The 53,447-nt window shown below is 67.1% G+C and carries 60 protein-coding genes and 1 pseudogene (1 of these 61 running past the window's edge); 36 read left to right on the forward strand and 25 right to left on the reverse strand.

Annotated elements, in window-relative coordinates; translation table 11 throughout:
• Together HALKA_RS0105960 and HALKA_RS0105965 are read left to right on the forward strand one after the other, a co-directional pair.
• Positions 1-24, forward strand: partial view of a DUF7123 family protein gene (locus HALKA_RS0105960; protein WP_026190181.1) — the end only. 222 nt of this gene lie to the left of the window's left edge; 24 of the gene's 246 nt are visible here — the last part of the coding sequence; its start codon lies beyond the left edge, outside the window; the stop codon is at positions 22-24.
• A gap of 115 nt (positions 25-139) precedes the next feature.
• Positions 140-1,285: a site-2 protease family protein gene (locus tag HALKA_RS0105965; protein ID WP_018257121.1), complete on the forward strand. Its 1,146-nt coding sequence runs from the start codon at positions 140-142 to the stop codon at positions 1,283-1,285.
• 110 nt (positions 1,286-1,395) lie between these two features.
• Here HALKA_RS0105965 and thiL read toward each other — a convergent pair whose 3' ends face one another.
• Entirely contained in the window at positions 1,396-2,262 is an 867-nt protein-coding gene (gene thiL / locus HALKA_RS0105970) for a thiamine-phosphate kinase (RefSeq protein ID WP_018257122.1), read from the reverse strand.
• A 96-nt stretch (positions 2,263-2,358) separates the two neighbouring features.
• On the opposite strand from thiL, the gene HALKA_RS0105975 reads away from it, so the two are divergent.
• The 6 genes from HALKA_RS0105975 to HALKA_RS0106000 all read left to right on the forward strand — a co-directional run bounded on the left by HALKA_RS0105975 (position 2,359) and on the right by HALKA_RS0106000 (position 7,449).
• The gene (locus tag HALKA_RS0105975) at positions 2,359-3,387 is read left to right on the forward strand and encodes a lysylphosphatidylglycerol synthase transmembrane domain-containing protein (RefSeq protein ID WP_018257123.1); all 1,029 of its coding nucleotides are present in this window, start codon (positions 2,359-2,361) and stop codon (positions 3,385-3,387) included.
• Positions 3,388-3,526: 139 nt separating this feature from the next.
• Entirely contained in the window at positions 3,527-3,988 is a 462-nt protein-coding gene (locus HALKA_RS0105980) for a 30S ribosomal protein S19e (protein WP_015762266.1), read from the forward strand.
• 715 nt (positions 3,989-4,703) lie between these two features.
• Positions 4,704-5,054, forward strand: coding sequence for a DNA-binding protein (locus tag HALKA_RS0105985; RefSeq protein WP_018257124.1), 351 nt, complete (start codon positions 4,704-4,706; stop codon positions 5,052-5,054).
• Positions 5,055-5,645, forward strand: coding sequence for an alpha hydrolase (locus HALKA_RS0105990; protein WP_018257125.1), 591 nt, complete (start codon positions 5,055-5,057; stop codon positions 5,643-5,645).
• Positions 5,646-5,706: 61 nt separating this feature from the next.
• On the forward strand, positions 5,707-7,017 hold the full coding sequence (hisS, locus tag HALKA_RS0105995; RefSeq protein WP_018257126.1) for a histidine--tRNA ligase: 1,311 nt from the start codon (positions 5,707-5,709) through the stop codon (positions 7,015-7,017).
• A gap of 39 nt (positions 7,018-7,056) precedes the next feature.
• A complete protein-coding gene (locus HALKA_RS0106000) occupies positions 7,057-7,449 on the forward strand; it encodes an SHOCT domain-containing protein (protein WP_018257127.1) in 393 nt (130 codons plus the stop codon).
• A 25-nt stretch (positions 7,450-7,474) separates the two neighbouring features.
• Here the strand turns inward: HALKA_RS0106000 and HALKA_RS0106005 are convergent, their stop codons facing one another.
• Positions 7,475-7,984 (reverse strand): GNAT family N-acetyltransferase, encoded by a 510-nt coding sequence (locus HALKA_RS0106005; protein ID WP_018257128.1) that lies wholly within the window; start codon positions 7,982-7,984, stop codon positions 7,475-7,477.
• A 95-nt stretch (positions 7,985-8,079) separates the two neighbouring features.
• Between HALKA_RS0106005 and truA the strand changes: the two genes are divergently transcribed.
• The 3 genes from truA (at position 8,080) to pan2 (ending at position 12,041) form a co-directional block, all read left to right on the forward strand.
• Complete coding sequence (gene truA, locus HALKA_RS0106010; protein WP_018257129.1) at positions 8,080-8,871, forward strand: tRNA pseudouridine(38-40) synthase TruA; 792 nt, start codon at positions 8,080-8,082, stop codon at positions 8,869-8,871.
• A 77-nt stretch (positions 8,872-8,948) separates the two neighbouring features.
• Complete coding sequence (gene pepF, locus HALKA_RS0106015; RefSeq protein WP_018257130.1) at positions 8,949-10,739, forward strand: oligoendopeptidase F; 1,791 nt, start codon at positions 8,949-8,951, stop codon at positions 10,737-10,739.
• 81 nt (positions 10,740-10,820) lie between these two features.
• Positions 10,821-12,041: a proteasome-activating nucleotidase Pan2 gene (gene pan2, locus HALKA_RS0106020; protein WP_018257131.1), complete on the forward strand. Its 1,221-nt coding sequence runs from the start codon at positions 10,821-10,823 to the stop codon at positions 12,039-12,041.
• Positions 12,042-12,129: 88 nt separating this feature from the next.
• On the opposite strand, the gene HALKA_RS0106025 is transcribed toward pan2, so the two are convergent.
• Complete coding sequence (locus tag HALKA_RS0106025) at positions 12,130-12,567, reverse strand: universal stress protein (protein ID WP_018257132.1); 438 nt, start codon at positions 12,565-12,567, stop codon at positions 12,130-12,132.
• A gap of 143 nt (positions 12,568-12,710) precedes the next feature.
• On the opposite strand from HALKA_RS0106025, the gene HALKA_RS0106030 reads away from it, so the two are divergent.
• Positions 12,711-13,181: a pyruvoyl-dependent arginine decarboxylase gene (locus tag HALKA_RS0106030; protein ID WP_018257133.1), complete on the forward strand. Its 471-nt coding sequence runs from the start codon at positions 12,711-12,713 to the stop codon at positions 13,179-13,181.
• Between the two features lie 49 nt (positions 13,182-13,230).
• Positions 13,231-13,581, forward strand: a complete 351-nt coding sequence (locus tag HALKA_RS0106035; RefSeq protein ID WP_018257134.1) for a DUF5811 family protein — start codon at positions 13,231-13,233, stop codon at positions 13,579-13,581.
• Positions 13,582-13,590: 9 nt separating this feature from the next.
• Here HALKA_RS0106035 and HALKA_RS0106040 read toward each other — a convergent pair whose 3' ends face one another.
• The 3 genes from HALKA_RS0106040 to HALKA_RS0106050 all read right to left on the reverse strand — a co-directional run bounded on the left by HALKA_RS0106040 (position 13,591) and on the right by HALKA_RS0106050 (position 16,268).
• Positions 13,591-13,776 (reverse strand): DUF8015 family protein, encoded by a 186-nt coding sequence (locus HALKA_RS0106040; protein WP_018257135.1) that lies wholly within the window; start codon positions 13,774-13,776, stop codon positions 13,591-13,593.
• A 73-nt stretch (positions 13,777-13,849) separates the two neighbouring features.
• Entirely contained in the window at positions 13,850-15,664 is a 1,815-nt protein-coding gene (gene infB / locus HALKA_RS0106045; RefSeq protein ID WP_015762279.1) for a translation initiation factor IF-2, read from the reverse strand.
• Positions 15,665-15,755: 91 nt separating this feature from the next.
• Positions 15,756-16,268: a plastocyanin/azurin family copper-binding protein gene (locus tag HALKA_RS0106050; RefSeq protein ID WP_018257136.1), complete on the reverse strand. Its 513-nt coding sequence runs from the start codon at positions 16,266-16,268 to the stop codon at positions 15,756-15,758.
• A 91-nt stretch (positions 16,269-16,359) separates the two neighbouring features.
• Here HALKA_RS0106050 and HALKA_RS0106055 point away from each other — a divergent pair, with 91 nt between their 5' ends.
• Positions 16,360-16,599, forward strand: coding sequence for a PRC-barrel domain-containing protein (locus tag HALKA_RS0106055; RefSeq protein WP_015762281.1), 240 nt, complete (start codon positions 16,360-16,362; stop codon positions 16,597-16,599).
• Positions 16,600-17,058, forward strand: coding sequence for an NOB1 family endonuclease (locus HALKA_RS0106060; RefSeq protein ID WP_018257137.1), 459 nt, complete (start codon positions 16,600-16,602; stop codon positions 17,056-17,058).
• Here HALKA_RS0106060 and HALKA_RS0106065 read toward each other — a convergent pair.
• The 3 genes from HALKA_RS0106065 to HALKA_RS0106075 are packed head-to-tail and all read right to left on the reverse strand — an operon-like array spanning position 17,055 to position 19,364.
• Positions 17,055-17,201, reverse strand: a complete 147-nt coding sequence (locus HALKA_RS0106065) for a CopG family transcriptional regulator (protein ID WP_018257138.1) — start codon at positions 17,199-17,201, stop codon at positions 17,055-17,057. The genes HALKA_RS0106060 and HALKA_RS0106065 overlap by 4 nt on opposite strands.
• A gap of 59 nt (positions 17,202-17,260) precedes the next feature.
• Positions 17,261-18,016 carry a CPBP family intramembrane glutamic endopeptidase gene (locus tag HALKA_RS0106070; RefSeq protein ID WP_018257139.1) on the reverse strand — a complete coding sequence of 252 codons (756 nt, stop codon included), beginning with the start codon at positions 18,014-18,016 and terminating at the stop codon, positions 17,261-17,263.
• 34 nt (positions 18,017-18,050) lie between these two features.
• The gene (locus HALKA_RS0106075; RefSeq protein WP_018257140.1) at positions 18,051-19,364 is read right to left on the reverse strand and encodes a phosphoglucose isomerase-related protein; all 1,314 of its coding nucleotides are present in this window, start codon (positions 19,362-19,364) and stop codon (positions 18,051-18,053) included.
• Between the two features lie 125 nt (positions 19,365-19,489).
• Between HALKA_RS0106075 and HALKA_RS0106080 the strand changes: the two genes are divergently transcribed.
• The 4 genes from HALKA_RS0106080 (at position 19,490) to HALKA_RS0106095 (ending at position 23,290) form a co-directional block, all read left to right on the forward strand.
• Positions 19,490-20,104: a DUF8056 family protein gene (locus tag HALKA_RS0106080; protein ID WP_018257141.1), complete on the forward strand. Its 615-nt coding sequence runs from the start codon at positions 19,490-19,492 to the stop codon at positions 20,102-20,104.
• Between the two features lie 48 nt (positions 20,105-20,152).
• Positions 20,153-20,608, forward strand: a complete 456-nt coding sequence (locus tag HALKA_RS0106085) for a DUF5812 family protein (protein ID WP_018257142.1) — start codon at positions 20,153-20,155, stop codon at positions 20,606-20,608.
• A 136-nt stretch (positions 20,609-20,744) separates the two neighbouring features.
• On the forward strand, positions 20,745-21,653 hold the full coding sequence (gene secF / locus HALKA_RS0106090) for a protein translocase subunit SecF (RefSeq protein WP_018257143.1): 909 nt from the start codon (positions 20,745-20,747) through the stop codon (positions 21,651-21,653).
• Positions 21,650-23,290 (forward strand): preprotein translocase subunit SecD, encoded by a 1,641-nt coding sequence (locus HALKA_RS0106095; protein ID WP_018257144.1) that lies wholly within the window; start codon positions 21,650-21,652, stop codon positions 23,288-23,290. The genes secF and HALKA_RS0106095 overlap by 4 nt, the downstream gene beginning before the upstream one ends.
• A 62-nt stretch (positions 23,291-23,352) precedes the next feature.
• Here the strand turns inward: HALKA_RS0106095 and rnhB are convergent, their stop codons facing one another.
• Positions 23,353-23,985 carry a ribonuclease HII gene (gene rnhB, locus HALKA_RS0106100; RefSeq protein ID WP_015762290.1) on the reverse strand — a complete coding sequence of 211 codons (633 nt, stop codon included), beginning with the start codon at positions 23,983-23,985 and terminating at the stop codon, positions 23,353-23,355.
• Between the two features lie 43 nt (positions 23,986-24,028).
• Complete coding sequence (locus tag HALKA_RS0106105; protein WP_015762291.1) at positions 24,029-24,640, reverse strand: translation initiation factor IF-2 subunit beta; 612 nt, start codon at positions 24,638-24,640, stop codon at positions 24,029-24,031.
• A gap of 239 nt (positions 24,641-24,879) precedes the next feature.
• Between HALKA_RS0106105 and HALKA_RS19940 the strand changes: the two genes are divergently transcribed.
• Positions 24,880-25,803 carry a DUF4397 domain-containing protein gene (locus HALKA_RS19940; protein WP_018257145.1) on the forward strand — a complete coding sequence of 308 codons (924 nt, stop codon included), beginning with the start codon at positions 24,880-24,882 and terminating at the stop codon, positions 25,801-25,803.
• Positions 25,804-26,080: 277 nt separating this feature from the next.
• On the opposite strand, the gene HALKA_RS0106115 is transcribed toward HALKA_RS19940, so the two are convergent.
• The 3 genes from HALKA_RS0106115 to HALKA_RS0106125 form a co-directional block, all read right to left on the reverse strand.
• Positions 26,081-26,275: a cold-shock protein gene (locus HALKA_RS0106115; protein WP_018257146.1), complete on the reverse strand. Its 195-nt coding sequence runs from the start codon at positions 26,273-26,275 to the stop codon at positions 26,081-26,083.
• 204 nt (positions 26,276-26,479) lie between these two features.
• Positions 26,480-27,550 carry an SDR family oxidoreductase gene (locus HALKA_RS0106120; protein WP_018257147.1) on the reverse strand — a complete coding sequence of 357 codons (1,071 nt, stop codon included), beginning with the start codon at positions 27,548-27,550 and terminating at the stop codon, positions 26,480-26,482.
• Positions 27,550-29,130, reverse strand: coding sequence for a succinic semialdehyde dehydrogenase (locus HALKA_RS0106125; protein ID WP_018257148.1), 1,581 nt, complete (start codon positions 29,128-29,130; stop codon positions 27,550-27,552). Before HALKA_RS0106125 ends, HALKA_RS0106120 begins: the two co-directional genes overlap by 1 nt.
• Positions 29,131-29,294: 164 nt before the next feature.
• Between HALKA_RS0106125 and HALKA_RS0106130 the strand changes: the two genes are divergently transcribed.
• The gene (locus HALKA_RS0106130) at positions 29,295-30,302 is read left to right on the forward strand and encodes a deoxyhypusine synthase (protein WP_018257149.1); all 1,008 of its coding nucleotides are present in this window, start codon (positions 29,295-29,297) and stop codon (positions 30,300-30,302) included.
• 218 nt (positions 30,303-30,520) lie between these two features.
• Positions 30,521-31,159 (forward strand): uridine kinase, encoded by a 639-nt coding sequence (udk, locus tag HALKA_RS19180; protein ID WP_018257150.1) that lies wholly within the window; start codon positions 30,521-30,523, stop codon positions 31,157-31,159.
• A gap of 3 nt (positions 31,160-31,162) precedes the next feature.
• Here the strand turns inward: udk and HALKA_RS0106140 are convergent, their stop codons facing one another.
• A complete protein-coding gene (locus HALKA_RS0106140) occupies positions 31,163-32,701 on the reverse strand; it encodes a hypothetical protein (RefSeq protein WP_018257151.1) in 1,539 nt (512 codons plus the stop codon).
• 189 nt (positions 32,702-32,890) lie between these two features.
• Between HALKA_RS0106140 and HALKA_RS0106145 the strand changes: the two genes are divergently transcribed.
• From HALKA_RS0106145 to HALKA_RS0106155, 3 genes are all read left to right on the forward strand, one after another.
• Positions 32,891-33,388 (forward strand): GNAT family N-acetyltransferase, encoded by a 498-nt coding sequence (locus HALKA_RS0106145; protein WP_018257152.1) that lies wholly within the window; start codon positions 32,891-32,893, stop codon positions 33,386-33,388.
• A 105-nt stretch (positions 33,389-33,493) separates the two neighbouring features.
• On the forward strand, positions 33,494-33,628 hold the full coding sequence (locus HALKA_RS22105; protein ID WP_018257153.1) for a hypothetical protein: 135 nt from the start codon (positions 33,494-33,496) through the stop codon (positions 33,626-33,628).
• 131 nt (positions 33,629-33,759) lie between these two features.
• Positions 33,760-34,947: a redox-regulated ATPase YchF gene (locus HALKA_RS0106155; protein ID WP_018257154.1), complete on the forward strand. Its 1,188-nt coding sequence runs from the start codon at positions 33,760-33,762 to the stop codon at positions 34,945-34,947.
• Positions 34,948-34,975: 28 nt separating this feature from the next.
• Here HALKA_RS0106155 and HALKA_RS0106160 read toward each other — a convergent pair whose 3' ends face one another.
• From HALKA_RS0106160 to cysK, 3 genes are all read right to left on the reverse strand, one after another.
• Positions 34,976-35,233, reverse strand: coding sequence for a HalOD1 output domain-containing protein (locus HALKA_RS0106160; protein WP_018257155.1), 258 nt, complete (start codon positions 35,231-35,233; stop codon positions 34,976-34,978).
• A gap of 97 nt (positions 35,234-35,330) precedes the next feature.
• Positions 35,331-36,047, reverse strand: coding sequence for a bacterio-opsin activator domain-containing protein (locus HALKA_RS0106165; RefSeq protein ID WP_018257156.1), 717 nt, complete (start codon positions 36,045-36,047; stop codon positions 35,331-35,333).
• 83 nt (positions 36,048-36,130) lie between these two features.
• Positions 36,131-37,063: a cysteine synthase A gene (cysK, locus tag HALKA_RS0106170; RefSeq protein ID WP_018257157.1), complete on the reverse strand. Its 933-nt coding sequence runs from the start codon at positions 37,061-37,063 to the stop codon at positions 36,131-36,133.
• 136 nt (positions 37,064-37,199) lie between these two features.
• Between cysK and HALKA_RS0106175 the strand changes: the two genes are divergently transcribed.
• Positions 37,200-37,328 carry a DUF8556 family small protein gene (locus HALKA_RS0106175; RefSeq protein WP_018257158.1) on the forward strand — a complete coding sequence of 43 codons (129 nt, stop codon included), beginning with the start codon at positions 37,200-37,202 and terminating at the stop codon, positions 37,326-37,328.
• Between the two features lie 110 nt (positions 37,329-37,438).
• Here HALKA_RS0106175 and HALKA_RS0106180 read toward each other — a convergent pair whose 3' ends face one another.
• Positions 37,439-38,143, reverse strand: coding sequence for an SOS response-associated peptidase (locus HALKA_RS0106180; RefSeq protein ID WP_018257159.1), 705 nt, complete (start codon positions 38,141-38,143; stop codon positions 37,439-37,441).
• Between the two features lie 136 nt (positions 38,144-38,279).
• Complete coding sequence (locus HALKA_RS0106185) at positions 38,280-38,552, reverse strand: hypothetical protein (RefSeq protein WP_018257160.1); 273 nt, start codon at positions 38,550-38,552, stop codon at positions 38,280-38,282.
• 135 nt (positions 38,553-38,687) lie between these two features.
• Here HALKA_RS0106185 and HALKA_RS0106190 point away from each other — a divergent pair, with 135 nt between their 5' ends.
• Complete coding sequence (locus tag HALKA_RS0106190) at positions 38,688-39,095, forward strand: hypothetical protein (RefSeq protein ID WP_018257161.1); 408 nt, start codon at positions 38,688-38,690, stop codon at positions 39,093-39,095.
• 37 nt (positions 39,096-39,132) lie between these two features.
• Positions 39,133-40,359 carry an ornithine cyclodeaminase, nickel-pincer nucleotide-dependent gene (locus tag HALKA_RS0106195; RefSeq protein ID WP_018257162.1) on the forward strand — a complete coding sequence of 409 codons (1,227 nt, stop codon included), beginning with the start codon at positions 39,133-39,135 and terminating at the stop codon, positions 40,357-40,359.
• A gap of 186 nt (positions 40,360-40,545) precedes the next feature.
• Here HALKA_RS0106195 and HALKA_RS0106200 read toward each other — a convergent pair whose 3' ends face one another.
• Positions 40,546-40,815, reverse strand: coding sequence for a DUF7553 family protein (locus tag HALKA_RS0106200; RefSeq protein WP_015762311.1), 270 nt, complete (start codon positions 40,813-40,815; stop codon positions 40,546-40,548).
• 94 nt (positions 40,816-40,909) lie between these two features.
• Here HALKA_RS0106200 and HALKA_RS0106205 point away from each other — a divergent pair, with 94 nt between their 5' ends.
• Positions 40,910-41,323 (forward strand): VOC family protein, encoded by a 414-nt coding sequence (locus HALKA_RS0106205; protein ID WP_018257163.1) that lies wholly within the window; start codon positions 40,910-40,912, stop codon positions 41,321-41,323.
• Here the strand turns inward: HALKA_RS0106205 and HALKA_RS0106210 are convergent.
• Together HALKA_RS0106210 and ilvD are read right to left on the reverse strand one after the other, a co-directional pair.
• Positions 41,320-41,982 carry a hypothetical protein gene (locus tag HALKA_RS0106210; RefSeq protein ID WP_018257164.1) on the reverse strand — a complete coding sequence of 221 codons (663 nt, stop codon included), beginning with the start codon at positions 41,980-41,982 and terminating at the stop codon, positions 41,320-41,322. The genes HALKA_RS0106205 and HALKA_RS0106210 overlap by 4 nt on opposite strands.
• Before the next feature lie 392 nt (positions 41,983-42,374).
• Entirely contained in the window at positions 42,375-44,111 is a 1,737-nt protein-coding gene (gene ilvD / locus HALKA_RS0106215; RefSeq protein WP_018257165.1) for a dihydroxy-acid dehydratase, read from the reverse strand.
• A 117-nt stretch (positions 44,112-44,228) separates the two neighbouring features.
• On the opposite strand from ilvD, the gene HALKA_RS0106220 reads away from it, so the two are divergent.
• The 4 genes from HALKA_RS0106220 to HALKA_RS0106235 all read left to right on the forward strand — a co-directional run bounded on the left by HALKA_RS0106220 (position 44,229) and on the right by HALKA_RS0106235 (position 47,775).
• Positions 44,229-45,209: a beta-ribofuranosylaminobenzene 5'-phosphate synthase family protein gene (locus tag HALKA_RS0106220; protein ID WP_018257166.1), complete on the forward strand. Its 981-nt coding sequence runs from the start codon at positions 44,229-44,231 to the stop codon at positions 45,207-45,209.
• A gap of 69 nt (positions 45,210-45,278) precedes the next feature.
• Positions 45,279-46,118, forward strand: coding sequence for an RAD55 family ATPase (locus HALKA_RS0106225; protein WP_018257167.1), 840 nt, complete (start codon positions 45,279-45,281; stop codon positions 46,116-46,118).
• A gap of 89 nt (positions 46,119-46,207) precedes the next feature.
• A complete protein-coding gene (locus tag HALKA_RS0106230) occupies positions 46,208-47,206 on the forward strand; it encodes a ribbon-helix-helix protein, CopG family (RefSeq protein WP_018257168.1) in 999 nt (332 codons plus the stop codon).
• Positions 47,203-47,775, forward strand: a complete 573-nt coding sequence (locus HALKA_RS0106235) for a DUF8135 domain-containing protein (protein WP_018257169.1) — start codon at positions 47,203-47,205, stop codon at positions 47,773-47,775. Before HALKA_RS0106230 ends, HALKA_RS0106235 begins: the two co-directional genes overlap by 4 nt.
• Positions 47,776-47,829: 54 nt before the next feature.
• Here the strand turns inward: HALKA_RS0106235 and HALKA_RS0106240 are convergent, their stop codons facing one another.
• Entirely contained in the window at positions 47,830-48,750 is a 921-nt protein-coding gene (locus HALKA_RS0106240; protein ID WP_018257170.1) for a thiamine-phosphate synthase family protein, read from the reverse strand.
• A gap of 230 nt (positions 48,751-48,980) precedes the next feature.
• Between HALKA_RS0106240 and HALKA_RS0106245 the strand changes: the two genes are divergently transcribed.
• Together HALKA_RS0106245 and HALKA_RS0106250 are read left to right on the forward strand one after the other, a co-directional pair.
• Positions 48,981-50,303 (forward strand): NRAMP family divalent metal transporter, encoded by a 1,323-nt coding sequence (locus HALKA_RS0106245; RefSeq protein WP_018257171.1) that lies wholly within the window; start codon positions 48,981-48,983, stop codon positions 50,301-50,303.
• Positions 50,303-50,836, forward strand: a complete 534-nt coding sequence (locus HALKA_RS0106250; protein ID WP_018257172.1) for a hypothetical protein — start codon at positions 50,303-50,305, stop codon at positions 50,834-50,836. The genes HALKA_RS0106245 and HALKA_RS0106250 overlap by 1 nt, the downstream gene beginning before the upstream one ends.
• A 136-nt stretch (positions 50,837-50,972) precedes the next feature.
• Here HALKA_RS0106250 and HALKA_RS0106255 read toward each other — a convergent pair whose 3' ends face one another.
• The gene (locus HALKA_RS0106255) at positions 50,973-51,701 is read right to left on the reverse strand and encodes a hypothetical protein (RefSeq protein WP_018257173.1); all 729 of its coding nucleotides are present in this window, start codon (positions 51,699-51,701) and stop codon (positions 50,973-50,975) included.
• Between the two features lie 103 nt (positions 51,702-51,804).
• Here HALKA_RS0106255 and HALKA_RS19185 point away from each other — a divergent pair.
• Positions 51,805-52,949: pseudogene (locus HALKA_RS19185) on the forward strand (ISH3 family transposase).
• The last annotated feature ends 498 nt before the right edge of the window (positions 52,950-53,447 follow it).

The raw sequence follows: 53,447 nt of genomic DNA on the forward strand, positions 1-53,447 counted from the left end.
ACGTGGCGCGTCGAGCCCGTCTAGTCGGTCTCCCGGTTCCCGCAACTCGCAGGACGTTCCGACTGCGTTCTTCTGCTCGTTCCCGACGGCGTGGTCCCCGTCCGGGGTTTTATGCTCGCGCGACAGCTAGTAGCGCGTGATGGATCGGACCGACTCGCCGACGACCGCACCGTCGGTCGAGGACCTCGCGTCCGTCTTTCAGGTCTACCAGGTCCGCCGCGACGGGGACCGGCTCCTCTACGTCGGACGGCCCCGCGTCCAGCCAGACGCCGTCGAGCGACGGCTCTGGGACCGGTTTCGCGAGTCGGGCTACGAGATCTCGCTGGAGCGAGAGTACGACACCGACGCCGACACGCCGATGCCGACCCACGGCTGGGTCCTCGTGGCCCGTCCCCACTCCGTCGGGATCGACGGGATCCCCTGGACGAACATCCTCCTGGCGCTGTTGACCACCGCGTCGACGCTGCTGGTCGGTGCCGTCCAGTGGTACCACGTCGACCTCGGCGCGAACCCGCTCGGGGTCTTCCGCGCCTGGCCGTTCGTGGCGGCCGTCCTCGGCGTCCTCGCGGTCCACGAGCTGGGACACTACGTCGCGAGCCGGTACCACGGCGTCGACGCGAGCCTCCCCTACTTCATCCCGTTCCCGACGCTGATCGGGACGATGGGTGCGGTCATCCGCATGAAAGGACGGATCCCCGACCGCAAGGCGCTGTTCGACATCGGAGCGTCCGGACCGCTGGCGGGCCTCGTCGCGACGGTCATCGTCTCGGCGATCGGGCTCCAGCTCGACCCCGTCGTCACGCAGGAGGCGATCGCCACCGGCTCCGACGCGCCGGTCGTCCGCTTTCACAACCCGCTCCTGCTGGAGCTGATCGCCGCCGCCACCGGTACACTGGAGACGCTTCGCTCCGGGACGATCCACCCGGTCGTCTTCGGCGGGTGGGTCGGGATGTTCATCACGTTCCTGAACCTCCTGCCGGTCGGCCAACTCGACGGCGGCCACATCGTCCGGGCGCTGTACGGCGAGCGCCAGGAGACGATCGCCGCTGCCGTTCCCGCGGCGCTGTTCGGGTTGGCTGGCTACCTCTACTTCCTGCAGGACGTGACTAACGCCGTCGGTATCTGGGTCATGTGGGGGCTGCTGGCGACGGGACTCGCCTACGCCGGCCCGGCGACCCCAATCAGGGACTCGCCGCTCGACTCCAAGCGGACGCTGCTCGGCGTCTTCACGTTCGTCCTGGGAATCCTCTGTTTCACGCCGGTGCCGTTCGAACTGGTGACGTGACCGCCAGGAGCGGCTCCGATTAACCGTATCATACGGAAAGTTGTAGTCGCGTACCGGTGAGCGTCGCCACGGGGTGAACGCCCACCGGTACATTCCCACAACCGTCCGTATCAGTGGCTGTACCCCCGGTCGGGGAGTGGTTCGCCGTCGAGAGTCACTCCGGCTTCGGTGACGGTGCCGATCGGCGTGAGCGGACAGGGCGTCGCGGCCCCAGCCCGTTCGACCTCGTCTTCGGGCACCGTGCAAACGAGTTCGAAGTCCTCGCCGAAGAACGCCCCCAGTTCGAGGCGTTCGTCGCGCCCGTCGGCCACGTCGTCGACGCTGTCGTCGATCGGCAACGGGGTCTCGACGGCCATCCCGCAGTCCGACGCCCCGGCGAGCTGGTGGAGCGATCGGGCCAGCCCGTCGCTGGAGTCCATCATGGCCGTCGCGATACCGGACAGCGCCGTTCCGGCCGCGACACGTGGCTCGAAGCGAAACAGCTCGTTGGCCGGCTCGTCGTCGCCGCGCTCGAACAGCCGGAGCCCAGCGCCACTCCGACCGAGCGTGCCGGTGACACAGACCACGTCGCCGACGGTCGCCCCGGAGCGCAACACCGGCTCGTCCGTCCGGCCGAGCCCGGTCGTCGCGACCGTGAACTCGTCGTGGCCGTCGAGGTCGCCCCCGACGTACTCGGCTCCGACCGCCTCACACACCTCGCTGGCACCCTCGACGAACGCGGTCAGCGCGTCGGCCTCGAACGTCGGCGCGCCGTACACCGCCACGGCCGCGGTCGCGTCGGCACCCATCGCCGCCACGTCCGACAGCGAGGCACCGACGGCGCGCCAGCCGGCGGTGTAGCGGGTCGTCCCGTCGGGGAAGTCCGTCGTCTCGTGGAGCATGTCGGTCGTCAGCACCTGGCCGTCGACGACGGCACAGTCGTCGCCCGCCCCCGGCAACCGTGTGCCGATCATCGCGAGTGCCGCGCGTTCGTCCATGGCTGTGTCTGGCCGGCCAGCCACAAAAACCGTCGCAGTCCCGCCTTCGGCCACCGGTATCGGTGATTTGAAACGCGAGCCGCTTCTCGCCTCGGTATGGCCGATCGCCTCCCGACGATCGTCGGGTTCGCCGGCACGCTCGTCGTCCTCGGCGCGCTCGTCTGGTTCGTCGGCGCTGGCGACATCCTCGCCGCGCTCTCGCGAGCCGACCGGTCGGTGCTCGCCGCCGTGGTCGCCGTCGCCGTCCTCTGGCTCTGTCTCTGGGGGATGGCGCTCAAGACCGTCCTCGACTCGCTGGGCGCGCCGGTGGCGTCTCACACCGCGATTCTCGTCTTCTCGGCGGCGGTGTTCTCGAACAACGTCACGCCCTTCGGGCAGGCCGGCGGCGAGCCGGTCAGTGCGCTTCTCATCTCCGAGGCCGCCGACACCGAGTACGAGACCGGGCTCGCTGCCATCGCCAGCGTCGACACGCTTCACTTCGTGCCCTCGATCGGCTTCGCCGTCGGCGCGTTCACCTTCGTCGCCGCCGGCGCGGTACAGCTGGGGCGCAATCTGCTGTTCGCCGCTGGCGCGATCGCGACGCTCGCCGTCGGGCTGCCGACCGCTGCCTATCTGGGGTGGCGCTACCGGTACGAACTCGAAGCGGCCGTCGTCCGGTCTCTCACCTCCGTCGCCCGCACGGTCGGCCGCGTCGTCCCTCGCTGGACGCCCCCGTCACCAGCGGCGCTCGAACACCGCATCGAGGGCTTCTTTACCTCGATCGACCGCATCGCTGCGGATCGACGAGCGCTCCTCGTCGCGACCGGCTTTTCGGCGGCGGGATGGCTCGCGCTCGGCGTCGCGCTGTGGCTGTCGCTGTACGCGCTCGGCGAGCCGGTCGAGTTCTCCTCGGTGATGCTGGCGATTCCGGTCGCGATGGTCGCCGGCATCGCCCCGCTGCCCGGCGGGTCGGGCGCTATCGAGTCGGTGCTGGCGACGCTGCTGGTCGCGACGACCGGCGTTCCCTCCGCGGTCGCGCTGTCCGCCGCGCTCCTCTACCGGGGCGCGACCTACTGGCTGCCCATCCTCGTCGGCGGCGGCGTCACCAGTTTCCTCGGTGCCGATCGGGCCGCTGGCGACGGATAGTCGCGCTCCGCCTCTCCCGTGTGCCATCGTGTGTGATTCCCCGGAGAGCGTCGCCACACGCCGTGTGGCGACATCTCGCACGGGCCGCGGTCGATAGTAAACGATGGCCTTAAATGACGCCGACGGGAACCAGAGTGCAATGACGACGCTCTACGACGTGCCCGCGGACGAGCTCATCGAGGCCGCCGCGGTCGAGCTCGCCGAGGAGGACGCCATCGACGCGCCCGACTGGGCCGAGTTCACCAAGACCGGGAAAGATCGCGAACTGCCGCCCGAACAGGACGACTTCTGGCAGCGCCGAGCCGCAAGCGTCCTCCGGAAGGTCGCCACCGACGGCCCCGTCGGCGTCGGGACGCTCCGAACCGCCTACGGTACCTCGAAGAAGGGAACCAACCGCTATCAGGTCCGTCCCCACCAGAAGGCCGACGCCTCCGGCAACATCATCCGTACGATCCTCCAGCAGCTCGAAGAGGTCGGCTACGTCGAAGCCGCCGGTGGCGAGGGCCGCCGCGTCTCCGCCGACGGCCGCGCGTTCCTCGACGAACTCGCCGGTGAGGTCCTCGAAGACCTCGACCGCCCCGAACTCGAACGCTACGCCTGAACCTTTTTTCGCTGCGGGTTCGCGCGAAGCGCACCCCGCTTGCAAAAACGTCGATGAAAAAGGCCGAAATCGCTGTCGGCGATTCCGGTGAATCGCGCGAACTGCCGGGTTCTTCGAACCGTTCGTTCGCGCGAATGCTCGTAGTCAATACGCACAATCCGTAAATAGATGATTCTGTCGATGTTTACCGGAATAACTGTACTGTGAACGTTTCTACGACCTGTGTGTTACAGCCCGCGGAGTGCCCGATCGGTCAGCCGCCAGGATGCCGACGCTTACGTCTCGTCGCGAGCGCACGGGGAGAGAGTGAGATTCCGTAGGAATCTCGGTAAGACGAGCGGGGAACGCAGTGACCCGCGAGTCACGGGGACTGCAGCAGCAGTGCGGTCGGCGGCGCGCACTCGGGCGCGCCGCTACAGAGCGCCGACAGGCGACTCATACGGAAAGTTGTAGGTCTTTACCAGATCGACCGCACGCCGTCGTGCGGTCGACTGGGTAAACGCCTATAACCGTCCGTATCAGAGGGTGCGCCAGCGACGCTGGCGTTCCCGCAGCGGTCCTGTGTCCTCGTGAGCGGCGGAGCCGCGAACGAGGGCTCGGGAGAGCTCGCTCTCCCGGTGGAATACCAAGGGCGAGGCAGTCGCGCCAGCGACCTGCCGAGGGCTTCGGTGGAAAGAAATTTTGGCGCGAAGCCAGTAGTGGTGGTAGAGACAACATGAGCGGTGAACCAGACGAGGAACGACTCGAAGAACTGCGCGAAAAGAAGATGGAACAGCTGAAAGAACAGCAGGGCGGTGAGGGCGACGCCGAGGCCCGCGAGGAGGCCAAGCAACAGCGGGAGGCCCAGAAGAAGGCAGTCCTGCGACAGAACCTCACCGACGAGGCCCGCAAGCGGCTCAACACCCTGAAGATGTCCAAGCCACAGCGCGGCGAGCAGATCGAGCAGCAGGTCGTCTCGCTGGCCCAGAGCGGCCGGATTCAGGGCAAGATCGACGACGAGAAGATGAAGCAGTTGCTCAAAGAGCTGACCCCCGACTCGAAGAGCTTCGACATCGAGCGCAGGTAGATGCGCTGTGGGGTCCTGTACAGCGGCGGGAAGGACTCGACGCTGGCAGCACTCGTTCTGGAACCGTTTTACGAGGTCACCCTCGTCACGGCGACGTTCGGAATCGCCGACGTGGTCGCCCCCGGCCGGCGCGCGGCCGCGGCCGCCGGATTCGATTTCGAGACGATCGATCTCGATCCGACGATCGCCGAGGCGGCCGTCGAGCGGATGGTGACCGACGGCTACCCGCGCACTGGCATCCAGCGGGTCCACGAGCACGCCGTCGAGACGATCGCCGACGCCGGTTTCCCGGCCATCGCCGACGGGACTCGTCGGGACGACCGCGTGCCGACGATCGACCGGTCGGTCGCACAGAGCGTCGAGGACCGCTTCGGCGTCGACTATCTGGCTCCCCTTTCCGGGTTCGGCCGCGATGCCATCGACGCGCTCGTCGAGCAGCACCTCCGGGTCGAGACCGGGCCGAGCGAGGCGATTCCCAAGGCCGACTACGAGACCGAGTTGCGGGCACTGATGCGCGAGGAACACGGCGCGGAGACCGTCGCGGACGTGTTCCCCGAGCACACGCAGTCTCGCGTCGTCGGGCGGCGATAGGTCTCGCAGGCGGTAGCCGGGGAAGGACAGTTTCAAGCGGGCGCTGGCTGTAGCCGGTGACATGTACGACTCGCTGAAGGGGTTTCGAGACGTCTACCCCGCCGAGATGGCCGCTTACCGCCAGGTCATCGACGAGATCGAGACGACGGCCCGCCAGTACGGCTTCCGTGAGATCACGACGCCGGCGCTGGAAGCCACCGAGATGTACGTCGACAAGAGCGGCGAGGAGATCGTCGAAGAGCTGTACCACTTCGAGGACAAGGGCGGGCGCGACGTTGCGCTGACCCCCGAGCTCACTCCGACGGTGGCCCGGATGGTCGTCGCCAAGCAACAGGAGCTCTCGAAGCCGATCAAGTGGGTCTCCACGCGCCCGTTCTGGCGCTACGAGCAGGTCCAGCAGGGCCGATTCCGCGAGTTCCACCAGACGAACATCGACATCTTCGGGTCGAGCCAGCCGACGGCCGACGCCGAGATTCTGGCGGTCGCAGCCGACATGCTGACGCGACTGGGCCTCAGCACCGACGACTTCGACTTCCGGGTCTCACACCGTGACATCCTCACGGGACTGCTCGAATCCTTCGAGGCCGACGTGGACACCCAGGACGCGATTCGCGTCGTCGACAAGCGGGCGAAGATCGACCGCGACGAGTACGTCGAGGGGCTCACCGATGCGGGCCTCTCCCTCGACCAGGCCGAGCAGTTCGACGAGTGGCTCCGGGCCGGCGACGACGATCTGGACGCGCTCGCGGAGATGAGCGGCTCCGAGCAGGTCGCAGACGCCGTCGCGAACCTCGAAGCCGTCCTCGCGGCCGCGGAGGACTTCGGCGTCCGGGAGTACTGCACGGTCTCGCTGACCACTGCCCGCGGGTTCGACTACTACACCGGCGTCGTCTTCGAGTGTTTCGACTCGACCGGCGAGGTCTCTCGGGCGGTCTTCGGTGGCGGTCGGTACGACGACCTGATCGAGGGCTTCGGCGGCGAGCCGACGCCAGCGGTGGGCTTCGCGCCGGGCGTCATGAACTCGACGCTCCCCCTCTTGCTCCAGCGAGCCGGCGTCTGGCCCGAGGAGGCGGTGTCGACGGACTACTACGTCCTGCAGGTCGGTGACACTCGCCCCGTCGCGGCCCGCATCGCGCGGGAGCTCCGCGAGTCGGGCCACGTCGTCGAGGTCGACGTGTCCGACCGCAGCTTCGGCGCGCAGATGGGCTACGCGGACTCGATCAACGCCGAGACGGTCGTCATCGTCGGCGAGAACGACCTCGAAAACGACGAGGTCACGGTCAAGGACATGGCCAGTGGCGACCAGACGACCGCGCCCGTCGACGCGTTCCCCGGCGATCACGAGCGCCCGACCTACGACGACTTCGCGTAATCGCTGCCATTTTTGTGGTCGGTGGCCGTACTGCGGCGTATGAGTGCCCTGTTCCCCATGGAAAAGTGGCGATTCGCCGGTGTCGTCGCCGTCCTGACGTTTGGCCTGACCTCGCTGGTCGCCGTCCTCGGAGCCCCCGGATCGATGATCGCCGCGCTGTCTATTTTCGGGTTCTTCCTCCTGCTCCCGCTGATCGCTCTCCTCGGATCGGATTTCCCGCTGGTCGCCGAGCCCGACGACGAGACGGACACGGTGTCGGGACCTGCCGTCGAGGACGATCCCGTCGAACTGCTTCGCGAGCGGTACGCTCGCGGCGAACTCTCGAAAGAGGAGTTCGAGTCGCGCCTCGATCACTTGCTGGAGACGGAATCACTGTCGGCGGAGCAGTCGGTCGATCCCGAGCGCGAACTCCTCCTCGACGAGGAGCGCTAAGCCCTCTCGGGGCCGAGTGTATCCGTCACAGATCCAGTTCCATCTCGTGTTCGTTTCGCTCCCGGCGGGTCGTCTCGAATCCGACCGACCGATAGAGGTTCATCGCCACGTGGTTGTCTCGCTGGACGGAGAGCCAGACGTGGTCCAGCCCCGCGCGCTGGCCCGCGCCCAGCAGCGCCCGGATCAGGCGGGAACCGATGCCGGCGTAGTGGTAGTCCGGGTGGACGAAGATCACGAGTTCGGCGGTGTCGTCGTAGGGAAAGAGCGCGGCGTGGCCGACCGCGTCCTCGCCGTGCCAGGCGACGAGGTTGATGCCGTCGTCGAGCATGGTGTCGACCCACTCTCCCACGTCGCGTCGCTCGCGCGGCGGGATCCCCTGCGCGCGGTCGGCGTCGGTGTAGGCAGCGTACATCTCGACGACGGCTTCGCTGTCGGCGTCGTCGGCGACGCCGATCTCGATCGCGCGGTCGCGACCGTCTGTGAACGAACGGGGCGGACGTGAGAACCGGTTGGCGGCCGTCGCCTCGTCTGTCATTGTCCGGTATTGTGGTGCCGGCTACCTAAATCCGCGTCGGCTTGTCGGCGCGTGGGAACGGCGGTCGATAAGTGGCCAGGGCGTCCAGACGGCGTATGCGCGCCTATCGGATCGCCTACGACGGCCAGCCGCACCACGGGTTCCAGCGCCAACCCGACGTCGAGACGGTCGAGGGGGAGCTACTGGCCGCACTGGATCGACTCGGGGTCACTGACGGGAGCGCTCCGGCGGGCTACGCCGCGGCCGGCCGAACGGACGCTGGCGTCTCGGCGCTGGCCCAGACGGTCGCCTTCGAGGCCCCGGAGTGGCTCTCCCCGGCAGCGTTCAACAGCGAACTTCCGGCGTCGGTTCGCGTGTGGGCGAGCGCCGACGTGCCCGACGACTTTCACGCGACCCACGACGCCCAAGAGCGTGAGTACGTCTACTATCTGTACGCGCCCGAGAGCCACGACGACCGGGCTCGGCGGGCCGCGGACGCTCTCTCCGGCGAGCACGACTTCCACAACCTCACGCCGGACGAGCGCGGCACTGTCCGGGACCTCTCGATCGATCTCACGCGAGAGGGCGAGTTTCTCGTCTGCCGGCTCCGTGCCGGCGGTTTCTGCCGCCAACTCGTCCGCCGGGTCGTCGGTCTCGTCGACGAGATTCGCCGCGGCGACGCTCCGCTGTCGAAGGTCGATCGCGTGCTCGGCTCGGAGCAGATCGACGGGGCGGCCGGCGTCGGCCCCGCGCCGCCGACGCCGCTGGTCCTCGCCGCTGTCGACTACGGTGTCGAGTTCTCCGTCGACGCCGACGCCCGCGAGAGCGCGCGGTCGGTCTTCACCGATCGCCTCGTCGAGCGACTCGCCGGAGCCCGCGTCGTCGGTGCGATTCGGGACGGGATCTGATACTGCCGACAGTTCGCGATCGCCAGGTGTCCCGTCGCCCGGCAAGACTTACGGCACCGAGACGCCAACGGCGTCATATGAGTTCGGTGCCCGACAGATCGGAGATCGAGACGCAGTACAAGTGGGATCTCGAATCGCTGTACGCGACCGACGAGGACTGGGAAGCCGCGTACGAGCGGGCCGAGGAACTCGTCGAAGAGCTGGCGGCCTACGAGGGGCGCGCGACCGACGACGCCGAGACGCTGCTCGCGACCCTCGAAACGTACGAGGAGCTGATGCGCACCGTCGCCAACGTCGCCTCCTACGCCCGGATGCGGAAAGACGAGGACACGACGCGGGACCAGTACCAAGCGCTGACGGCCCGTGCCCAGTCGCTGTCCTCGGAGGCCTCCAGCGCGGCGAGCTTCCTCGAACCGGCCCTCCAGGATCTGGCGTGGGACGACATCGAAGCGATGATCGACGCGGAGTCGGCCCTCACGGAGTACGAGCACTACTTCGACGACGTGCTCCGGATGAAAGACCACACCCGCTCGCCGGAAGTCGAGAATCTACTGGCGGAACTGAGCGAGGTCACCGGCGCGTCGGGCGAGGTGTACAACATGCTGGCAAACGCCGACATGGAGTTCCCGAGCGTCGAAGACCCGGACGGGGAACCCCAGCCGATCACGCTGAACAACTTCACGACGCTGCAAAAGCGCCCGGACCGGGACTTCCGCCAGCGCGTGTACGAGACCTTCTACGACGAGTGGGAGGGGGTCCGCAACGCCGTCGGCGCGGCCTACAAGAACAGCGTCAAGACAGACGTGAAGATGGCCCAGGCCCGCAACTACGACACCGCCCGCGAGGCCGCACTGGACGGCCCGAACGTCCCGGTCTCGGTCTACGACACGCTGGTCGACACGGTTCGGGACAACCTCGGCGCTCTCCACCGCCACGCCGAGCTGAAGCGCGACGCGATCGGGGCCGATGAACTGGAGATGTGGGACCTCTACGTCCCGCTCGTTCAGGAGGAATCGCCCGAGATCGAGTACGAGCAGGCCCGCGAGTACGTCGTCGACGCCGTCGCGCCGCTGGGCGACGACTACCAGTCTCGCGTCTCGGAGGGGCTGGACTCGCGGTGGGTCGACGTCTACGAGACCGCCAACAAGCAGTCGGGCGCGTACTCCGGCGGGACCTACGACTCCCAGCCGTACATTTTGATGAACTACCAGGACGACGTGGAGTCGATGTACACGCTGGCCCACGAACTGGGCCACTCCCTCCATAGCGAGTACACCAGCGAGTCCCAACCGTACGTCTACTCGAGCTACGAGATCTTCGTCGCCGAGGTGGCCTCGACGGTCAACGAGACGCTGCTCACCCACCACCTGCTCGACGTCGTCGACGACGAGCGGCTCCGCCGGCACGTCCTCAACGAGTACCTCGAACGGTTCCGGTCGACGCTGTTCCGCCAGACGATGTTCGCGGAGTTCGAGCACCGCGCCCACGAGATGAGCGAGGCCGGCGAACCGCTGACGCCCGACCGGCTGGACGAGCTCTATCACGACCTCAAGAGCGACTACTACGCACCGGCCGCGGTCGACGACCGGATCGCCCGCGAGTGGATGCGGATCCCGCACTTCTACCGGTCGTTCTACGTCTACCAGTACGCCACCGGCATCTCCGCGGCCGTCGCGCTGGTCGACACGATCCTCGACGAGGGCCAGCCCGCAGCGGAGCGCTACGTCGACTTCCTCGGCAAGGGCTCGCGGGAGTACCCGCTGGAACTGCTCCAGGGCGCAGGCGTGGACATGTCTACTTCGGGGCCCGTCGAAGCCGCGATCGACACCTACGGCGACTACCTCGACGAGTTCGATCAGTTGACCTGACAGCTCGTCGTCTGTCGCTTCGGCTATGCGTACCTGACCCAAAGGCCCTTAATAGTTCAGTTCCCTACGTTCGATAACCAGATGTCGCGCAGTCCCTCGCTTCCCGATCGGCCCCGGTTGGATCTCGATCCCGACATGACGCCCGAGGAGCGCCTCGAAGCGCTCCGGGATCACTTCGAACAGATCGTGGAAGTCAACGACGAGCTAGAATCGCAACTCGACGCGGCCGAGGACCGTCGGCGCTCGCTGACGGACGACGTCGACCGCATCGAGCGGGAAAACGAGATGCTCAAGACCTCGTCGCTGTACATCGCGACGGCAGAGGAGGTCACCGACGACGGCGTGATCGTCAAGCAACACGGCAACAACCAGGAGGTGCTGACCGAGGTCTCGCCGTCGATGCGCGAGCGGCTCGAAGCCGGTGACCGAGTCGCGATCAACGACTCGTTCAGCGTCAAGGAGATCCTCGAAGGCGAGAAAGACGCCCGCGCACAGGCGATGGAGGTCGACGGCTCTCCCGACGTGACCTACGACGACATCGGCGGCCTCGAAGCGCAGATCCGCGAAGTTCGAGAGGCCGTCGAGGAGCCGCTGATCAACGCCGAGCAGTTCCGCGAGGTCGGCATCGAACCGCCGTCGGGCGTCCTCCTGCACGGTCCACCGGGCACGGGCAAGACGATGCTGGCCAAGGCCGTCGCCAACGAGACCGACGCGACCTTCATCAAGATGGCCGGCTCCGAGCTGGTCCGGAAGTTCATCGGCGAGGGCGCGCGACTCGTCCGCGACCTGTTCGAGCTGGCGGCCGACCGCGAACCCGCCGTCATCTTCATCGACGAGATCGACGCCATCGCCGCCAAGCGAACCGAATCGAAGACCTCCGGCGACGCCGAGGTCCAGCGGACGATGATGCAGCTGCTCAGCGAGATGGACGGCTTCGACGAGCGCGGCGAGATCCGGATCATCGCCGCGACCAACCGCTTCGACATGCTCGATCGGGCGATCCTCCGGCCCGGCCGCTTCGATCGGCTCATCGAGGTCCCCAACCCGGACTTCGACGGGCGGACGCGCATTCTGGAGATCCACACCGAGCAGATGGAGCTGGCCGACACGGTCGAGCTGTCGTCGATCGCCGGCAAGACCGACGGGCTCTCCGGTGCCGAACTGGCGTCGCTGGCGACCGAGGCCGGCATGTTCGCGATCCGCGACCAGCGGACCACCGTCACCGAGGCGGACTTCGACGACGCCCTGGAGAAGATCGAGGACGGCACCGAGGGCGGCAGCGTTCCCGTCGCCTTCGCCTGACGCCGCTGACTGTCGCAGTCGGACGATCTCACGGGACGGCGACGCGCTTTCGATCGAACAGCCGACAGTCCGACTCCGCCTGCAGCGCCTACTCCGAGTCGTCGGACACGTCGACGGTCAGCACCGGCGCGGGAGACTGCGTGACGACCTTCTGGGACGTACTACCGAGCATGTTCTGCTCGTATTCGCCCGCCTGTGATCCCATCGTCACCAGATCGATCCCGGCGTCCTCGACGTACGAGACGATGTGGTCGGCCGGCCGGCCGCGCAGAATCGCCTTCGTGACCGAGATGCCGGCTTCTTCGAGGGCCGCCTCCACGTCTGCGGTGGCGGCTCGCCCCTCGGCTTTCAGTTCTTCGAGCACTTCGTCTTGCATGTCGTCGTCCATCGACAGGAACGCCCGGTCGTCGACGACGTAGAGCGCGTGGACCGTGACGGTTCGTCCGTCGGCGATATCGATCGTGTGCTCTAAGACCTGCTCAATCGAGTCGCTGCCGTCCGTCGGAACGAGAATATCGCTGTACATCGTCTGTCTCTATCCGGTTGCGACAGACATCGTTTTTGATTCCGTCGAGCGGCCGGGCACGCTCACGCTGGCGTGTCGCTGGGGGTACACCCTCGGCTCCGTGAAGCGAAACCCCTTACAGCGAGCGTCGTCCAACGGCGAGTATGAGCCTTATCCGGATCGTCTGGGGGACTGCCGGCGGCCCCACAGAGCTGTCGTCGTTCGACGCCGCGCTGGCCGACGCGGGCATCCACAACTACAATCTCGTGACGCTGTCGTCGGTCATCCCGGCCGATCCGGAGATCGAAGTCGTCGGCACCGCCCCGGATCTGGGACCGGTCGGTGCGGAACTCCACACCGTCGAGTCGTCTGCGACGGCCGCACCCGGCGAACGTGTGGCGGCGGGGATCGGCTGGTCGCGAAGCGAGTCCGGCCGCGGCATCTTCTACGAGGTCTCCGGCGAAGACCCCGACGACGTGCGGGCAGAGATCGAGGCGGGACTGGCGACCGGCCGGCGGCTCCGAGACTGGACGTTCGTCGACACGGAGACGGTCGTTCGGGCGGTCGAGGCCGACGAGGAGTACGCAAGCGCCGTCGTCTGTGCCGCCTACGGGAGAAGCCGGCCAGCGCTGTAACCATCGCCGCCCTTTTAAACTCTGTTCGCATAGATGCACCGGAAACCGAATGTACGGGAACACACAGTTTGGGGCAGACGTAGAGGATGTGAGCCTGACGCCGGAGCAGCGTCAGTCGCTCCGTCGCGATCTGACCCACGTGGCGGCCGGACTCCGTGAGGTCCTCCCCGGCGAGTTCGTGGTCGGCTCCGAGATCACGAGCGGTTCGGGCGGACCGCGTGCGACGATCGCCGTCCAGCCGCCGCTTGGCTCGGTCGTCAGCGCGGGCTACTCACCGACCGAAGACAAAGTCGAGATCACCGACGACGAGCGCGACGACCTCGTCCACGGACTGGCCGCGTCGGCGGCGCTGCAGGTCAAGCAGGCCATGACCGACGACGCCGCGCCGACGGCACAGTAGGCGCTTCTGCTACTCGCTTGCCGGCGGATCGTAAAACAGCGCGTAGCCGAGCGTCCCGCCGGCCGGCACACTTCCGGCACCCATCGCGACGCCGAACTGTACCGCGAAGACGACGCCGACCAGCGACGCCACCAGCAGGGGCAGCGCCATCGCGGCCAGCACCAGGTCCGCGGTCGCCAGTTCGCCCGAGAGCATCGTACGCGGGTCGTCGCTCGCCGCCTAATTAAATATTATTACTCGGCGGCCGCCGTCACGGTGCCGTCGTTCGCTACTTCCCCCAGAAGGGGTCGCGGTTGCGCTGTTTCTCCAGATACTGACTGAGCGCCTCGCGTTCGTCGCCCGTGATGTCCTCTTTGAGTTCCTGTTCGAGGATCTTGGCGTGTTTCTCGGGGAGTTCGGTCCACAGTTCGTCGCCCTCCTCGATCTGGCGGCCGACGGTCGGGCCGTCGATGGAGACGGCCACGCGGTCTCCTCGACCGGCCTCGTCGACGTCCTCGCCCTCGTCCTGGATGGACTTGAGGTGGCCGACGCGTTCGGGCTCGTCGCCGTCGAACAGCGCGACGTTGCTGTTGCGCTTGATCCGTCCGGCGAGGATCTCGACGCCGACGACGGCGGGGTCAGACTGGCGGAAGGTGTGATCCTGGAGAATCTGGAACCGCGCGGGTCGGGTGATGTTGTCGAGGATCTGGTCTTGCTGGGCGGTCTCGATGGCCTCGACGTGGTCCTCGTAGTGCTCGATCAGCTGGTAGATCACGTCGTCGGCGAAGATCTCCACGTCCTCCTGATCGGCCAGTCGTTCGGCGTCGTCGAGGGTGTCGACGCCGAAGGCCAGCACGGCGCGGTTGATCGGCTCGCCCGCCGTCTCGGCGACTCGAACGTCTCGCGGAGCCACGTCGCCGACCTCGGCGCGCATCACGGGAATCTCGTGTTCTTCGAGCGTCCCGGAGAGCGCTTCCAGCGAGCCGAGCGTGTCGGCTTTGATGACGACGCCCTCCTCGGCTGTCGAGACCTCGAAGCCGGCCAGTTCCTCCTCGACTTCGAGGATGACCTCGTCGACGTCGCGGTCGCGGACGACCCGGACCGGTGCTCCGGCCATCGCGTCGTCGAGGTCCGGCGCGGCGATTTTCACACCGTCGGCGGCGGCGACAGACTCGACGCGTTCGAACTGCTTCTCGGTGCGGATCTCCGCCAGCGGCTGGGGCTTCAACAGTGCTCGGACCTCCGTGACGATCGGGCCGTCCAGGCCGCCGACGACGATCTCGTCGTCCTCGCTGATGGTCCCGTCGTAGACGACGGCGTCGACGGTCGTCCCGAACCCGCGGGCGTCGGTCACTTCGAGGACGGTGCCGACGCCGGGGCCGCCCACGTCGATGGACATCTCCTCTTTGAGGTAGCGCTGGGACAGCCCCATCATCACCGTCAGCAGGTCCGGCACCCCCTCGCCGGTCTCGGCCGAGACGGGGACGACGCCGATGTTGTTCTGGAAGTCCTGCACGCGCCAGTACATGTCGGCCGAGAAGCCGTTGTCCGAGAGCTGGCCGATGATCTCGTACAGTTTCTCGTCGAGGTCGCCCTGGACGCGGTCGGACTGTTTCTCCTTGCTCACCCGGACCGGCTCGCCCTCGTTGGGGTTCCAGCCGGGGACGGTGTCGATCTTGTTGGCGGCGACGATGAACGGCGTCTGGGTCCGCTTGAGGATGTCGATGGCCTCCATCGTCTGGGGCTGGAAGCCGTCGTTGACGTCGACGACGAGGATCGCGATGTCGGCCAGCGCGCCGCCGCGCGACCGCAGCGTCGAGAACGAGTGGTGGCCCGGCGTGTCGATAAACAGCAGGCCGGGGAGGTCGAAGTCGGTCGGGTCGACGAGGTCGCCGGCCATCGACGAGATCACGTCCAGCGGCACGGCCGTCGAGCCGATGTGCTGGGTGATCGCGCCGGACTCGCCCGCGGTCACCGCCGAGCCACGGATCTTGTCCAGGAGGCTCGTCTTGCCGTGGTCGACGTGGCCAAGCACCGCCACGATCGGGGTTCGAAGGCCACCAGCGTCGGCGTCGTCGTCAGCGTGAGAATCGGGTTCGGACATGAGAGATCACCGTCCAGAAGTTATTGGTTCGGAGTCGGTCGCACCTGATAAGTGCATCGTAATCTCGCCGTCTGTGGCGCTGCTGGCGCGATCAGACGACTTCGAAGGACCCGGTCATCCCGCTCCCTTGGTGGGGCACACAGTAGTACTCGTAGGTGCCCGTCGTCTCGAAGGTGTAGACGTGCGTGTAGCCGCTGCCGTAGGTGTCGGACCCCGGCGTCCCGGACCAGTCGCTCCCGTCGGGCGTCGTGTCGGGGGCGACGTTGTGACCGCCCGCTTGCCACACCCAGCGGACGGTCTCGCCGGCACTGATCTCGAACGATTCCGGCGAGAACCGGAGCCGTCCCTCCGGTGCCACCGTGACCGTCCGGGCGACCGTCGGTGTTGGCGTCGGCGTCGGCGTGTCGGTGGGCGTCGGGGTGTCAGTTGCGGTCGGTGTGTCGGTTGGCGTGTCGGTTGATGTCGGTGTCGGGGTGTCCGTCGCGGTGGCCGTCGTCGTCTCAGTGGCTGACGGCGTGTCGGTCGTCCCGCCGTCGCCGGCACAGCCGGTGAGGCCGACGACAGGCGCGGTCACGAGCGCGGCGAGGTAGTCGCGGCGGTCCATACCACTCCCTCGGACGGCAGCCACTAATACCGTATGCCAGCACGTCTGACGGCCCGTGGCGTTTATGGTACAGGAATCGGAAGGGGCCAGTATGGCAGAAATACTCGCCGAGAACCTCTCGGGAAAAGACGTCATGGGGACGGACGGAACCGAGATCGGTAGTCTGTACAACATCACGATGGATCTGGACACGGGGGCACTGGAGCACCTCCTCATCGACGCCGACGGCGCGCTCGGACAGACGGAGTTCGAGCGCGACGAGACCGGGCGCTTGCTCGTCCCGGTCGAGCGAGTCCAGGCAGTCAAAGACCACATGATCGTCAAGCGTTAGATGTACATTCTGGACTCCTCGGCGTTTATCAACGAGTATCACACCGACGAGCCGATCGCTTCGATTCCGCTCGTTCGCGAGGAACTCGAAGACGAGAGCGCCTACCGCTTCGACGCGCTGGAAGGGTCGGGGATGCACATGCACATCCCCGAACCCGAGACCGTCGAACGGGTCGAGCGGGCCGCCGACGAGACCGGCGACCTCGCGGAACTCTCCCAGACCGACGTTCGCCTGATCGCCGCCGCGTTCGAACTCGACGGGCGGCTGGTCACCGACGACTACGCGATGCAGAACGTCTCGGAGAAGCTCTCGGTCGCCGTCGAAGTGATCGCACAGGACGGCATCGACGAGCAGCGCGACTGGCGCTTCCAGTGTCAGGGGTGTGGACGCGAGTTCGACGAGAACCACGACCGCTGTCCGATCTGTGGCAGCGATCTCTCGCGGAAGAATCCGGTTTAAACTGTCGACTCCTCGGCGGCTTCGAGTCCGAGGTCGAGCAACTGTTCGAGGACCTCCTCTTCGGTGATCCCGTACCGGTGGGCCAGCCGACTGACTGCCCTGGCCTGGTCGTCGTCGCACACGACCGTGTACCGGGTTGGCATATCACTCGATGGGATAGATTACGACATAAATCCCCGTCAGACGGCCGTCACACCCCTCTCTATCCAAGTACCGAGAGTCCGTAGACGGCCTGGAGCCACTGGCCGAGGTAGATCGAGACGTTCCAGGCCGCGTGGATCCCGACCGGAACGAGGATACTCTCGGTGCGTTCGTAGACGGCACCCAGGACCAGTCCCAGCACCGTCGCCACGGCGAGGTAGGTCACCGTTCCCGCTCCGGACAGCGCCCCCGAGTGGGAGAGTCCGAACAGCAGGCTCGCGATCACGACCGCCGGCACCGAGCCGTACGCCTGGCGGAACTTCCCCTGGACGAGCCCGCGAAAGAGCAGCTCCTCGCCCGGAGCGACCAGCAACACCGTGATCGGGAGCAAGACCAGAAAGAGCAGCGGGTGCTCGCGGCCCGTGAGGATCGCCTGGTTCTGTGCCGTCTCGACGCCCAGCAGTCCGATGATCTGCTCTAGGGCCGTCGACGCGGCCAGCAAGACGAGAAAGCCCAGCACGATCCAGCCCAGGTCTCGGAGCGTCGGAGTGTGAAATCGGACGAGCCCGTCCGTCTCGCGGCTCTGGCGGTACCCGAACACGGCCACCAGGAAGCCGGCCGGCAAGAGCGCGTACTGTACCGAGTAGTAGACGACCGGTGCGGCCGCCTCCGTGACGCCGAGCGCGTCGGCGACGCTGACGCCCAGCGACGCGAGGACGAGCCCCACCAGATAGGCGAACGCGATCACGGCCAGCGACGTGACGGCGGCCTCCAGTCGTACCGAGCGATCGGCGGTGTGGTACAGATCCGACCCCATCTACCCGGCCGTTCGGGGCTCGGCCGTAAATACGCTACCGTCCGCTCTCGCCGTCGACGATCAGTTCGTGCTTGTCCTCGATGGCGGCGGTCTTCTCGGTCTCGTCGCCTTCGAGGACGTCTCTGGCGGCCTGCTTGCCCCACTCGACGGCGGGCTGGGTGAACGTCTCGACGCCGGCCAGTTCGCCCACGAGGACACAGGCGGCCTCCATCGCGTAGAGGAGTTCGCCCAGTCCCCGCGGATCGAGGCGGTCGAGTTCGACGCGGACGTTCGGCTGGCCGGCTTCGGCGAGACTGGCCTCGGTCGCGCGCAGCTCCGTGTCCAGCAGTTCTCCGAGGTCGGTCCCTTCGAGGTGGGCGAGCGCGTCGGCCTCCGCGGCCGGCACGTCCAGCGACGGCCGCTCACGCGGTCGCAGCAGCGTCACGAGCTTGTCCCGGCGGCCCGCCCGGTACAGCTGCAGTTGGGAGTGTTGATCGGTCGCGCCCAGTGCGCGGGCCGGCGTCTGGCCCCGGCCGTCTTTGCCGAGACTCTCGGCCCACAGCTGGGCGAACCACTCGGCGAACGGCTCCAGTCGCTCGGCGTAAGGGACGACGGCGTTGATCGTCGCGCCGCGCTCTTCGAGGCCGTACGCGACCGCGCCGTAGGCGTAGGCGGGACACTCGAACAGCGACGAGTCGAGCGTCTCGGCGGCGGCCGCCGCCCCGTCGAGCAGCCCCTCGATGTCACAGCCCAGGATCGCCGCCGGCACCAGCCCGACCGACGACAGCGCCGCGAAGCGGCCAGGCACGCCGTCGGGCACCGCCAGCGTCGGCAGGTCGTGCTCGTCGGCCAGCGCCGCCAGCGGCCCCCCGTCGCCGGTCGTGACGACCGTCCGCTCGGTCCAGTCGACCCCTGCCTCGACCATCGCCTCGCGGACGACCAGGAAGTTCGACAGCGTCTCGGCCGTGGTGCCGGACTTCGAGACGACGTTGATCGCCGTCTCGGCCAGCGACAGCTCCGAGAGCACGCGCGAGACGTGGTCCGGATCGACGTTGTCGAGCACGACGTGGCTCGTCCCGCCGTCCGCTGCCAGTGCGCTCGTGATCGTCCGCGCACCGAGCGCGCTGCCACCGATGCCGACCGTCACGACCGTCTCCGCGTCCGCGACCGGCGCGACGGCGTCGCGGATCGCCTCGGCGTCGGTCGTCGCCGGCAGGTTCAGGGCGGCGTAGCCGAACTCGCCGTCGGCTCGCCCGCGCTCGATTCGCTCGTGGGCCCGAGCGACGCGGTCGTCCAGCGCCGCCAGCTCGTCGCGGGAGAGACCGGGCTCGGCCACCGCTGCCAGTGCGTTTCCGATGTCGACGTTCATACGCTCGCCTCGACCGGGAGGGGTAAAAGTCCGCTCTCTTCGCTCCGCACCGTCGCGGCCCGGATCGCCGACCGTCCTCCCGTCGAAACACGGCGTTTAACCGCGGGCGAGCCGTATGCCGGACTATGGCCGAAGACGCCGCCGATCCGAGGTCGGGCGGAGCGACTGGCGACGCCATCGAGACCGGTGTCCGCTCCGACGGCGACGGAGACGGACCGGACGCCGACGAGGACGCGAACGACGCGTACGACGGCCTGTTCGGTGCCTTTCCGTACGCCTTCCGGTCGAGTGACTCCGTCCTGTTTCGCACCTACGTCGTCGTCGGCGGACTGGCCGCACTGGCGACCGGGCTGTTGTTCACCCTCGCGCTCGTCGTCCTGATCGGCGAGACGATCGGCGGGGGCGGCGGTCAGTTCAGTTTCGTCCGGGCCTTCTTCGTCTTCGTGGGGATGCTCGTGGTCGCGCCGCTGATCGCGCCGGTCCTGTTCGTCGCCCGTCGCATCCGACGCGGACACGCCGACAGGCGGTTCGCGGCCGTCCTGGCGGGACTGGGCTACGGCTTTCTCGGGTCGCTGTATCTCGGGGCGCTGATCTCCGCCCCGGCGACACAGCAGACGCTCCCGTCGAACCCACTGCTCTCGACGGTCGTCGCGGGGCTGTACGCGCTGCCGCGACTCGCCGGACTCGCCCCGCCGCTGGTCGTCGCCGGAGCGATGGCGCTCGTCGCGCGCCGGTGGTGACCGGCCGGAACCGTGACGGGCAAAAGCACTCGACCGCTACGGAGAGACATGAAATCGAGCACGTTCCTCGTGACCGCTGCCGACGACGAGACGGCGACGCTGCGCGACGTGGTCGACCAGCAGGTCGTCACGCTCTCGGAGAATCCTGGCCTCGCCGCCGACGAGGTGATCGAGGCCACCGTCGAACCGGAACCACCGCTCGAAGTCGCCTACCAGATCGTCGAGATCGAGCGCCAGTGGGAGATCCCGGTCGAGCGGAGTCCGGAATCGCCGACGACTCTCGCTCGCGACATCGCCGCCGAGCAGGCCGACGGCGAGATCACCACACGCGAACGCGCCGGCGAGGGCGAGGTCCACGTCCTCACGGTTCCCGACGCCGAGGCAGCAGCCGACGACGTGCTCGACGACGACGCGACCAGGGAGCGGGCCGCCCGGCTCGGCCTCGATCGAGTCAGTGTGCGGGCCGGCGACGGCGTCGTCTCGGTCCGGTACCTGCCCAACTGACCGGAGCCGTCGATCGCTCCGGCCAGGACACTGGGCGTCGGGGACTGTGGCGTGTCTCGGCCGCGGCGACGCTGTCGTCGCGTCCGTGTGTCGAGAGATAAGAAGGCTTATTCGGGGGGCTCGCACACCCACGCCCATGAACGCGTTCGAGGTACCGGAGGTCGATTACGACCAGTACACGAACCGCCAGCTGGCGGCCGTGCCGCTGGCGGTGCTCGCCCTCGCGATACTGATTCTGGTCGGGTGGTCCCTGTTCGTCTCCGGATCGGTTGCAGCGCCCGGTGCGCCCGTCTCGCCGGGAATCGACTTCACGGGTGGCTCCGAACTGACAGTGGTCACGTCGATGTCCAAGGCGGAGATCGGCGACGAGTTCGACACCGAACCGATCTCGGTCCAGCAGGCCGCCGAGAACGCGGAGGCCGAGACCGTCGGACCGAACGAGAATCAGTACATCGTCCGGTTCCAGTCGTTCGACACGCAGTCGCTGCGGGACCAGGCCCAGAGTACCGACATGGAGCTCCTGTCGAGCTCGTCGACCTCCGCGACCTTCGGCGGTGACAACCAGACGACGGCGGTCGTCGGCGTGTTGATCGCCTTCGCCGGGATGAGTGCGATCGTCTTCGCGCTCTTTCGCTCGTTCGTCCCGAGTATCGCGGTCGTCGTCTCCGCCTTCTCCGACATCGTCATCCCGCTGGCGGCGATGAACGTCCTCGGGATCGAGCTGTCGCTGGGGACCGTCGCCGCGCTGCTGATGCTGATCGGGTACAGCGTCGACTCGGACATCCTCCTGAACAACCACATCCTGCGTCGCTCGGGGTCGTTCTACGAGAGCGTCCACCGCGCGATGGAGACCGGTGTGACGATGACACTCACGTCGCTGTCGGCGATGGCAGTGATGGCAGTGGTCGCTTCCTTCTTCAACATCCAGCTGATGGCCTCGATCGGGACTGTGCTGGTGATCGGGCTGGCGGCCGACCTGATGAACACCTACATGTTGAACCTCTCGTTGCTTCGCTGGTACAAGTTCGAGGGGGTGAACCGATGAGCGGGCTCCGCGACAACTGGCGGATCATCCTGCTGGTCGTGCTCGCCCTCGGGAGTACCGTGACGCTACTGGTCCCCGGCGCGACGGTCGCGACCGGCGACAACGCGACGGCCCAGACCGACGGCGCGAACGCCTCCGCGGCGGGCATCACGAACCTCCAGTACGGGATTCAACTCGACGGCGGCTCGCGGATCCGAGCACCGATCGTCGGGATCACCGCCGAAAACGTCGGCATCCAGCCCGTCGGCCAGGGCGACTCGACGAACGAGACCAGGGCCATCGAGGACGAACTCGTCTCGCAACTCGGCGTCGATCCCGTCGACGTGAACGCGCGCGCACCCAACGAGCCAAACGCCGACGGCACCGTCGAGGTGTACACCGAGAACGTCACGCAGGCCGAACTCGCCGCCGCCCTGCAAGAGCAGGGCTACGACGTGTCCGAGAGCGACGTTCGCGACGGCGTGACCCGAGCGACCCGCGACGAGATGGTCGAAGTCATCGACGAGAAGCTCTCTCAGTCCGCGCTCAGCGGCGGGAGCGTCCAGTCGGCCCAGTCGGCCACCGGACAGAACTTCGTCGTCATCGAGGCACCGGGCCGCGACATCGACGAGCTCCGCTCGATCGTCGCCAGCCGCGGGATCGTCCGCGTCTACGGCGGTTACGCCGCCGACAACGGAACGTTCGTCCGCCAGCAGATCGTCAGCCGGGAGGACATCGACGGCATCGGGAACGCCCGGAAGGTCGACGGGCGACAGGGGTATCAGGTCAGCGTCACGATTCGAGAAGACGCGGTCGACCAGTTCCTCGACGGGGTTCGGGCGACCGGACTCGACGAGCCAAACACCGCACGCGGGGCGATCAGCTGCGAGTACAACGCCGAGAACCCGAACCAGAGCTCGGGCAAGTGTCTGATCGCGTCGCTGAACAACGAGGTCGTCACCGCCAAGGGCGTCTCGCCGGGGCTGGTCCAGCTCTTTGCCGACGGGAGCTTCGCGAACGATCCGACCTTCGTCATCGAGACCAACACCCGCGAGGAAGCGCGCAACATCGAGCTCAGCCTGAAGGCGGGCCAGCCACTGCCCGCGCCGCTCGACTTCCAGAACGCACAGACCACCTCGCTGGAGCCGGCACTGGCAGACCAGTTCAAGACGAACTCGCTGATCACGGGTATCATCGCCGTCCTCGCGGTGTCGATCGCCGTCTACCTGCGCTACGGCGATCCCCGCGTGGCGGTGCCGATGATCGTCACCGCACTCTCCGAGGTGTTACTCCTGCTCGGGTTCGTCTCGGCCATCCAGTTCCCGCTGGACCTGTCACACATCGCCGGGTTCATCGCGGTGATCGGGACGGGGGTGGACGACCTGATCATCATCGCCGACGAGATTCTCCAGCGCGAGGGGGTCGCCACGGGCCGGGTGTTCCAGAACCGCTTCCGCAAGGCGTTCTGGGTGATCGGAGCCGCCGCCGCGACGACGATCATCGCCATGAGCCCGCTGACGGTGCTCGGTCTCGGTGATCTCACCGGGTTCGCCATCATCACCATCGTCGGCGTCCTCATCGGCGTCCTGATCACGCGACCGGCCTACGGTGACATCCTCCGCCGGCTGGTACTGGACGAGGAAGAGCGAAGCGAGTAGCACGGTCGCGTTTTTTGCTCGCTACCGCTGTATGGCCGCGCGAACCGTCGGTGGCTGCGCGTTCAGAACGACGCCAGCGACGACTGTTCGGCGGCGGCGAGCACGTCGTCGCAGGTCGACCACGAGGTCCGCGCGCAGTCGGGCAACGCGCCGTGCTCGTCGACGTACCGTTTCAGAAACTCGCGTGTCGCCGGATCGCTCGGGTAGCCGCTGCCGACGGCTCCGAACTCGTCGGCCAGCGCCGCGACGTGGGCCTCGCGGGCGGACTTAGCGACGATACTAGCCGCTCCGACGAGCGGGTCGGTCTCGTCGGCCCCGTGTGCGGAGCCGAGGTCGATTTCGGAGTCGACCCGGTCGGCCACCCGCCGGCCGAACCGCTCGGCGTCCGTGTCTCCGGCGTCGACCAGTCCCGAGAGACCGTCGGTCGCGACCGCCGAGAGCGCCTCGGCGTGGGCGGCGACGGTCAGCGTGTTCATGTCCGTCTCGGGATCGTCGATCCGTTCGGGCGTGATCTCGGCGAGCCCGACTGCCGCGACCGACCGGATCGCCTCGGCCAGTCGCTCCCGTCGCTCGTCGGGAATCCCCTTCGAGTCGCCGACGCCGTCGGGGAGGTCGCCGGGGTCACAGCGGACCGCCGCGGCGAACATCGATCCCAGCACCGGCCCCTTTCCGGCCTCGTCGACGCCAAATCGCATCGCTCGTGGTGATGGCGAGGGGCGGCAAAACCGTTGTGGTCGCTTACGCGAGCCGCGAGAAGGCCAGCGTCCCGCTGATGTTCTCGATGTAGATCTCCACCTCGTCGCCTTCCTGCGCGCCGGGGACGAAGATCGTGTACTTGCCCTTCTCGGCGACGCCGTCGCCCTCGCGGCCGGTGCCGGTGATCTTGACCTCGTAGGTCTCGCCCTCTTCGAGGGTCGGCCGGTCGGTCTGGGTGTTCTTGGTCGACTCCTTGGTGACGGGGCGGAAGGCACCGCAGGCCTCACAGCGGAGCATGTCGACGCCGTCCTCGGTGGTGAGTCGGGTGTCGGGCAGGCCACACTCCGAGCAGGTGACGTACTCGGCGACGTAGGCGTCGATAGCGGCCTCGAAGTCGCTGACGGCGAAGTCACCGTTGTAGCGCGCTTCGTTGCCGTCGAACTGGCCGTTGGTCCCGAACTCGCGCTGGATCGTCCGGTGGACGTGCTTTGCCTCTCGCGAGAGCGCGTCCGCGATGGCCTGGAGGTTCGTCAGTCGTGTGAACGCGCCGTCCGTCTGTCCTTCGGGGTCCGGGACCGACAGGCGTTCACCCGCGTCCCGTGGCTGGTCGGGGAGCGCATCGAACGCCCGGTCGAGAGCTGCATCGTAGTTCATACCTAGGTCTCGCGACTGGGACGTATATGGGTTCCGTCGTCGCCCCGAGCGGCCGTCGTCGGGCGGATAACCCCTGTTTTTACCGGCCGGCAGCTGGACGACGCACCGGGATACGGTCGCGTTATCCTCGGATGCCAGTGGACAACGTGGGAGTACCGCTCGCCGGGGCCGACGGCGACCCGCGGCCCCGCAGGATGGCGATTTATAACAAAACGGTGCTGGGCCGACGACGCGAGTGTATGTCACGAAACGCACGGACGATCGGTGCGCTGATCGCGTCGCTACTGGTGGCCGGCAGTCTCCTGACGGCCGGCGGTGTCGTCGCGACACAGCTGACCGACGACAGCGCGGAGCCGGCGACACAGGACACGTCGTATCTCCGCGTCGTACACGCTTCCCCCGACGCGCCGGCAGTCGACGTGACCGTCGACAACGAGACCGTCGTCGCGGATCTCTCCTTCGGCGAGGTCGGTGAGTACCTGACGCTGTCGGCGGGGACGTACAACGTCACGGTCGCTACCAACGAGTCCGAGACCGTCGTCTTCGACGACACGGTGACGGTCGACCCCCGATCGGTCACGACCGTCGCGGCGGCCGGCGAAGTGAGCGAGGACGCGACCGTTCCGTTCTCGCCGATCCTCTACGACGACAACGCCTACGAGCCGGCAGCCGGTGAGTCGGCAATCAGCGTGCTCCACCTCTCGCCCGACGCGCCGGCCGTCGACGTGACCGTCGGCACGGGCAACGAGACGACCGTCCTCGCGGAGAACGTCTCCTACGGCGAGGCGTCGGACTACGTTACCGTCCCGGCCGGGAACTACACCGTCGACGTTCGCGAGGCGACCGCGGACAACGACGGACCGATCGTGGCGACGACCGAGATCGCACTGGACAACGGCAGCGCCCACTCCGCGCTGGCGATCGGGACCGTCGACGGCGAGAGCGAACCGTTCCAGGTGATCCGCACGGAGGACGCGACCGTCGACGTGGAACTGCCCGACACCGAGACGCCCACGCCGACGATCACGCCGCCGCCGGTCGACAACGCGACCGAGACGCCCGGCGATACCGCGACCGAGACTGAATCGGGAGAGAGTACGATGACGGAAGCGCCGTCGCCGACCGAGACCTCGGAGCCGGTCGAGACCGAAGCGGGTGCTTGATACGGACGGTTGTAGGCGTTTACCCAGTCGACCGCACGACGGCGTGCGGTCGATCTGGTAAAGACCTACAACTTTCCGTATGAGACGGCGGCTGTAGCGATATTTCGGCGACGACGGTGGCGTCGCTCTCGTCGGTGAGTTCGGTGAAAACGTTGTCCGTCGCGCCGCGATGGCGGTCTGGAGAGAGAAGCGCCGTCGCCGGCCGGTGGGAGACCCGCGACCGGTCTGGCCTCACACGCCGCGAGGCGTGGTCAGCACCGACAGCGGCTTCGAAACGTTAGTTGCGGACGACGTTCGTCGCGCGGGGGCCTTTGTCGGCCTGTTCGATGTCGAAATCGACGTCTGTGCCTTCTTCGAGGTCTGGGCCACCCACGTCTTCCATGTGGAAGAAAACGTCTTCGTCCGCATCCTCTGTCTCGATGAAACCGTAACCGCCTGTGTCGTTGAAGAAATCGACAGTACCGTTTGCCATTACAATAAACGAAATGCCAGTCACGGGAATAAAGGCTTGCATTTCGTTTTCTTTGCTCCGGTTCTACTGGACGTTTGACTTCCACCCGTCGCCTTTCGCGCACATCGATGACGGTACGTCCACGCTCGCGCCCATTTTCTGTGGGTTCCACTCGCCTGCCGGCGAAAGCCGGTAAAACGGTAGTTCCCAGACGACGACGGTCGTTCACACCATCGCACTGTCGTCGATCTCGGGGTGCTCGCGGGCGTAGGCGACCAGTCTGTCGGCGTAGCTCTCGAACAGCGGGCAGGCCACGCCGGTCCCGGACAGCGCGCTACGGGTGTTCGCGTCGGTGTAGGTCGTCGGGTGGGTGAGATACGGCATGGCTGCCGGTTCGAGGCCGCATCGCTCGGCGACGCCCGGGAGTCGGTCCAGCAACGCCGTCGAGAGTCCCGCGGTCCCGCGCAGCGGGACGACGGTCTGTCCGGTCGCTCGCCCGAACGCGCGCAGGACGCCGACGACCGTCGGCGGGTGGGGGTTGCACAGCTGGTACACCTCGCCGACGGTGTCGGCCCGTGCGGACAGTGCGGCGACGGCGTCGACGACGAAGTCCCGCGGCACGACGTTCATCGTCGTCGGCTTCGCGGGTGCGGGCGCGACGGCGATCCGTGGCTGGCGACGGAGCAGAGACAGGAGGTAGTAGGGGCCGTCGTACTTCTGGGTCGCGCCGGTCTGGCTGTCGCCGACGGCGATCGCCGGCCGGTAGATCGTCGCCGGCAGGCCCGCGGTCATTCGCTCCTGGACGGCGACCTCGGCGGCGAACTTCGTCGCTTCGTAGTGGTTGTTGAACGACTGCCCGACGTCGAGGTCCGCGTGCGTGAACGCTCCGTCGTGGCGGCCGCTGACGTAGCAGGTGCTGACGTAGTGCAAGCGGTCGACGCCGGCCCGTTCTGCGAACGCCAGCACGCGCTCGGTCCCGTCGACGTTGACCCGCTCGGCCAGCCGCCGCTCGACGCCGAGGTCGTACACTGCGGCCAGGTGATACACCGTCCTCGTCGCCGCTCGCAGCGACGCTGGGTCGTCGAGCCCGAGGTCGGGATCGGTGATGTCGCCCTCGACGAGTCGGACTCGTCCGGCCTCGACTCCGGCGGCCTCGATCAGCGAGCGCCGCCGTCGCCGGGCCGCCTCTCGGTAGGCCGGCTGGACCAGACAGGTGATCTGTTCGTCGCCACGCCGTAGCAGCCGCTCGACCAGTGCCGACCCCAGGAAGCCGGGGAAGCCGGTGAGAAACTGCACTACGGTCCTCCCGGGCGGTGGCGACGCCACCAGCGCAGGGCCTCGACGCCGGCCTGTGCCGCCCGCCCGATCCAGCGCTTGGGGACGCCGTCGACGGGAGCCAGCGGCGGTCCGCGCTGGGTCGTGACCGTCTGTGTCTCGGTGTACTTCTCGATCCCCTGGCGGCCGTGACGGCGGCCGATCCCCGAGTCGTCGACGCCGCCCATCGGCGCGTCCGTCGAGGCCCACATCCCGAGATAGCCGTCGTTGACGGAGACCGAGCCCGCCTCGATCCGGCGGGCGACTCGTCGCCCGCGCCCCGTGTCACCGGTCCAGACGCTGGCGTGGAGCCCGTAGTCGGTGTCGTTGGCGCGCGCGATCGCCTCCTCGCTGCCGGCGACCGGCGTCACCGACAGCACCGGCCCGAACGTCTCCTCGCTGGCGGCGTCGGCGTCCGCGGGCAGCCCCGTCAGCACCGTCGGTTCGTAACACAGCGGTCCCACGTCCTCGCGGCGCTGACCGCCCGTCTCGACGGTCGCGCCGCGCTCGCGGGCGTCGGCGACGTGGGCCTCGACGGTCTCCAGTTGGTGGTCGGCGATCAGCGACCCCACGTCCGGCTCGAAGTCGAAGCTCGCACCCACATCGAGCCGTTCGGTCGCTCGGACCAGCGCGTCGCGGACGTCGTCGTAGATCCGCTGATCGACGAAGACGCGCTCGAAGGAGATACACAGCTGACCGGCGTTCGCGAAGGCTCCGCGGGCGATCCCACGCGCGGCGTCCGCGATGTCCGCGTCCTCCAGCACGACCGCCGGATTCTTGCCCCCGAGCTCCAGCGACGCGTCGACGAGGTGCTCGCCGGCCAGCCCGGCGACGATCCGGCCGGTCGCCGTCGAGCCGGTGAACGTGAGGTGGTCGATCCCCTCGATGAGCGGCTCGCCCAGCGTCTCGCCGCGCCCGGTCACGACCTGGACGAGATCGGTCGGGACGCCCGCCCGGTCCAGCAGTTCGACGGCTCGCAGCGCGGTAAACGGCGTCGCCTCGGCGGGCTTCAGCACGACGCCGTTGCCCGCCAGCAGCGCCGGCAGCATGTCGGAGATCGCGAGCGTCAGCGGATAGTTCCAGGGCTCGATCAGCCCCACCACGCCGACCGGATCGTGGTACTCCGTCGCCGTCGTCACCAGCGGGAGCCCGCCCGCTCGCTCGTCCGGGGCCAGATAGTCCGGCCCCTTTCGCGCGTAGTAGTCGGCGTTGAGGACCACGTCGAGCAGCTCTTCGAGGGCGTCGAAGCGGGCCTTCCCGGTCTCTAACTGGACGGTGTCGAGCAGGCCGGCCCGGTCGTCGAGCAGCTCGTCGGCGACGGACTGGAGGATCGCCGCCCGCCGTTCGACCGGCCGCTCGGCCCACGCCGATCCGGCCGCCCGGGCGCGCTCGATGGCAGCCGCCACGTCGTCGGCCGTACACAGCGGCACCGACCCAACTCGCTCGCCGGTGTACGGCGCGGTCACTTCGAGGTCGTCCCGTTCGCCCGTCCGAGTCACCCGATCTCTGAGCCGCTCGCGCGTCCGTTCGGGCAGCCGTCTCTCGGCATCGACCGTGTCCATGTCCACCCACTACGGACTCATACGGTTTATTGTAGTTGCTTACCGGTGATCGTCGCCACGGAGTAGACGATCACCGGTAAATCGCTACAATAATCCGTATCAGAGCTCATGGGCTTTCGGCGCGAACCGGGGCGTTGAAAGCGCGGGGCCGTCGAGTACGGACAATGAGCGACGACGAGCGAGAGACCTTCAGTCACGACCCGATCGATCACGCGGACGTTCGGGGCGGAATGACCGTCGGCGAACTGGTCGAGCAGTACGGCGCGGCGGGGATCGGCGCGGCGGACCTCCACGAGGCCGTCGACATCTTCGCGGCGATGTGTGACGACGACGTGACGACCTTCGTCGGGCTCGCGGGTGCGATGGTGCCCACGGGGATGCGTCAGATCGTCGCCGATCTGATCCGGGACGGCCACGTCGACGCGCTGGTGACGACGGGCGCGAACCTCACCCACGACACCATCGAGGCCATCGGCGGCAAGCACCACCACGGTGCCGTCCACGGGGAGGGCAAGTCCGAACGCGAGCACGACGAGACGCTGCGCGACGAGGGCGTCGACCGCATCTACAACGTCTACCTCCCGCAGGAACACTTCGCGCTGTTCGAGTCGCACCTCCGCGACGAGGTCTTTCCCGTCCTCGCCGAGGAGTGTGACGACGGCGGCGTCTCCATCCAGCGGCTCACCGAGGAGCTGGGACGGGCCAACGCCGAGGTCAACGAGTCCGAGGACATCGACGAGGGGGCCGGCATCGCCGCCGCCGCCTACGAGCACGACGTGCCGATCCACTGTCCGGCCGTCCAGGACTCCGTGCTGGGGCTCCAGTCGTGGATGTACTCACAGACCTCGCCCTTTACCCTGGACGCGCTGGGGGACATGACCGCGATCACCGACCTGGCCTACGAGGCCGACGAGGCCGGCGCGCTGGTCGTCGGCGGCGGCGTCCCGAAGAACTACGTCCTCCAGACGATGCTGGTCTCGCCCGACGCCTACGACTACGCGGTCCAGCTGACGATGGACCAGCCAAACACCGGCGGCCTCTCCGGCGCGACGCTGGACGAAGCCCGATCCTGGGGGAAACTGGAGAAGGCCGCCCGCAACGCCTCGGTGTACGCCGACGCGACGATCACGCTGCCGCTGCTGGTCGCCGGAGCCCGCGAGCGAATCGAATAGCCGTCACCGTCTCCACGCTCCATCCCGGACTCTGGATCGAGCTCCGCTCCGTGTCCGCGCTCCGAGGACTCTCTCCGGCGTCTCGTCGCCCTCGCCGGCCCCGTCCCGTCGATCGACGGCTCACCGGCGGGATCGTCTCCCGGGATCGGATGCTGTCGCGCTCCCGATCGACCGAGATAGGAAATCTTTCGTACCGATACGACAGAGATGCCGTCTGGATGGCTGATGCATTCGTGCTCGGTATCGCCGGGGGGTCCGGCGCGGGCAAGTCGACGATCGCGAGGGATCTCTCGACGGCGGTCGATCCCGAAATAACGATCATCTCGCTGGACGACTACTACGAGGACCTCTCGGAGCTCCCGCTCGCGGAACGCGAGGATCGCAACTTCGACCACCCGGACGCCATCGACTGGGACCGCCTCGTCGCGGACGTCGAGGCCCTCTCGCGCGGCGAGACGGTGACCGTACCCCAGTACGACTTCGAGAAACACGCCCGCGCGCCGACCTCCAGGACGGTCGATCCGGGGCCGATCGTCGTGCTGGAGGGGATCTTCGCGCTGTACCACGACCGGATCGTCGCACAGCTCGATCTCGCGCTCTACGTCCAGACCGACGCCGACGTTCGCGTGCTCCGTCGCCTCCAGCGGGACGTGACCGAGCGCGGCCGCACCGTCGACGGCGTCGTCGAGCAGTACCTGTCGACGGTCAAGCCGATGCACGAGCAGTTCGTCGAGCCGACGAAGGAAAACGCGGACCTCATCGTCCCCGAGGGAACGAACCCGGCAGTGATCGACGTTCTCCGCGAGAAAGTCGCCAGCGAGATGGCCGCCCACAGAGAGGCCGCCACCGAACTCTGACCGTTACTCGTCTGTCGTCGCCGACGACGCTTCGTCTGTCTCCCCGGTGGCCGTCGGCTCCTCGGCCGCGGTCGACTCCGAGGTCTCGGACTCCGTCTGGGCCATCGCCTCGGCGTCGGCGGTCGCGGCCGCCTCGGCCGCCGTGCGCTCCTCGCTCCCGCCGATCACGTCGTACCTGAGCAGGAGCCACGCCGCTACCACGACGCCACCGACGAGTGCGAACGCCAGCGAGACGGTGCCGACGCGACCGAACAGCTGGCCGACGATGCCCAGGAACAGTTCGACCATCGGCTCTGCCGACGCCTCGCCGCCGGCCCCGACCTGCCGTGTGACGCTCCGTTCGACGAACGACTGTAGCGGTCCCAGCGCGAGGTAGATCGGGAGGCCGGCGATCACGAGCGAGACGCCGAGCGAACCCGCGACGGTCTGGACCGAGCGGGTCGCGTAGTACAGCAGGCCCACGAGTGCCAGCCCGACCAGCGGGAGGACGAACACCAGCCGATCCAGCCAGGTGACTGCGGTCTGGGCGTCTTCGAGGCTCTGTCGCGTCGCGGGATCCATGTCCTCGGTCAGATCCAGCGTGTCGGGCAGTTGCTCGTCGAGCTGGGCTTGCGTTCGGTCACCGACGGCGGCCGCAGCCGCGGCCTTGTGGCCGTCGATCTCGGACTGGAACGTCTGGTAGCTCATATCGGTCGTCAGCGCCTCCGCGAACGTCGCCCGCATGTCGGTCGTCGCCGCGTCGAGCCCGTCGCTGTCGGCGTCGCTGGGTGCGACCGACTCGTTGAGCTCGGCGAGTTGGGCGTCGACCTCCCCGTCGATCTCGTCGCCGCGCTCGCTCTCGATGCGCTCGCGCAGCGCCGCTCTGATCTCCGCTTCGTTGTCCGCGACCAGTTGCTCCTTTTCGTCCCCGGTGTACTCACGAGGGTCGTAGTCGGGGATCACCAGCGCCAGCTTCTCGTCGTTGCTGGTGTTTTGCCAGGCTCGCTCGACGGCCTCGTCGAGGACCCGCTGGCGGATATCGGTCCGGAAGTCGGCCTTCGCGGCCGCGTATCCGCTCTCGTTGGCGGTCATCTGCTCGACGGTCGACTCGTCGACGGGCCCGTCCAGCTCCGTCTCGGACTGTGCGAGCAGCTCCGGGACGGTCGCGTTGCGCACCTGCTGCTCAACCGCCGCCGACAGTCCGCTCTTGAGCGCCACCGTGTCGACGGTGAGGTTCAGCGTCTCGCTGTTGCCGTGGAGATACGCGTACGTCGCCGCGACGTTGCGGTCGGTCTGGTTGGCCAGGTACGACCTGTCGATGCTCTCACGAAGCAGCGCCTCGGTGTCGACCCCCTCGGCGACGCCGGCAGAGACCTGACCGCTCGCCGTCGCCACCGTCGCGTTCTCGACGAGCTGATAGCCGCCTTCCTCCTCGATGGTCGTCTGGGTGAACCCCGGATCGAGGACGGTCAGGTGGGCCGCCGCCAGCAGATTGCCCGTGACGAGCGTCGAGGCCAGCAACAGCGTCACGACGACGACAGTGAACTTGCGAACGAGACTCATCGGGAGCTCCCCCACTCTGTGCGTGCCTGCATCGCCGGGAACGTGTGCTGTCGACTGTGAACCATGCGTCTGATACCCCGTCATCTGTGATCCCCTGACTTAGCCCTACCGGCGGGAGTATCACCTGTAATACTGGCCGGGACCGGGCGGTGGAGTAGTTCTATGTGGCCCTCTATCGTACGACGTAGTATGCCACCCTCTGTCACAGTTCAGCCGGCAACCGAAGGCGACGCGGCGGCGATTCGGCGGGTCGCACACGCCGCCTGGCACGCGACCTACCGGGACGTGTTCGACGAGGCGCGCATCGACGAGATGGTCGAGGAGGGGTACGCACGGGACGTGCTGACGGAGCTGATCGCCCTCGACGAGGTCGGGCTGTTCGTGGCGACGGTCGAGGAGGCGGTCGTCGGCTACGCCAGCTGTGGGATGACCGAGGCGATCGGTGTCGGCGACCTCGACATCTACGTCCACCCGGAGTACTGGGGAGCGGGTGTCGGAACGGCGCTGCTCGAACGGGGCCGCCAGCACCTCGCCGACATCGAGACGACGACGATCCGCGACGAGGTGCTGGTGGCCAACGAGGTCGGGAACGCCTTCTACGAGAAGCACTTCGAGCGCGTGGGTCAACGGACCGTCGAGTTCGACGGAATCGAGCGGACGGTCAACGTGTACGAGGCGAGAGTGTAACCCATCGAGCGACGGGACGCCAGTGCGGCAGCTCGCGTGTGCGACTCTCCCCCACTGTCGGTCGCTTTGACAGCGTTTAAACGGCCGATTGGCGTGACTGTGTGCATGAGCTTCGACGTCGGACTCGTCGGCAAACCACCGTCGGACCGTCGGTCCGACGAGGATCGCGAACCGTCGGTTCGCTCGCCCTCTGTCGGCAAGTCCACCTTCTTCAACGCCACCGTCAGAGCGTCGCTCTGACGGGCCGCGAAATCGCGGTGCGATTTCGCGACGGCGACGATGAACGACGTGCCGGGTCGAATGCATGGCACTCTCACTCACTCTCGATCCCTTTGACAGCGTTTAAACGGCCGATTCCCATGACTGTGTCCATGAGCTTCGACGTCGGACTCGTCGGCAAACCCTCTGTCGGCAAGTCCACCTTCTTCAACGCGGCGACGATGAACGACGTGCCGGAAGGGGCCTATCCCTTCACGACGATCGACCCCAGCGTCGGCGAGGCCTACGTTCGCGTCGAGTGTGCCGCCCCCGAGTTCGACCACACCTGCACGCCGAATCTCGGCTACTGCGAGGACGGCACCCGGTTCGTCCCGGTGCGTCTCGTCGACGTGGCCGGCCTCGTCCCCGGTGCCCACGAGGGTCGAGGACTGGGCAACCAGTTCCTCTCGGACCTCAACGAGGCCGACGTGTTGCTCCACGTCGTCGACTTCTCCGGGACGACCGACATCGAGGGCGAGCCCACCGAGGACCACGACCCTCGCGAGGACATCGACTTCCTCGAAGACGAACTGGACATGTGGTACCTCGACGTGCTGGAGAAGGGCATCGAGCGCTACCGTTCGGGGTATCACGGCGACGAGGCGGCGATCGAGGAGGACCTGGCGACCCAGATGGACGCGTTCCGGACCAACAAAGACGAGATCAAGCAGGTGATCCTCTCGCTGGATCTCGAACTGGACCCCGACACGTGGGACGGCGAGGACCGCGAGGCACTCGCCCGCGAGATCCGCAAGCGCACCAAGCCGATGGTGATCGCGGCCAACAAGATGGACACGCCCGCCGCCAAGGAGAACTTCGAGGAAATCACGGACGACCCCGACTACGACCACCTGACGATCGTCCCGACCAGCGCCCACGCCGAGAAGGCGCTCAAGAACGGCGACGAACAGGACGTCCTCGACTACCTGCCCGGCGACAGCGAGTTCGAGATCGTCGAGGACGTGCCCGGAGAGAAAGCGGCCGCACTGGAGCAGATCAGCGAGTTCGTCGGCGAGTACGGCGGTACCGGCGTCCAGCAGGCCATCGAGACGGCGCTGTTCGACGAGCTGGGCTCGATCGCCATCTTCCCCGGCGCGCGCAAGCCCCAGGAGGACGGCACCTTCCTGCAGGACTGCTTCGTGCTGGAAGACGGCGCGACCGCCGAGGACTTCGCGTACTTCCTGCACACCGACATCGGCGACGGCTTCCTGCACGCCCACGACGTTCGCAGCGGCCGCCAGATCGGTGCGGACACGGTGCTCGATCACCGAGACGTCGTCGAAATCACGACGACGAACTAGGTCGCCGCGTGAACGGCGAGAATGAGTGTCAGTTCTCTTCGATCGTGACGGTTTCGTCCTCGACGGTGACGGTGTATCCCTCGTAGTCGAACGATATCCGTACCGTGGTCTCTGTGTGTGTCACCATCGCATCGAGTGCCTCTGGATCCACGACATCGTACAGTGGCGTGAGGTCCGTCGCGGCGACCCCTTCCCGGTCCGCGACGGCCCGAACGATGTCTTCGGTCGTGGCTGGTGGATCACGTGCTGTACTCTGATTCGGAACCTCTGATGTCATGCTGAGCATAGCTGATCGGTGTCGTGCCCTTCCCATCGGCACGGATAGTTCTGCCACTTTGGTGGATGGGATAGCTCGGGGAGAAACTACTGCCTATGCTGAATGGTTAGTGACTTGCAGGCACACTGTCGTGTTCGTCGTCAGGCACTTCGAACAGCTCCAGTAAGAGCACTTCCAGCCCGCGATAGAGGTGCTGGCTGAAGGTCGGCTGTGAGATGCCCAGTGCGGCTGCACAGTCGCTCGCGGAGCTTCTGCGTGGCCAGGCCAGATAGCCACTCTGGACGGCCGCACGGACGGCATCTCGCTGTTTCGTGGTCAGCGACGAGAGGTACCGTTCGGCCCCGACCGCTCCCGTCACGGCGACGAGGTCGGCGTCGTCACGGTGCCACTTGGACAGCAGCGTCGCCCCCGCATGGTGTCGGACCACCGCGTCCACGACGGTGATCGGGTCGGCGTCGTGGGGCACCTCGACGACGACCATCCCCGTCCCGGCGTCGGCGACACTTCGCCTGACGACGGCGTGGACCGTCGCCAGCGTGCAGTGGATGCACTCTTCGCTGTCGGCGACGACCTCCAGTAGACAGGTGTCGCCGTCCGATCGGACGATCCGGGTCGATCTGACGCCCGGAAACGACTGCGCGAAGCGTTTCGTCTCCGACGGCGTCGCTGCGACGGTGTAGTATCGTAACACGTCGCCGTTGTCCCGGTGTATCACGTCCTCGTTGACGACGCGACAGTCGAGTTCGTCCGACATCGCGACGAGGAAGTGCTCCGGATCGCGCAGCTCGAATTTCAGCTCGACCGTAGCCCGCTCCGTGTCCATACCTCAGCATCCACGGTCGGCTACTAATTCATAATTGCTGTACCTAGGTATTAACGGGAGTAAGGAGGGATTAACGGGGCGATCTACTCGAACAGATCGGTCGACAGATACCGCTCGCCGGTGTCCGGGAGGACGACGACGACGGTCTCGTCGGGGTGCTCGCGGGCGTACTCGACGGCGACGCCGAGGGCCGCACCGGCGGAGATGCCGACGAGGACGCCCTCCTCGTGGCCGAGTCGCCGGCTCCACTCGCGGGCGTCGTCCGACGTGATCGTCCGGACCTCGTCGAGCAGGTCCCGTCGCAACACGTCGGGGACGAAGCCGGGGCCGATCCCCTGAATGTCGTGGCTGTCCGGATCGTCGGCCGAGAGGAGCCGCGAGGCGTCGGGTTCGACGGCCACCGAGGTCACGGAGGTCTTGCCCCGATCCGCTTTGAGGTGTTCGGAGACGCCGGTGATCGTGCCGCCGGTGCCGACCCCGGCGACGACGGCGTCGACGCTGCCGTCGGTCGCGTCCCAGATCTCGGGGCCGGTCGTCTCACGGTGTGCGCTGGGGTTGGCCTCGTTCTCGAACTGGCGGGCTCGGACGGCGTCGTCGGCCTCGGCCAGCTCGTCGGCACGTTCGATCGCGCCGCCCATGCCGTCCTCGGCCGGGGTCAGTTCGAGGTCGGCACCGAGGGCCCGCAACAGTCGACGGCGTTCCTCGCTCATCGACGCCGGCATCGTCAGCACGCAGTCGTAGCCGTTGGCCGCACAGACCGCTGCCAGCCCGATCCCGGTGTTCCCGCTGGTCGCCTCGACGACGGTGCCGTCCGCTGACAGCGCACCGCACTCGCGTGCGGCCTCGACCATCGCCAGCGCGATGCGGTCTTTGACCGAGTAGGGGTTCGACGATTCGAGCTTCCCGTACAGGTTCGACGCAAACGAGTCGAGCCACAACAGCGGCGTCTCACCGACGAGATCGGTGACGCGCTCTGCCGCGGCTACTCGTTCGACGGTGTCTCCAGCAGCGGTCATGCACCCGTAGTTGGACGGCGACGACGCTGAGTTGTCTCCCCTCGTACTGGGGGAATTGAAGTCGCGTCTCGTGTGTCGGTTAACTCGGTTCCGAGTCCGGGCACATTTATATCCAATGAACGATTATGAAGAACTGATGCCACAGATCACGGTCTCAGACCAGCTGTACCGCAAGCTCGAAGAAGCCACGGAGGACCGGGACACAGAGGACGCGATGTGGGAGATGGTGTACCGCTTCGATCGCGGCAACAACCCCTCTGAGTGAGACTGTCGGCAGTCACTGTTTCGAGTTCTCCGCGACCCCGGAGCGCGAGACGCTTCTGGACGTACAGCCGACACACGGAACGACCGACCGGTCTCCGACCCCGATCGGACCTACGCCCCGGGCGCGTCGAGGACCGCGGGTGAGTCGTTGCTGGGATCGTTGACCGCCGTCGAGACCGGCCGGGCCGCGAGTTCGCCGTCGTAGGGCTCCAGCAGGGCGCGGCGCTCGTCGTCGTCGCCGTGGAGCCAGATCGCTTCTTCGCCCGGATCGAGGATCACCGACATCCGGTGGTGTAGCTCGCGGACGAACTCGTTGGGCTCGGTCGTCAGGACGGTGAACGTCTCGACGGTCGTCGTCTCGCCGTGCTCGCCGTCCGTCCGCGTCCCGAACTCGCCGAGTCCGGTCTGTCGCTGTGGCGGCCGCCACCGTTCCCACAGCCCCGCCATCGCGAAGGGGCGCTGGTCGTCCCTGGTGACCCGATACGGCTGCTTCTCGGTTCCCTCCGCTCGCCACTCGTAGAACCCGTCCGCGGGCACCAGACACCGGCGTTGCTCGTAGGCCTCGGCGAAGCTTCGCTTCTCTGTGACCGTCTCGGCGCGAGCGTTGATGAACTCGAACTCGCTCCGGTCGTCGGCCCACGACGGGATCAGGCCCCACTCCATCTGCTGGATCGTCCCGGGCTCGTCGGCGGTGATCACCGGGAGCGACTGACGGGGCGCGGCGTTGTACCGCGGCTCGTACGCTTGGGCGAAGGTCGCACCGAAGCGCTCTTCGATGTCCTCGCGTGGCGCGAACAGACTGTAGCGACCGCACATACCCAGACGTGGGGCCGCCCGCGTCTAATACTGTCGGCTGGCCGCGAGCACGTCTCCACACCGGGACCGGCACCGCTTCACGACGCTCCGGCCGACCGTATCGCCCACACCGAGCCGGCTCGGCGTCGCCGACCGATCACTCCGCGTCCAGCGCCGCTGCGATCGCCTCCAGCTCTGCCTTCCGGAAGGCCCGGTCGGTCCGCTCTACGGTCTCCGTCTCGCCGATCTCGCGGCGAATGCCGCCGCGCATCTCTCCTTTCGGTGGGAGCCGGTCCGTGTCGATCTCGTAGCCCACTGCCTCACAGATCGCGGCCAGGGCCTCTTTCGTGAAAGCCGTGGATTCGACGCGCTCGTAGCGGTCGACGGCGACCCGAATCTCGTTGCGTAGCTCGTCGACGGTCGGTGCCATAGCTCCCACCGGGTGTGGCTCCGGCCTATCCGTTTCGGTTCTCACGCGACCGGCCACGGTCTGTGACGAGACGGTCGGGATATCACCCCGTAACGGGCGCGATTTTAAGCCCGATCGGGCCTTATCTGGCGGTAGATGACGGGCGACCCCTCGTTTGCGATTCCGGCGCGGCCGCGGCGGCGCTACCCTTCCAGCGGCGGGGTCGAGTACGAGGGCCAGACGAGATTTCGGCTCGAACCGGCGACCGAGATGTCACAGACGGCACTCGGCCAGCTGGTCGAGAGCGTCCTCGCGGACGGCCCCTACCGTTCGGGGGCGTTCATCGAACTCCCGATGCCGCTGTGGCTGGTCCGGGACGAGGGCAGCGCCGACGTGTTCCGCGTCTCGATCCGGGGCGGTTGTGTCCGTCTCCACGTCCTGCCAGAGACGGGATCGGCGGGGCTGCGACGCTTCTACGACCGACTCGTCGCGGCCGGCGACTGCGCGTGGGCCGTCGACTGTCGGTCCGACATCGCGGACGGTCCCGGTTACGAAGGCGGGTAACACAACTGTCTTGACGACCAGGGCCGTCGGTCCGTGCATGACTGTCTCTCGCGAGGTGGAACTTGAGGGTCACATCATCGACTCCGGGATGATGCAGACGTGCTTTGGCATCATCATGGATCTGGGCGGCTCGTTCACCGTCGAGACGTTCGACATCGGCCGCCACGAGACCGACGAGTCCTACGCTCGACTCGTGGTCGAGGCCGACGACGAGGCGACGCTGCAGTCGATCGTCCACGAACTCCACCAGAACGGCGCGAACCCGGCAGATCCGAAAGACGTGACCCTGGAGCCCGCGCCCGCCGACCAGGTGGTGCCCCACGGCTTCTACTCGACGACGAACCACCCGACGTTCGTCCGCTACGACGACGAGTGGCTCGCGGTCCAGAACGTCGAGATGGACTGCGCCGTCGTCGTCGACACCGACGAGCCACGGGCCTACACGAAAGTGCTCAACGCCGTCGAGGCCGGCGACCAGATCGTCACCGGCGAGACCGGGATCAGGATCGCCCCGCCCGAGCGCCCGCGGGGCCAGCAAGGTGCCTTCGGGTTCATGCAGGGCGGGGTCTCCTCGGAACGCCCCTCCGAGTCGACGATCCGCCAGATCGCCGAGGCCATCGAGGAGACCAGGGCCGACGGCGGCACCGTCCTCGCCGTCTGTGGCCCCGCGCTCATCCACTCGGGCGCACGCGAGGACCTCGCCCGCCTCGTCCGCGAGGGATACATCGACATGCTCTCTGCGGGCAACGGATTCGCCGTCCACGACATCGAGCGCGACCTCTATGGCACCTCGCTCGGACTGGACACCGAAACTCTCGACCACGCCCGCAAGGGCCACAAACACCACATCTACACGATCTCGGAGATCATCCGCGAGGGCGGCATCGAGGCCGCCGTCGAGTCGGGGACGATCGACTCCGGCGTGATGTACGAGTGTGTCACCAACGACCGCCCCTTCGTGCTGGCGGGCTCGATCCGCGACGACGGCCCACTGCCGGACACGATCACCGACGCCGTCGAGGCCCAGAACGCCATCCGCGAGCAGGCCCACGAGGCCGACATGGTGTTGATGCTCTCGACGCTGCTACACTCGGTCGCCGTCGGGAACTGCCTGCCCTCGACGACGCGGGTCGTCTGCGTCGACATCAACCCCGCAACCGTCACGCAACTGCTCGATCGGGGCAGTGCGCAAGCTGTCGGGATGGTCACCGATATCGGTACGTTCGTGCCGCTACTGGCCGAGGAGCTGGTCGAGGAGGAGTAAGAGGGACTCGAACGAAGTGAGAGTCGGTTTTTCGCCCACGTTTTTGTGCGAGCGGTCGGGAACGGCGTGAGCGACCCGACGCGGAAAAAGGTGGATCGCGGAGGTTCGTGCCGCTACTGGCCGAGAAGCTGGTCGAGGAGGAGTAAGAGGGACTCGAACGAAGTGAGAGTCGGTTTTTCGCCTCGATCAGACGCCCTCGACGCCCGAGCGGTACTCCTTGACGTGTTCGTGGGCCTCGACGATCGCGTCCGTCGCGTCGCCCTCGGTGCTGTCTTCCAGGTCGTGGAGAGCGTTCTGGATGCGGGCCAGGCGACCGTGGTCCGGTCCTTCGTCGGCCGTCGAGAGGCGGTCGAGCTGGTCGGCCAGGTCAGACAGGCGTTCGCCGTCGTCGCCGTCCGCGGACTGTGCTGCCGAAGCGAGCAGATCGCTCGCCGTCGCGAGTGCGTCGCGCGTCATATCTGTCGGTACAGAGATGGCCCAAATAACCCTTCGGGTATCGTCGCCGACCGACTCCGAAGCGGTTTTTCGCGGCGGTCCCACAGGATCGGCTATGCCAGCGACCCACCACGTCGGTATCACTGTCGCCGATCTGGACCGCGCCGTCGAGTTCTACAGCGACACCTTCGGCTTCGAGGTGCTGAGCCGCTTTTCGGTCTCGGGTGCGGCATTCGAGACGGGGGTCGGCGTCCCCGACGCGGCCGCTCAGTTCGCCCACCTCGATGCCGGAGAGATCCGGCTGGAGCTGGTCGCGTACGAGCCCACGGGTGACGACGCGGCCGCCGCGGCAGTCAACGACACCGGCGCGAAACACGTCGGCTTCGAGGTCGACGACATCGAAGCGTTCTACGCCGATCTCGACGACGCTGTCGAGACGATCAGCGAGCCCCAGACGACGGCGAGCGGGACGACGATCTGCTTCGTCGAGGACCCCGAGGGGAACCTGATCGAAGTACTCGAACCCTAGTCGCTCGTCCACTCCGCGATGTGGTCGGCCACGTAGTCCTGGCTCCCCAGTCCGACACTGATACCGACTGCCAGTGCGATGCCGAGGCCGAGACCGACCGCGACCGCCTGGGCCATCGTGTTGAGGATGACGGTGTTGTAGCCGATGGCGTCCAGCGCCAGCGTCACCGAGACGAAGTAGACGACGCCACGAGCCACCAGCGCGACCAGCGGCGTGACCGAGCGGCCGGCGAGCACGTCGTTGTCCTTGAGCGCGCGCGAGACGTAGCCGGCGACGACGAAGCCAGCCAGCAGGATCAGGACGCTGCCCAGGAGCGACGCCAGATACCGGGCACCGATCTGTGCCCAGCTCGCGATCTGGCCGGCGTTGACGAGACTCAGCGAGATCACGAGAGCGATCAGCGTGAGCAGGTACGTCGTCAGGCCAGCCAGTGCGTCAGCGATGGCCTCGTCCTCGCGGAAAAACGCTCCCAGCGGCGTCTCCAGGACGGCCTCGTCGAGGTCGACGCGCGCCGCGACGGCTGCGATCCCGTCGCCGACTTTCGGCCCGACGGTCGCGTAGGCGACGATCGGCAACACGATCGCCACGATCCAATCCACCACTCCGGGGGCAGTGTCGATTATCCGCCCGACCTGGAGGAGTTGCAGTGGCGTGCTCATACGCGACCCTCCCGTCTGTCGGCCGCCGTTTCACGTCTGTGCGCCTCTATGGCTGTCGGTTCGATGGACATGTCCACCTGGGTGAATTCCTGGAGATTGTTTAAGCCTTTAGATAAACTACTGCTGTAGGGGGAAGTAATTTACCGCTACAGCGGGTCGCATGGCAATCTCGTGGAACGCGGCTCTTGGCCCGGATTTGTTGTAGAACGACTACTTTCGCGCACGAATCGATCTCGGTCGCATCGACGAGACCGCTTACGGCCGATCTCGTACCGCCGGCCGTCACCGTGTCACGGCAACAACACGCCGTCTCATACTGCTGGCTGTACGTCTGTACAGCATTTCGCGACCCCGTGGTCGCGAATCTCGTGAAATAGTTACAGCCGGCAGTATCAGTCCCACTTCGCGCCGGGGTTGGTCACCGCGCCGTTGGCCGCGGAGCCGAAGTCGCGGTGGTACTTCGCCAGCACGCCGCTGTCGTAGTTGGGGTCGGGGTCGTGCGCTTCGAGGCGCTGTTCGATCTCCTCGTCGGAGAGGTCCACGGAGAGTTCGAGGTTCTCGATGTCAATCGTGATCGTGTCGCCGTCCTCCAGCGCCGCGATGGGACCACCGACGTAGGCCTCGGGGGCGACGTGGCCGATCGAGAAGCCGCGGGTCGCACCGGAGAAGCGGCCGTCGGTAAAGAGCGCCACGTCGTCGGCGTGACCCTGGCCGGCGACGGCGCTCGTGACCCCCAGCATCTCCCGCATTCCGGGACCGCCGCGGGGGCCCTCGTTGCGGATGCCGATCACGTCGCCGGACTCGATGTGGCCCTCCTGGACGTACTTCATCGCCGCCGACTCCTCGTCGAAGATGCGGACCGGTCCCTCGTGGCGGAGGTACTCCTCGCCCGAGATCTTGATGACCGCGCCGTCGGGCGCGAGGTTCCCCGTGAGGATGCGGATGGCACCCTGCTCGTTCTTGGGTTCGTCGACGGTGTAGAGGTAGTCGACGTCGATGTCCTCGATCGCGGGCGGATCGTCGGCTTCGAGGGCGTCTCCGAGCGTGTCGCCGGTGACCGTCAGCGCGTCGCCGTGGAGCAGGTCCGCCTCGTAGAGGGCGTTCAGGACGACCGGGACGCCGCCGACCTCGTGGAGGTCGTTCATGACGCGCTCGCCGCCGGGCTGGAGGTCGGCGATCTTCGGCGTGCGCTTGCTGATCTCGTTGAACGCCTCGATGTCGAGGTCGACGCCGGCCTCCGCCGCGAGCGCCAGGATGTGGAGCACGGCGTTGGTCGAGCCGCCGACCGCGACCTGCAGCGCGATGGCGTTCTCGAAGGACTCGCGGCTGAGAAAGTCGGAGGGGCGACGCTGCTCCTGGACGGCCTCGACCGCCAGTTCGCCGGCCCGGCGTGCCTCCTCGTATCTGGACTCGTGTTCGGCGGGCGGCGAGGCCGAGCCAAGCGGCGCGAACCCGAGCGCCTCCGAGATGGAGGCCATCGTGTTGGCGGTAAACATTCCGCCACAGGAGCCCGCGCCGGGGCAGGCGTTGCGCTCCATCTCGTCGAGCTCGTCCTCGCTCATGTCGCCGTCGGCGACCGCGCCGACGCCCTCGAAGACGTTCTGGATCGTGATCTCGCGGCCGTCGTGCTCGCCGGGCATGATCGACCCGCCGTAGAGGAAGACGCTTGGCAGGTCCGTCCGGATCGCGGCCATCATCATCCCCGGCATGTTCTTGTCACAGCCCCCGACGGTGACCAGACCGTCCATGCGCTCGCCGAAAGAGACCAGCTCGACCGAGTCGGCGATCACCTCTCGGGAGATCAGCGACGCCTTCATCCCCTCGGTCCCCATCGAGATGGCGTCGGAGATGGTGATCGTCCCGAACTCGATTGGCATCCCCTCGGTCTCGTCGATCCCATCGTAGGCCGCGTCGGCCATGTCGTCCAGGTGGACGTTACACGGCGTGATGTCGGCCGCGGGGTTGGCGACGCCGATCATCGGCGAGGACAGGTCTTCGTCGTCGTACCCCATCGCGCGGAACATCGCGCGGTGGGGTGCCTTCTCGTAGCCCTCCGTGACTTCCGAACTCCGAAGCTCCGGATCCTTCCCCTCGTCGCCTGCATCAGGTGTCCGCTCCTGCTTGCTCATGCTGTCGAGTCGTCCTCGATGCACCTTAAGCGCACGGACTACCGTGTTCGCGTTTCACACCCGCGGGCACTCATTCCGGAGCCCCACCTTCATTTCGAGGGAGCCGAAAGAGGTGGTATGGTCACGGTGACGACGGCGGCGCGACTCCACTTCGGGTTCCAGAACCTCGCGCTCGCCAACGAACGGTTGTACGGTGGGGTGGGGGTCGCCCTCGACGAGCCACTGCTGGTCCTCGACGCCCAGCCCGCCGACGAGATCGACTGCGACGACGGCGAGGCCGAATCGTACGTCCGGCGAGCGGTCGCGACGCTGGGCGTCGAAGGGGCTCGCGTCTCGGTCCGCGAGCGGCTGCCACGCCACGTCGGCTTCGGCAGCGGGACCCAGCTCGCGCTGGCGGCGGCCGTCGCGGTCGCGCGGGCCTACGACCGCGAGGTCGAACCGCACTCGCTCGCGCCGGAACTCGGTCGCGGCGGTCGCAGCGGCGTCGGCGTCGCGGCCTTCGAGTCCGGCGGGTTCGTCGTCGACGGCGGCCACCCGACGGAGCGCTTTACCTCCGAGCCACCCGCTAACGGCGACTGGACGGTCCCGCCGGTGATCGCGCGCCACGAGCTCCCCGACGACTGGCGGTTCGTGCTGGTCGTGCCCGACGCCGAACCGGGAGCCAGCGGAGCCGAGGAGGACCGCCACATGCGCCAGGCCGTCGAGCGAGCCGATCCCGGTATCGCCGACGACGTGGCCGCGACGCTGACCCGGACGCTCCTGCCGGCCGCCGCGGAGGGTGACCACCGGCAGTTCGGGACCGCCGCAGCCCGGATCGGACGGCTCAACGGAGCCTGGTACGCCGACGAACAGGGCGGGGTCTACCGCCCGCCGGCCGGCCGGATCGTCGAGCGACTGGCCCAGCAGCCGACCATCGCCGGAGCCGGCCAGTCCTCGTGGGGACCGGCGGTGTGGGGGCTGACGACGCGTGGCGACGTGGCGGCGGCCAGGACGGGCGTCGAGATGGCCCTGAGCGACCTCTCAGTCGACGCCGACGTACTGGTCGCCAGCCCACGCAACGGGGGCGCGACGGTCGAGGACGGGCCGACGCTCGGCTGACGCCCTCGGATAATCGTTCGCGATAACTGCGGCCGAAGCGTTAAGCGACGCCACGGGCCACTGGGCGGTATGGACCGCATCCCGTTCGGCGTTCGCCAGCTCGACACCACCATCAAGGGGGGTGCTCCGATGGGCAGCGTCGTCCTGGTCTCGGGCGAGTCCGGTGCCGGGTCGCGGGAGTTCATGTACACGAGCGCGCTCATCAACGGGCTCGCAGCGGGCGACAGCGACGAGCTGTACGACCTCTACTACGGGTCGCCCACGGCCGACGCGGTCGATCCCGACGCCGTCCACTACATCTCGTTTACCGCCTCGAAGGAGGATCTGGTCGACGAGATGCGCCTGGCGATGGACGACGAGATCGTCGACAACGGCTCCGAAGCGATTCAGTTTCACGAGCTGACAGAGCGGTACTTCCACGTCAGTCCGGTGCCCCGCGACTGGTACGCCGACGCCACCGAGAGCATCACCGATCTGCGCAAGCGCCACGAGCGCCAGGGGCTGCTGGAGGCGCTGGGGAGCAAGCTCAGCCAGATCGCGCCGAACAACCTCGTCGTCATCGACTCGCTGTCCGATCTCGTCGGGGCGATCGGCGACGACATGGAGTGGTCGGACATCAGCTACCTCGTCCAGGGGCTCACCAAGGCCGCGAACCGCTGGAACGGACTCATCCTGGTCCACCTGAACCACGAGACGGTGTCCTCGACGCGGTACGCCCAACTGACCGACGCGACGACGGGCGCGATGCGTTTCGAGTGGGAGTCCGGCGGTTCGACGCGGGCACGGACACTCGTCGTCTCGCAGTTCCGGGGTGTCCTCTCCCAGATCGAAGACGAAAACATCGTCCGTTTCGAGACCGAGATCGGCGACAGCGGCTTCGACATCAGTGACGTGCGCAAGATCCGGTAGCGCCTGCGGCGAGCGGGCGTCGTATCCGCCTATCAGCGCCTGAAATCGGCGGCAAACGCTTAACTGTCTGGTTCCGAAACCGGTCCACAATGGCGAGTGAGTCGCGTGAAGAGCAGTCTGTCTCGATCGATCTCTCCGACGAGCTCGACGAGTGGCTCGACCAGCAAGCCGAGCGCACGGACACGGACCGCGCCGAGGTCGTCCGACAGCTCCTACAGACATACCACGCGACAGAGACCCTCGACGAGACGGCCGTCGAGGAGATTCAGGCGACCGTCGAGGAGACCGTCGCGAGCGAGGCGACGAAGGCGACGCGGGCGGCCGTCGCCGATCGGCTGCAGTCCGAGCTGCCCGAGCAGGTCGAGGCCGAGGTCGGCGAGCAGGTCGAGCGAGCGGTCGAGTCGACCGTGGAGGACCGGCTGGCAGACGCCGTCGAGCGAGCGGTCGGGGACAAATTGCCCAGCATCGCCGACGCCGTCGAGAGCCGGCTCGACGAACGGCGCTCGACGACGGTCGACGAGGTCGGGGCACAGATCCAGCAACTCGACGCCGACTTCCGGGAGAAGCTCGACGACGTCCGCCAGCGGGTCGTCCAGGTGAAAAAAGAGACCGACGCCAAGGCACCGGCCGACCACACCCACGAGGCCTTCGAGCGGTTCGACGAACTCGACGGCGAGATCGAGACACTGGAGACCGATCTGGGAGACGTTCGAGCGGCTCTCGAAGGGCTCGACGGGCGCGTCGACGACACCGACGAGCGCCTCGACGCCGCGGTCGAACGCCTCGACGACGCCGAAGACAAGCTCAATCGGGTGGCGTGGGTCGTCAGTGACCTCCGCGACGAGACCCAGGGGAAAGACAGCCACGAGCGGGCCGTCGCCCGGATCAAACGCGCCGCCGCACAGGAGGGGCTCACGACGGCACGCTGTGAGAACTGCAGCGAGTCGGTCGAGATCGCGCTGCTGACCGATCCGGAGTGTCCCCACTGTCACGCCGCGGTCTCGGACGTGCGCCCAGAGGGCGGGATCTTCAGGACGAAAGCGCGACTCGTGACTGCCTCGGAGCTGGAAGCCGGTGAGGAGACGTGAGCGACGACGATCCCTTCGAACGGCTCGACGACGTCGAGCGAGAGGGCGATCCCTTCGAGCGGCTGGACGACGAGGCCGCGGCCGGCGCGGGCGGTGACGAGCGAGACGGCGACGCCGACGACGGGTCCGCCGGTCCCGACGGCTCACCGCAGCGAGACGGCGACGCCGAACCCACGCTGCCAGACGATCCGTTCGACGAGTTCGACCGCGACGACGCGGCGACGGCCGACCGGGAGGAGCCGGCGGTCGATCCGTTCGCGGACGTGCCCGATCGCGACGGCGACCCCTTCGGCGGCGGCGAGAGCGCCTTCGAGCAGGTCGACGTGGGCGAGATCGACGCCGACGCCGTCTGGGAGTCGATCGACGACGATAGAGAGCCCGAGGTGCCCGAAGAGAGCCGATACGCCGAGGTGTCGAAACACGCCTACTGCGAGCAGTGTCCGTTCTTCTCCGAACCACCGGAGGCCCACTGTACCCACGAGACCGCCGAGATCGTCGAGTACCTCGACATGGACCGGGTCCGGCTGTTCGACTGTCCGGTCGTCGCCGAGCGCGAAGACCTGGAGTGACGCTACAGGTCTACGGCGAGTCGCCGGTGTCGACGTGGTTCACAGACGGCCTGTCTACGCGATTTCGGCGACCAGCTCGACGGCCAGCTGTGCGGCCGACTCGGCGGTCTCGCCGAGCACGTACGTGATCGGTTCGATCCCGAACGCCCCCTCGTGGTAGACGACCCGCGGCACGTCGCCCCGTCGCTCGAACTGTTCGCGGAGCCGCTCGGAGCGGTCGTCGTAGTCGGCGTCGAACTGTAACGGCTCGATGTCGCGTTCGCGAGCGGCCGCCAGCAGCGCGTCGTCGGTCGCGAGGTTGAGTGCCCCACCGATCGACGGATCGACGGCCCGAGCCGCGAGGATCACCGTCGACACGTTGCTGGAGGCCCCGAACTCCGGTTCGGAGGGCACCTCGACCCGGCCCCCCATTGCGTGGATGCGGCCCGGAATCGCCGCCACGTCGGTCAGGTCGGTCGCCTCGGGGAGCGCCGTCCCGACGTTCGTGCCGACGTTGGGGATCACTGCCGCCATCCCGTCGGCCGTCGACAGGAGGCGGGCGGCTCGCCGGACGGTCGCCAGCGTCTCGCGCTCGGTCGCCAGCGCGGGGTCGTCGCCGCGTACACAGAGGTCACAGCCCAGTCCCCGCAGGGCCGGCATCGCGTCCTCGTGGAGCGTACAGATCGGTCCGCGATCCTCGAACGCGGCGATCAGGTCGAGCAACTCGGCCAGCGCGTCGTAGCCGTCCATCGATCCACTCGCCAGCCCGGCGGCGATCTCCTCGACGGTCGCCTGTGTCCGTGGATCGCCCGCGACCGGTCCCGTTCGGTCGAGTTCGCCGTCCAGATACGTACTCACTGCGGCCTGGGTCACGCCGAGGTGGTCGGCGACGGCCTGCTGTGTCAATCCCTCGTCGGCGAGCTCGCGTGCGAGCATCGCGCGGATCCGCGGGAGGACCTCCTCGACGACGATCTCGCTCGGCAAGACCAGCGACATGGCGGCCGTTCGGACAGGGTCGATAAAAGTCGTCCGGGCCGCCGCGTGCGGTTCGTCCAAGAGCGTGCGGCGAGTTGGCAGCCCCAGCCAGCACCGGGTAGACGTTCACGATATCTCACACGCTTCTGGCGGCCTCGCCGGGAGACACCCGCAGGCGGGCTGGCGATCTACCACCGGGTAGTACAACGCAGTTCAGCACTCTTTTATGTCCGACCGTGAAGGTGTGGGCAATGAGTGGTGAAACGACTGCGGCACCGAGATTCGGGCGTGGGACAGTCCGTTCGTACGTCGACGAGATGGGGCCGGCGTGGGTCGCCGGTGCGATCGCCGCCGGCCCGGCGACGATGGGGAGCCTGCTGTCGGCGGGGGCCGGCTTCGGCTACACGCTGCTGTGGGTCGTGATCGTCTCCGCGGGGGCGGGCGCGCTCTCGCAGTTCCTGGCGATGCGGCTGGGCCTGCTGACCGAGCGCGGCATCGTCGCCGTCGTCGAGGACGCGCTCGGTGAGAGCTGGGCGTGGCTGCTCGTGGCCGACGCTGTCCTCGCTTCGGGAGTCGCACAGCTGGTGATCATGAAGACCGTCGCCGGGGTTTCGGCGACGATGACCGGGATCGACGCCGGCATCTGGGGCGTGATCTGGGGGCTCGTCCTCGCCGTCGGACTGGCCGGGCGGGGCTATCGCTTCCTCGAACTCGCCGCGAAGCTGCTGGTGTCGCTGGTGGTCCTCGCCTTCGTCGCCTCGCTGTTCGTCGTCCCGATCGACGCGGGTGCGGCCGCGGCCGGGCTCGTTCCGTCCCTGCCCGCCGGAAGCGCGGTGATGGCGGCCGGCATCGTCGGCGGGGCCGTCCACATCACGCTCGTCACGATGCACTCCTACACGATGCGGGCCCGCGGGTGGACCGAGCGAGACAGCGACCTGGCGACGTTCGACATCGGCGCGTCGATGCTGCTCGTCTTCGGGCTGTACAGCCTGGCGATCTTCCTGGTCGCCGCGAGCGTCCTCACGTCGACGGATCTGACGACGATCGGCGCGGCACAGGCGCTGGGTCCGATCGCCGGCGACAGTGCCCAGTGGCTCTTCCTCGTCGGCCTGGCCGGCGCGGCCGTCTCGACGCTGGGCGCGAACACGATCGTCCCGCCCTTCCTGATCGCCGACAAGTTCGGCTGGGACACCGACGTGAGCGACGCCCGCTACCGGGCGCTGCTGGTCGGCGTCGCGCTGCTGTCGATCCCCGGTGCGTTCATCCCCGGAAACGTGCTCGGACAGCTGGTGTTGATCCTGGCGGTCGGCACGCTCGGGACGCCCTTCGCGATCGCGATCGTCCTCTACCTGCTCAACACCGACACGGTCTCGCGGCAGAACTCGGCGGCGACCAACCTCGGCGGCGTCGCGCTGCTCGCCGTCACCGGCGTGCTCGCGGCGAACTTCGTCCGCGAACAGGTGGCTGCCGGCGTCGGCCCGCTCTCCGGGTTCGTCGTGACCTTCGGCGCGGCGATCGCGCTGGCGACCCTCGTCCTCGGAGGCAAGTACGTCCGCGAGGAACTGCTGGCCTGATGTCGATCGAGAGCGGGCGGACCCTGATCGTCGGACCCGCCAACGTCGGCAAGACGACGGCGACCGGGGAGCTGCTGGAGCAGTGGCTCGCGGAGCACGGCACTGACGGCGTCGTCGCCCTCGATTTCGCCCCCGAGGTCGAACGCGACGGCCGGATTCTTGGCGGGCGTCTCGACCGCGTGGCGACGCTTCCGGCGGCGGTCGACTACCGCGCTCTCGACGCTCACGCACCGCGCTCGGAGGGAGCCGACGACGAGGCGGCGCTGGCCCGCGACAACGCCGACCGCGCCCGGGCGCTGTTCGCCGACGCTCCCGACGATCCGACGGCGGTGTTCGTCAACGACGCCACCATCCCGTTCCAGGCCGACGGCGACATCGGACCGCTGTGTGCGTACTGTGGGGCCGCACGACTGGTCGTCGCCAACGCCTTCGCGAGCGACGAACTCGGCACCGACGATCCCGTGTCGAGACACGAACGGACCGCGCTGACGGCACTGCGCGAGTGGGCCGACCGGGTCGTGACACTACAGTAGCCATTGAAAATCAATGCACACCCGATCGCACGACAGCAGTGCGATCGGTGTGTATATCGCTTCAATTGTTACTATAGACGACCCACGCGGGTGAGTGCCCCATCGATGCGCCGCTCCGTCGTCCGGCGGCCGCCGATCACCCCTCTTCGCCGGGCGTTTCGAGGACGAACTCCCACTCGTCGCTGATGTTCGGGTAGTGGGCTGCGAACTCGACGACCGTTTCGCGCCCCTCGCCGACGAACACCGTCTTCTCGTCGAACGTCGTCCGTTCGGCCGCTTTCGACTGGAGGCGCACGGTGACCTCACCCGGGGACCCGTCGTTCCGTATCCGAACGGTTCGGGTCGCGATGTCGGCCGTGAAGTAGTAGCCGTCGGCGTCGCTGGGCGGTTCGCCGGTCACCTCGACCGTCCGCCGTTCGTCGGCGTCGAAGAACACGGTCTTCTGTCGGTGTTCGCGGAAGCCGACGGCGATACGTCCGAGTCGCGAGTCGGGGATCTCGTCCTCGTCCGCCGACGTTCCCTCCGGGAGCCACCACATCGTCACCCGGATGTCACCCTCGACGCCGGTGTTCTGCAGCGTGAGCTCGAAGGTGTCACCACCGGACGCGTCCGGGACGTGGTCAGACGAGACGATGCGGGGTTCGGTGTGGTCGACGGCGACGATCTCCATCGACGCGTCGCCGTCCTTCGGGACCGTTCCGAGGTCGTCCATGTCGATCCCCTCGACGGGCGTCTCGGACGGCGTCTCCGTCTGTGCGGCTTCTGCGGCGTCGTCGCCCACCTTCGCACCCGTCTTGGCCAGCTTCGAACAGCCGGCCAAGGCGGAGAGACCGAGCGTTGCGACGAGAGACCGTCTGGTTACCATGTGCGCTCCTCATTTTCGATTGCAAAAAACACCGGGGTCCGGCACCGAACACGAGTCTCAGTCGATCACATCGGGTTAGAGGAAGTGTCTGCTTGGATGCGGTGTGAAGCCTACCCAAGCAGACAGCGAGATAGAGGAAGAGCACCTGCTTAATTTTGTCGTCAACAGCCTCGACGAGGAGCTTGCGTTAGATCTCGGCGAAGACGTTGAGGTCACGACGGAGACGTTGTACGAGGTCCTCGCCGGCGCCAGCGCCGGCGGGACCTCGATCAACCACGTCTGCGAAACGACTGATGACTCGCCGCACGCCAATACCGTCCGTGGATATCTCACCGATCAGTTCGACCTTGACTCTGTTGAGGCGGTCGGAGACACGCTCCTGCAACGGGATGCTCTTGAAACACTGCCGGATCGATCGGTGGAGGTCGTCGCCGACCTCCACCTCGATCCCTACTACGGCGACGAAGATGAGACAGAGGCGTTGTACTCGTCTCAAGCGAAACGCGGAACAACGACGTTTCACGCCTATGCAACGCTCTATGCGCGGGTACGCAACAAACGGTACACGCTGGCGGTTCGCCAGCTGGTCGCTGGCGACACCACCAGCGATGTCCTCGCCGAGTTTCTCGAACTCCTCGACGGCCTTGACCTCGGCGTCAAGGCCGTCTACCTGGATCGCGGATTCTACAATAGCACCTGTCTCAGCCTGCTGTACGCGCACAACTACGCTTTCGCCATGCCGATTGTCAAGTGGGGTGAGACGATTCAGAACGAACTTAGCAGCGGCTGGAGCCGCGAGATCGAACACGATCTCGCCGGCAAGGTGACGTTCCCTGTGTTCATCGACTGCGTCTACCAGCAAGGACGATACGACGAACACGGGGTGGCGCGTCACGGCTACGCCGCTGACGCGCCGTTTATCGACACACCACGAGATGCACGAGAGCACTACAGCAAGCGCTTCGGCATCGAATCGAGCTACCGATTAGCCAAGCAGAGCCTCGCGTTCACCAGTTCTGAGGATGCTGGTCTGCGACTGGTGATGTTTGTGGTGAGCCTGCTGCTCCAGAACAGCTGGCGGTATCTCCACTGGAGGTACGTGGCGGCGCCCCGCCGCGGGGGCGCCGCCTCTGGCAGTGGTCATTCACGGAATTCTGTGAGATGGTGCTGCGAGCAGCCTGGACAGCGCTCGGTGTGTGCAGGACAGTTCCAGCAAACCAACCACTCGACGACCGGTTCTTCCGGTAGCTGTCCGCCGATCAGGACAGTGGTCGTGAGTGGCAACACCGCCTTTGCCGCTGACAGCGACTCCGAATTACCGAGACTCTCCGTCTGTGTCATTTTGAGAACTAACTACGCATCGAAAACGCAGATTCACGCTCTAATGGAGCGATTAGAGAGTTCTTGATGTGATCGACTGAACTTCAACGTTCAAAGCTGAGATCAATAGGTGATTCGGTTTTTCAGCGCTCATTTCACGTTCAAATTGTGGTGCCTGGTTGACGGGGTATACACGTCTTAGGAGTCAATCTATGGGCTACACTCTGGACTAAGACTGAAGAAATCGAAATCGAAGCTGGAAGACTCGAGTTCCTCTTCATCCAGCGCTTCGACTCGTTCTACTTCGTTTTGGCCGTGTTTAGACGCTCCTCAACCGGCGAGTCACGGGCCGTTGCGGTTGATCTAAAATCTGTCCTGAGTGCCTCATCGTGTCGATCTGTTCGCGGAGCATACGCCGCAAGAGCC

The organism is Halomicrobium katesii DSM 19301 (assembly GCF_000379085.1).
Classification (GTDB): Archaea; Halobacteriota; Halobacteria; order Halobacteriales; family Haloarculaceae; genus Halomicrobium; species Halomicrobium katesii.

What these genes read in the sequence shown, in the direction of transcription:
- HALKA_RS0105965 (WP_018257121.1), top strand. Translation starts at nt 140, where the DNA reads ATGGATCGGACCGACTCGCCGACGACCGCACCGTCGGTCGAGGACCTC.
- thiL (WP_018257122.1), bottom strand. Translation starts at nt 2,262, where the DNA reads ATGGACGAACGCGCGGCACTCGCGATGATCGGCACACGGTTGCCGGGG.
- HALKA_RS0105975 (WP_018257123.1), top strand. Translation starts at nt 2,359, where the DNA reads ATGGCCGATCGCCTCCCGACGATCGTCGGGTTCGCCGGCACGCTCGTC.
- HALKA_RS0105980 (WP_015762266.1), top strand. Translation starts at nt 3,527, where the DNA reads ATGACGACGCTCTACGACGTGCCCGCGGACGAGCTCATCGAGGCCGCC.
- HALKA_RS0105985 (WP_018257124.1), top strand. Translation starts at nt 4,704, where the DNA reads ATGAGCGGTGAACCAGACGAGGAACGACTCGAAGAACTGCGCGAAAAG.
- HALKA_RS0105990 (WP_018257125.1), top strand. Translation starts at nt 5,055, where the DNA reads ATGCGCTGTGGGGTCCTGTACAGCGGCGGGAAGGACTCGACGCTGGCA.
- hisS (WP_018257126.1), top strand. Translation starts at nt 5,707, where the DNA reads ATGTACGACTCGCTGAAGGGGTTTCGAGACGTCTACCCCGCCGAGATG.
- HALKA_RS0106000 (WP_018257127.1), top strand. Translation starts at nt 7,057, where the DNA reads ATGAGTGCCCTGTTCCCCATGGAAAAGTGGCGATTCGCCGGTGTCGTC.
- HALKA_RS0106005 (WP_018257128.1), bottom strand. Translation starts at nt 7,984, where the DNA reads ATGACAGACGAGGCGACGGCCGCCAACCGGTTCTCACGTCCGCCCCGT.
- truA (WP_018257129.1), top strand. Translation starts at nt 8,080, where the DNA reads ATGCGCGCCTATCGGATCGCCTACGACGGCCAGCCGCACCACGGGTTC.
- pepF (WP_018257130.1), top strand. Translation starts at nt 8,949, where the DNA reads ATGAGTTCGGTGCCCGACAGATCGGAGATCGAGACGCAGTACAAGTGG.
- pan2 (WP_018257131.1), top strand. Translation starts at nt 10,821, where the DNA reads ATGTCGCGCAGTCCCTCGCTTCCCGATCGGCCCCGGTTGGATCTCGAT.
- HALKA_RS0106025 (WP_018257132.1), bottom strand. Translation starts at nt 12,567, where the DNA reads ATGTACAGCGATATTCTCGTTCCGACGGACGGCAGCGACTCGATTGAG.
- HALKA_RS0106030 (WP_018257133.1), top strand. Translation starts at nt 12,711, where the DNA reads ATGAGCCTTATCCGGATCGTCTGGGGGACTGCCGGCGGCCCCACAGAG.
- HALKA_RS0106035 (WP_018257134.1), top strand. Translation starts at nt 13,231, where the DNA reads ATGTACGGGAACACACAGTTTGGGGCAGACGTAGAGGATGTGAGCCTG.
- HALKA_RS0106040 (WP_018257135.1), bottom strand. Translation starts at nt 13,776, where the DNA reads ATGCTCTCGGGCGAACTGGCGACCGCGGACCTGGTGCTGGCCGCGATG.
- infB (WP_015762279.1), bottom strand. Translation starts at nt 15,664, where the DNA reads ATGTCCGAACCCGATTCTCACGCTGACGACGACGCCGACGCTGGTGGC.
- HALKA_RS0106050 (WP_018257136.1), bottom strand. Translation starts at nt 16,268, where the DNA reads ATGGACCGCCGCGACTACCTCGCCGCGCTCGTGACCGCGCCTGTCGTC.
- HALKA_RS0106055 (WP_015762281.1), top strand. Translation starts at nt 16,360, where the DNA reads ATGGCAGAAATACTCGCCGAGAACCTCTCGGGAAAAGACGTCATGGGG.
- HALKA_RS0106060 (WP_018257137.1), top strand. Translation starts at nt 16,600, where the DNA reads ATGTACATTCTGGACTCCTCGGCGTTTATCAACGAGTATCACACCGAC.
- HALKA_RS0106065 (WP_018257138.1), bottom strand. Translation starts at nt 17,201, where the DNA reads ATGCCAACCCGGTACACGGTCGTGTGCGACGACGACCAGGCCAGGGCA.
- HALKA_RS0106070 (WP_018257139.1), bottom strand. Translation starts at nt 18,016, where the DNA reads ATGGGGTCGGATCTGTACCACACCGCCGATCGCTCGGTACGACTGGAG.
- HALKA_RS0106075 (WP_018257140.1), bottom strand. Translation starts at nt 19,364, where the DNA reads ATGAACGTCGACATCGGAAACGCACTGGCAGCGGTGGCCGAGCCCGGT.
- HALKA_RS0106080 (WP_018257141.1), top strand. Translation starts at nt 19,490, where the DNA reads ATGGCCGAAGACGCCGCCGATCCGAGGTCGGGCGGAGCGACTGGCGAC.
- HALKA_RS0106085 (WP_018257142.1), top strand. Translation starts at nt 20,153, where the DNA reads ATGAAATCGAGCACGTTCCTCGTGACCGCTGCCGACGACGAGACGGCG.
- secF (WP_018257143.1), top strand. Translation starts at nt 20,745, where the DNA reads ATGAACGCGTTCGAGGTACCGGAGGTCGATTACGACCAGTACACGAAC.
- HALKA_RS0106095 (WP_018257144.1), top strand. Translation starts at nt 21,650, where the DNA reads ATGAGCGGGCTCCGCGACAACTGGCGGATCATCCTGCTGGTCGTGCTC.
- rnhB (WP_015762290.1), bottom strand. Translation starts at nt 23,985, where the DNA reads ATGCGATTTGGCGTCGACGAGGCCGGAAAGGGGCCGGTGCTGGGATCG.
- HALKA_RS0106105 (WP_015762291.1), bottom strand. Translation starts at nt 24,640, where the DNA reads ATGAACTACGATGCAGCTCTCGACCGGGCGTTCGATGCGCTCCCCGAC.
- HALKA_RS19940 (WP_018257145.1), top strand. Translation starts at nt 24,880, where the DNA reads ATGTCACGAAACGCACGGACGATCGGTGCGCTGATCGCGTCGCTACTG.
- HALKA_RS0106115 (WP_018257146.1), bottom strand. Translation starts at nt 26,275, where the DNA reads ATGGCAAACGGTACTGTCGATTTCTTCAACGACACAGGCGGTTACGGT.
- HALKA_RS0106125 (WP_018257148.1), bottom strand. Translation starts at nt 29,130, where the DNA reads ATGGACACGGTCGATGCCGAGAGACGGCTGCCCGAACGGACGCGCGAG.
- HALKA_RS0106130 (WP_018257149.1), top strand. Translation starts at nt 29,295, where the DNA reads ATGAGCGACGACGAGCGAGAGACCTTCAGTCACGACCCGATCGATCAC.
- udk (WP_018257150.1), top strand. Translation starts at nt 30,521, where the DNA reads ATGGCTGATGCATTCGTGCTCGGTATCGCCGGGGGGTCCGGCGCGGGC.
- HALKA_RS0106140 (WP_018257151.1), bottom strand. Translation starts at nt 32,701, where the DNA reads ATGAGTCTCGTTCGCAAGTTCACTGTCGTCGTCGTGACGCTGTTGCTG.
- HALKA_RS0106145 (WP_018257152.1), top strand. Translation starts at nt 32,891, where the DNA reads ATGCCACCCTCTGTCACAGTTCAGCCGGCAACCGAAGGCGACGCGGCG.
- HALKA_RS22105 (WP_018257153.1), top strand. Translation starts at nt 33,494, where the DNA reads ATGAGCTTCGACGTCGGACTCGTCGGCAAACCACCGTCGGACCGTCGG.
- HALKA_RS0106155 (WP_018257154.1), top strand. Translation starts at nt 33,760, where the DNA reads ATGAGCTTCGACGTCGGACTCGTCGGCAAACCCTCTGTCGGCAAGTCC.
- HALKA_RS0106160 (WP_018257155.1), bottom strand. Translation starts at nt 35,233, where the DNA reads ATGCTCAGCATGACATCAGAGGTTCCGAATCAGAGTACAGCACGTGAT.
- HALKA_RS0106165 (WP_018257156.1), bottom strand. Translation starts at nt 36,047, where the DNA reads ATGGACACGGAGCGGGCTACGGTCGAGCTGAAATTCGAGCTGCGCGAT.
- cysK (WP_018257157.1), bottom strand. Translation starts at nt 37,063, where the DNA reads ATGACCGCTGCTGGAGACACCGTCGAACGAGTAGCCGCGGCAGAGCGC.
- HALKA_RS0106175 (WP_018257158.1), top strand. Translation starts at nt 37,200, where the DNA reads ATGCCACAGATCACGGTCTCAGACCAGCTGTACCGCAAGCTCGAAGAA.
- HALKA_RS0106180 (WP_018257159.1), bottom strand. Translation starts at nt 38,143, where the DNA reads ATGTGCGGTCGCTACAGTCTGTTCGCGCCACGCGAGGACATCGAAGAG.
- HALKA_RS0106185 (WP_018257160.1), bottom strand. Translation starts at nt 38,552, where the DNA reads ATGGCACCGACCGTCGACGAGCTACGCAACGAGATTCGGGTCGCCGTC.
- HALKA_RS0106190 (WP_018257161.1), top strand. Translation starts at nt 38,688, where the DNA reads ATGACGGGCGACCCCTCGTTTGCGATTCCGGCGCGGCCGCGGCGGCGC.
- HALKA_RS0106195 (WP_018257162.1), top strand. Translation starts at nt 39,133, where the DNA reads ATGACTGTCTCTCGCGAGGTGGAACTTGAGGGTCACATCATCGACTCC.
- HALKA_RS0106200 (WP_015762311.1), bottom strand. Translation starts at nt 40,815, where the DNA reads ATGACGCGCGACGCACTCGCGACGGCGAGCGATCTGCTCGCTTCGGCA.
- HALKA_RS0106205 (WP_018257163.1), top strand. Translation starts at nt 40,910, where the DNA reads ATGCCAGCGACCCACCACGTCGGTATCACTGTCGCCGATCTGGACCGC.
- HALKA_RS0106210 (WP_018257164.1), bottom strand. Translation starts at nt 41,982, where the DNA reads ATGAGCACGCCACTGCAACTCCTCCAGGTCGGGCGGATAATCGACACT.
- ilvD (WP_018257165.1), bottom strand. Translation starts at nt 44,111, where the DNA reads ATGAGCAAGCAGGAGCGGACACCTGATGCAGGCGACGAGGGGAAGGAT.
- HALKA_RS0106220 (WP_018257166.1), top strand. Translation starts at nt 44,229, where the DNA reads ATGGTCACGGTGACGACGGCGGCGCGACTCCACTTCGGGTTCCAGAAC.
- HALKA_RS0106225 (WP_018257167.1), top strand. Translation starts at nt 45,279, where the DNA reads ATGGACCGCATCCCGTTCGGCGTTCGCCAGCTCGACACCACCATCAAG.
- HALKA_RS0106230 (WP_018257168.1), top strand. Translation starts at nt 46,208, where the DNA reads ATGGCGAGTGAGTCGCGTGAAGAGCAGTCTGTCTCGATCGATCTCTCC.
- HALKA_RS0106240 (WP_018257170.1), bottom strand. Translation starts at nt 48,750, where the DNA reads ATGTCGCTGGTCTTGCCGAGCGAGATCGTCGTCGAGGAGGTCCTCCCG.
- HALKA_RS0106245 (WP_018257171.1), top strand. Translation starts at nt 48,981, where the DNA reads ATGAGTGGTGAAACGACTGCGGCACCGAGATTCGGGCGTGGGACAGTC.
- HALKA_RS0106250 (WP_018257172.1), top strand. Translation starts at nt 50,303, where the DNA reads ATGTCGATCGAGAGCGGGCGGACCCTGATCGTCGGACCCGCCAACGTC.
- HALKA_RS0106255 (WP_018257173.1), bottom strand. Translation starts at nt 51,701, where the DNA reads ATGGTAACCAGACGGTCTCTCGTCGCAACGCTCGGTCTCTCCGCCTTG.